The organism is Streptomyces sp. NPDC002032 (assembly GCF_042890765.1).
Lineage (GTDB): Bacteria > Actinomycetota > Actinomycetes > Streptomycetales > Streptomycetaceae > Streptomyces.
Map to the genome: position 1 here is coordinate 110,357 of NZ_JBIASM010000013.1, position 55,519 is coordinate 165,875.

The 55,519-nt window shown below is 74.5% G+C and carries 53 protein-coding genes (1 of these 53 only partly in view); 27 read left to right on the top strand and 26 right to left on the bottom strand.

The genetic code is table 11. From position 1 onward, the window contains the following. Positions 1–225 precede the first annotated feature (225 nt). Entirely contained in the window at positions 226–1,539 is a 1,314-nt protein-coding gene (locus tag ACFYYT_RS26830; protein ID WP_351831144.1) for a lipase family protein, read from the top strand. 55 nt (positions 1,540–1,594) lie between these two features. On the opposite strand, the gene ACFYYT_RS26835 is transcribed toward ACFYYT_RS26830, so the two are convergent. From ACFYYT_RS26835 to ACFYYT_RS26845, 3 genes are all read right to left on the bottom strand, one after another. Beyond that, positions 1,595–3,148 (bottom strand): PTS transporter subunit EIIC, encoded by a 1,554-nt coding sequence (locus tag ACFYYT_RS26835; RefSeq protein WP_351831146.1) that lies wholly within the window; start codon positions 3,146–3,148, stop codon positions 1,595–1,597. 67 nt (positions 3,149–3,215) lie between these two features. Next, on the bottom strand, positions 3,216–4,139 hold the full coding sequence (gene murQ / locus ACFYYT_RS26840; RefSeq protein WP_351831148.1) for an N-acetylmuramic acid 6-phosphate etherase: 924 nt from the start codon (positions 4,137–4,139) through the stop codon (positions 3,216–3,218). A gap of 12 nt (positions 4,140–4,151) precedes the next feature. Continuing rightward, a complete protein-coding gene (locus tag ACFYYT_RS26845; protein ID WP_351831151.1) occupies positions 4,152–5,087 on the bottom strand; it encodes a MurR/RpiR family transcriptional regulator in 936 nt (311 codons plus the stop codon). A gap of 84 nt (positions 5,088–5,171) precedes the next feature. On the opposite strand from ACFYYT_RS26845, the gene ACFYYT_RS26850 reads away from it, so the two are divergent. Together ACFYYT_RS26850 and ACFYYT_RS26855 are read left to right on the top strand one after the other, a co-directional pair. Then, on the top strand, positions 5,172–5,549 hold the full coding sequence (locus ACFYYT_RS26850; RefSeq protein ID WP_351831152.1) for a hypothetical protein: 378 nt from the start codon (positions 5,172–5,174) through the stop codon (positions 5,547–5,549). Positions 5,550–5,556: 7 nt separating this feature from the next. Next, positions 5,557–5,823 carry a DUF4031 domain-containing protein gene (locus ACFYYT_RS26855; RefSeq protein WP_351831154.1) on the top strand — a complete coding sequence of 89 codons (267 nt, stop codon included), beginning with the start codon at positions 5,557–5,559 and terminating at the stop codon, positions 5,821–5,823. A gap of 22 nt (positions 5,824–5,845) precedes the next feature. Here the strand turns inward: ACFYYT_RS26855 and ACFYYT_RS26860 are convergent, their stop codons facing one another. Together ACFYYT_RS26860 and ACFYYT_RS26865 are read right to left on the bottom strand one after the other, a co-directional pair. Further along, positions 5,846–7,099 (bottom strand): Cmx/CmrA family chloramphenicol efflux MFS transporter, encoded by a 1,254-nt coding sequence (locus ACFYYT_RS26860; RefSeq protein ID WP_351831161.1) that lies wholly within the window; start codon positions 7,097–7,099, stop codon positions 5,846–5,848. A gap of 81 nt (positions 7,100–7,180) precedes the next feature. After that, positions 7,181–7,837, bottom strand: coding sequence for a hypothetical protein (locus ACFYYT_RS26865; protein WP_351831156.1), 657 nt, complete (start codon positions 7,835–7,837; stop codon positions 7,181–7,183). Between the two features lie 119 nt (positions 7,838–7,956). Between ACFYYT_RS26865 and ACFYYT_RS26870 the strand changes: the two genes are divergently transcribed. Continuing rightward, a complete protein-coding gene (locus ACFYYT_RS26870; protein WP_351831158.1) occupies positions 7,957–8,643 on the top strand; it encodes a copper homeostasis protein CutC in 687 nt (228 codons plus the stop codon). A gap of 323 nt (positions 8,644–8,966) precedes the next feature. Here the strand turns inward: ACFYYT_RS26870 and ACFYYT_RS26875 are convergent, their stop codons facing one another. Beyond that, positions 8,967–10,940, bottom strand: coding sequence for a HelD family protein (locus ACFYYT_RS26875; RefSeq protein WP_385324112.1), 1,974 nt, complete (start codon positions 10,938–10,940; stop codon positions 8,967–8,969). A gap of 409 nt (positions 10,941–11,349) precedes the next feature. On the opposite strand from ACFYYT_RS26875, the gene ACFYYT_RS26880 reads away from it, so the two are divergent. Continuing rightward, positions 11,350–11,535 carry a hypothetical protein gene (locus ACFYYT_RS26880; protein ID WP_351828024.1) on the top strand — a complete coding sequence of 62 codons (186 nt, stop codon included), beginning with the start codon at positions 11,350–11,352 and terminating at the stop codon, positions 11,533–11,535. A 64-nt stretch (positions 11,536–11,599) separates the two neighbouring features. Next, positions 11,600–12,490, top strand: a complete 891-nt coding sequence (locus ACFYYT_RS26885) for a glycosyltransferase family 87 protein (protein WP_351828026.1) — start codon at positions 11,600–11,602, stop codon at positions 12,488–12,490. Here ACFYYT_RS26885 and ACFYYT_RS26890 read toward each other — a convergent pair. Continuing rightward, positions 12,456–14,099 carry a DNA repair helicase XPB gene (locus ACFYYT_RS26890; RefSeq protein ID WP_351828029.1) on the bottom strand — a complete coding sequence of 548 codons (1,644 nt, stop codon included), beginning with the start codon at positions 14,097–14,099 and terminating at the stop codon, positions 12,456–12,458. The genes ACFYYT_RS26885 and ACFYYT_RS26890 overlap by 35 nt on opposite strands. Before the next feature lie 164 nt (positions 14,100–14,263). On the opposite strand from ACFYYT_RS26890, the gene ACFYYT_RS26895 reads away from it, so the two are divergent. Further along, a complete protein-coding gene (locus ACFYYT_RS26895) occupies positions 14,264–14,410 on the top strand; it encodes a hypothetical protein (RefSeq protein ID WP_351828031.1) in 147 nt (48 codons plus the stop codon). On the opposite strand, the gene ACFYYT_RS26900 is transcribed toward ACFYYT_RS26895, so the two are convergent. After that, on the bottom strand, positions 14,395–14,985 hold the full coding sequence (locus tag ACFYYT_RS26900) for a DUF4291 domain-containing protein (protein WP_351828089.1): 591 nt from the start codon (positions 14,983–14,985) through the stop codon (positions 14,395–14,397). The genes ACFYYT_RS26895 and ACFYYT_RS26900 overlap by 16 nt on opposite strands. A 136-nt stretch (positions 14,986–15,121) precedes the next feature. Beyond that, a complete protein-coding gene (locus ACFYYT_RS26905) occupies positions 15,122–17,554 on the bottom strand; it encodes a helicase C-terminal domain-containing protein (RefSeq protein WP_351828034.1) in 2,433 nt (810 codons plus the stop codon). A 133-nt stretch (positions 17,555–17,687) separates the two neighbouring features. Between ACFYYT_RS26905 and ACFYYT_RS26910 the strand changes: the two genes are divergently transcribed. Together ACFYYT_RS26910 and ACFYYT_RS26915 are read left to right on the top strand one after the other, a co-directional pair. Beyond that, the gene (locus ACFYYT_RS26910) at positions 17,688–18,662 is read left to right on the top strand and encodes a hypothetical protein (protein WP_351828037.1); all 975 of its coding nucleotides are present in this window, start codon (positions 17,688–17,690) and stop codon (positions 18,660–18,662) included. A gap of 159 nt (positions 18,663–18,821) precedes the next feature. Further along, positions 18,822–19,472: an HAD family hydrolase gene (locus ACFYYT_RS26915; protein WP_351828040.1), complete on the top strand. Its 651-nt coding sequence runs from the start codon at positions 18,822–18,824 to the stop codon at positions 19,470–19,472. A gap of 14 nt (positions 19,473–19,486) precedes the next feature. Here the strand turns inward: ACFYYT_RS26915 and ACFYYT_RS26920 are convergent, their stop codons facing one another. Beyond that, positions 19,487–19,741 carry a hypothetical protein gene (locus ACFYYT_RS26920; protein ID WP_351828043.1) on the bottom strand — a complete coding sequence of 85 codons (255 nt, stop codon included), beginning with the start codon at positions 19,739–19,741 and terminating at the stop codon, positions 19,487–19,489. 178 nt (positions 19,742–19,919) lie between these two features. Between ACFYYT_RS26920 and ACFYYT_RS26925 the strand changes: the two genes are divergently transcribed. After that, positions 19,920–20,303 carry a cold-shock protein gene (locus ACFYYT_RS26925; protein ID WP_030239227.1) on the top strand — a complete coding sequence of 128 codons (384 nt, stop codon included), beginning with the start codon at positions 19,920–19,922 and terminating at the stop codon, positions 20,301–20,303. A 91-nt stretch (positions 20,304–20,394) separates the two neighbouring features. On the opposite strand, the gene ACFYYT_RS26930 is transcribed toward ACFYYT_RS26925, so the two are convergent. The 4 genes from ACFYYT_RS26930 to ACFYYT_RS26945 all read right to left on the bottom strand — a co-directional run bounded on the left by ACFYYT_RS26930 (position 20,395) and on the right by ACFYYT_RS26945 (position 24,146). After that, a complete protein-coding gene (locus ACFYYT_RS26930) occupies positions 20,395–21,246 on the bottom strand; it encodes a 1,4-dihydroxy-6-naphthoate synthase (protein ID WP_351828046.1) in 852 nt (283 codons plus the stop codon). Beyond that, positions 21,233–21,955 (bottom strand): futalosine hydrolase, encoded by a 723-nt coding sequence (locus ACFYYT_RS26935; protein WP_351828049.1) that lies wholly within the window; start codon positions 21,953–21,955, stop codon positions 21,233–21,235. Before ACFYYT_RS26935 ends, ACFYYT_RS26930 begins: the two co-directional genes overlap by 14 nt. Before the next feature lie 12 nt (positions 21,956–21,967). Then, positions 21,968–22,456 carry a DUF2771 domain-containing protein gene (locus ACFYYT_RS26940; protein WP_351828052.1) on the bottom strand — a complete coding sequence of 163 codons (489 nt, stop codon included), beginning with the start codon at positions 22,454–22,456 and terminating at the stop codon, positions 21,968–21,970. A 307-nt stretch (positions 22,457–22,763) separates the two neighbouring features. Continuing rightward, complete coding sequence (locus tag ACFYYT_RS26945) at positions 22,764–24,146, bottom strand: MFS transporter (RefSeq protein ID WP_385323200.1); 1,383 nt, start codon at positions 24,144–24,146, stop codon at positions 22,764–22,766. A gap of 315 nt (positions 24,147–24,461) precedes the next feature. Between ACFYYT_RS26945 and ACFYYT_RS26950 the strand changes: the two genes are divergently transcribed. From ACFYYT_RS26950 to ACFYYT_RS26960, 3 genes are all read left to right on the top strand, one after another. Then, entirely contained in the window at positions 24,462–25,379 is a 918-nt protein-coding gene (locus tag ACFYYT_RS26950; protein WP_351828056.1) for a DUF3027 domain-containing protein, read from the top strand. A gap of 110 nt (positions 25,380–25,489) precedes the next feature. Further along, complete coding sequence (locus ACFYYT_RS26955; RefSeq protein ID WP_351828092.1) at positions 25,490–25,696, top strand: hypothetical protein; 207 nt, start codon at positions 25,490–25,492, stop codon at positions 25,694–25,696. A 153-nt stretch (positions 25,697–25,849) separates the two neighbouring features. Then, entirely contained in the window at positions 25,850–27,364 is a 1,515-nt protein-coding gene (locus ACFYYT_RS26960) for an SPFH domain-containing protein (protein WP_351828059.1), read from the top strand. A 74-nt stretch (positions 27,365–27,438) separates the two neighbouring features. On the opposite strand, the gene ACFYYT_RS26965 is transcribed toward ACFYYT_RS26960, so the two are convergent. Then, positions 27,439–28,509 carry a WD40 repeat domain-containing protein gene (locus ACFYYT_RS26965; RefSeq protein ID WP_351828061.1) on the bottom strand — a complete coding sequence of 357 codons (1,071 nt, stop codon included), beginning with the start codon at positions 28,507–28,509 and terminating at the stop codon, positions 27,439–27,441. A gap of 76 nt (positions 28,510–28,585) precedes the next feature. Here ACFYYT_RS26965 and ACFYYT_RS26970 point away from each other — a divergent pair, with 76 nt between their 5' ends. From ACFYYT_RS26970 to ACFYYT_RS26980, 3 genes are all read left to right on the top strand, one after another. Then, on the top strand, positions 28,586–29,308 hold the full coding sequence (locus ACFYYT_RS26970) for a GDSL-type esterase/lipase family protein (protein WP_351828063.1): 723 nt from the start codon (positions 28,586–28,588) through the stop codon (positions 29,306–29,308). 59 nt (positions 29,309–29,367) lie between these two features. Further along, complete coding sequence (locus tag ACFYYT_RS26975; RefSeq protein ID WP_351828065.1) at positions 29,368–30,357, top strand: aldo/keto reductase; 990 nt, start codon at positions 29,368–29,370, stop codon at positions 30,355–30,357. 180 nt (positions 30,358–30,537) lie between these two features. Continuing rightward, a complete protein-coding gene (locus ACFYYT_RS26980; protein WP_351828068.1) occupies positions 30,538–31,506 on the top strand; it encodes an MmcQ/YjbR family DNA-binding protein in 969 nt (322 codons plus the stop codon). A gap of 38 nt (positions 31,507–31,544) precedes the next feature. Here the strand turns inward: ACFYYT_RS26980 and ACFYYT_RS26985 are convergent, their stop codons facing one another. The 5 genes from ACFYYT_RS26985 to ACFYYT_RS27005 all read right to left on the bottom strand — a co-directional run bounded on the left by ACFYYT_RS26985 (position 31,545) and on the right by ACFYYT_RS27005 (position 36,176). Then, positions 31,545–32,069, bottom strand: a complete 525-nt coding sequence (locus ACFYYT_RS26985; RefSeq protein WP_351828070.1) for a YbaK/EbsC family protein — start codon at positions 32,067–32,069, stop codon at positions 31,545–31,547. Positions 32,070–32,103: 34 nt separating this feature from the next. Further along, positions 32,104–32,952: a dimethylargininase gene (gene ddaH / locus ACFYYT_RS26990; RefSeq protein WP_351828073.1), complete on the bottom strand. Its 849-nt coding sequence runs from the start codon at positions 32,950–32,952 to the stop codon at positions 32,104–32,106. A 757-nt stretch (positions 32,953–33,709) separates the two neighbouring features. After that, entirely contained in the window at positions 33,710–34,270 is a 561-nt protein-coding gene (thpR, locus tag ACFYYT_RS26995; protein WP_351828076.1) for an RNA 2',3'-cyclic phosphodiesterase, read from the bottom strand. Positions 34,271–34,365: 95 nt separating this feature from the next. Continuing rightward, complete coding sequence (locus ACFYYT_RS27000; protein ID WP_351828079.1) at positions 34,366–35,712, bottom strand: MFS transporter; 1,347 nt, start codon at positions 35,710–35,712, stop codon at positions 34,366–34,368. Positions 35,713–35,738: 26 nt separating this feature from the next. Next, positions 35,739–36,176 (bottom strand): MarR family transcriptional regulator, encoded by a 438-nt coding sequence (locus ACFYYT_RS27005; RefSeq protein WP_351828081.1) that lies wholly within the window; start codon positions 36,174–36,176, stop codon positions 35,739–35,741. A 120-nt stretch (positions 36,177–36,296) separates the two neighbouring features. Here ACFYYT_RS27005 and ACFYYT_RS27010 point away from each other — a divergent pair, with 120 nt between their 5' ends. Beyond that, the gene (locus ACFYYT_RS27010; protein ID WP_267091081.1) at positions 36,297–36,479 is read left to right on the top strand and encodes a ribbon-helix-helix protein, CopG family; all 183 of its coding nucleotides are present in this window, start codon (positions 36,297–36,299) and stop codon (positions 36,477–36,479) included. Between the two features lie 74 nt (positions 36,480–36,553). On the opposite strand, the gene ACFYYT_RS27015 is transcribed toward ACFYYT_RS27010, so the two are convergent. Beyond that, entirely contained in the window at positions 36,554–37,984 is a 1,431-nt protein-coding gene (locus ACFYYT_RS27015; protein ID WP_351828084.1) for an NCS2 family permease, read from the bottom strand. A 137-nt stretch (positions 37,985–38,121) separates the two neighbouring features. Between ACFYYT_RS27015 and ACFYYT_RS27020 the strand changes: the two genes are divergently transcribed. The 6 genes from ACFYYT_RS27020 to ACFYYT_RS27045 all read left to right on the top strand — a co-directional run bounded on the left by ACFYYT_RS27020 (position 38,122) and on the right by ACFYYT_RS27045 (position 43,492). Further along, positions 38,122–38,490, top strand: coding sequence for a DUF2530 domain-containing protein (locus ACFYYT_RS27020; protein ID WP_388609514.1), 369 nt, complete (start codon positions 38,122–38,124; stop codon positions 38,488–38,490). A 94-nt stretch (positions 38,491–38,584) separates the two neighbouring features. Then, positions 38,585–41,044: an HAD-IC family P-type ATPase gene (locus tag ACFYYT_RS27025; RefSeq protein ID WP_351829365.1), complete on the top strand. Its 2,460-nt coding sequence runs from the start codon at positions 38,585–38,587 to the stop codon at positions 41,042–41,044. Positions 41,045–41,266: 222 nt separating this feature from the next. Then, positions 41,267–41,524, top strand: coding sequence for a hypothetical protein (locus ACFYYT_RS27030; RefSeq protein ID WP_351829368.1), 258 nt, complete (start codon positions 41,267–41,269; stop codon positions 41,522–41,524). An 8-nt stretch (positions 41,525–41,532) separates the two neighbouring features. Further along, positions 41,533–42,501: a hypothetical protein gene (locus tag ACFYYT_RS27035; RefSeq protein ID WP_351829370.1), complete on the top strand. Its 969-nt coding sequence runs from the start codon at positions 41,533–41,535 to the stop codon at positions 42,499–42,501. 29 nt (positions 42,502–42,530) lie between these two features. Then, complete coding sequence (locus ACFYYT_RS27040; RefSeq protein WP_351829373.1) at positions 42,531–43,016, top strand: hypothetical protein; 486 nt, start codon at positions 42,531–42,533, stop codon at positions 43,014–43,016. Positions 43,017–43,018: 2 nt separating this feature from the next. Further along, a complete protein-coding gene (locus ACFYYT_RS27045) occupies positions 43,019–43,492 on the top strand; it encodes a hypothetical protein (RefSeq protein ID WP_351829374.1) in 474 nt (157 codons plus the stop codon). A gap of 49 nt (positions 43,493–43,541) precedes the next feature. On the opposite strand, the gene ACFYYT_RS27050 is transcribed toward ACFYYT_RS27045, so the two are convergent. The 4 genes from ACFYYT_RS27050 to serC all read right to left on the bottom strand — a co-directional run bounded on the left by ACFYYT_RS27050 (position 43,542) and on the right by serC (position 49,684). Further along, complete coding sequence (locus tag ACFYYT_RS27050; protein WP_351829402.1) at positions 43,542–46,643, bottom strand: sacsin N-terminal ATP-binding-like domain-containing protein; 3,102 nt, start codon at positions 46,641–46,643, stop codon at positions 43,542–43,544. Between the two features lie 110 nt (positions 46,644–46,753). Continuing rightward, positions 46,754–47,380: a class F sortase gene (locus ACFYYT_RS27055; protein ID WP_351829377.1), complete on the bottom strand. Its 627-nt coding sequence runs from the start codon at positions 47,378–47,380 to the stop codon at positions 46,754–46,756. Then, entirely contained in the window at positions 47,373–48,257 is an 885-nt protein-coding gene (locus tag ACFYYT_RS27060; protein WP_351829380.1) for a hypothetical protein, read from the bottom strand. The genes ACFYYT_RS27055 and ACFYYT_RS27060 overlap by 8 nt, the downstream gene beginning before the upstream one ends. A gap of 308 nt (positions 48,258–48,565) precedes the next feature. Beyond that, positions 48,566–49,684 (bottom strand): phosphoserine transaminase, encoded by a 1,119-nt coding sequence (gene serC / locus ACFYYT_RS27065; protein ID WP_351829383.1) that lies wholly within the window; start codon positions 49,682–49,684, stop codon positions 48,566–48,568. Positions 49,685–49,760: 76 nt separating this feature from the next. Between serC and ACFYYT_RS27070 the strand changes: the two genes are divergently transcribed. The 4 genes from ACFYYT_RS27070 to ACFYYT_RS27085 all read left to right on the top strand — a co-directional run bounded on the left by ACFYYT_RS27070 (position 49,761) and on the right by ACFYYT_RS27085 (position 55,337). Beyond that, positions 49,761–52,565, top strand: coding sequence for an FAD-binding and (Fe-S)-binding domain-containing protein (locus ACFYYT_RS27070; RefSeq protein WP_388609536.1), 2,805 nt, complete (start codon positions 49,761–49,763; stop codon positions 52,563–52,565). Positions 52,566–52,612: 47 nt separating this feature from the next. Continuing rightward, positions 52,613–53,569, top strand: a complete 957-nt coding sequence (locus tag ACFYYT_RS27075) for an EamA family transporter (protein ID WP_351829387.1) — start codon at positions 52,613–52,615, stop codon at positions 53,567–53,569. A gap of 81 nt (positions 53,570–53,650) precedes the next feature. Next, a complete protein-coding gene (locus ACFYYT_RS27080) occupies positions 53,651–54,634 on the top strand; it encodes a DJ-1/PfpI family protein (protein ID WP_351829389.1) in 984 nt (327 codons plus the stop codon). 115 nt (positions 54,635–54,749) lie between these two features. After that, positions 54,750–55,337: an isochorismatase family protein gene (locus tag ACFYYT_RS27085; protein WP_351829392.1), complete on the top strand. Its 588-nt coding sequence runs from the start codon at positions 54,750–54,752 to the stop codon at positions 55,335–55,337. Positions 55,338–55,349: 12 nt separating this feature from the next. Here ACFYYT_RS27085 and ACFYYT_RS27090 read toward each other — a convergent pair whose 3' ends face one another. Next, a protein-coding gene (locus tag ACFYYT_RS27090) for an alpha/beta fold hydrolase (RefSeq protein ID WP_351829395.1) crosses the window boundary here: on the bottom strand, positions 55,350–55,519 show its 3' end. Its footprint extends 1,444 nt past the window's final position; only the last 170 of its 1,614 coding nucleotides appear in the window; its start codon lies beyond the right edge, outside the window; the stop codon is at positions 55,350–55,352.

A 55,519-nucleotide genomic window follows, 5' to 3' on the forward strand; every position in this document is an offset into this window, starting at 1 on the left:
CCACCCCCCCGGGGCGGGGGGGGGCGGCGGCAGCTTTTTCTTCCGGTCTCGGCCGGCCCCCCCCCCGGGCGGGGGGGGGGCGGGGGGGGGCGCCGCCCCCCCCCCCCCCCCCGACACAGCACATATGAAACATCATCATGTGTGACAAATAGGTCATATCTCCCTAGTCTCTGCTCCGGCGCCGAGCACATCGGCCGATGAGCCGATGAAGGGACAGGACCGAGGATGAGACGACGGGTATCGGGGATCGCCGCGGCCGTGGCGGCGGCCCTCGCACTGGGCTTCGGCGGCACCGCCGCCACGGCCGCCCCCACCGGCAACCCCGACGGCGGCAAGGGCCGGGCCGAGTGCGCGCCGGGCGTGCCTCTCGGGCCCGAGGGCGAGCGGTTCTACGACCCGCCGTCGCCCCTGCCCGAGGGGGAGCACGGCGACCTGATCTGGGCCCGCCGCGTGCAGGCGCCCGGTGGCGCCCGCGCCTGCCGGATCCTCTACCTCTCCACCCTCGGCGACGGCAGGCCCGTCGCCGTGTCCGGCATCGTCGCCTGGCCCGACCGGGCGGCGCCGCGCCAGGGCCGCAACGTGGTGGCCTGGGCGCACGGCACCGTCGGCGGACCGCGGACGTGCGCCCCCTCCGCCGTACCGGACCCGGCCGTCGACCTGGTCGACTACTTCACGTACGAGAGCCCGTGGGGCATCGACGTCGGCGTCCCGGCGCTCACCGACCTCCTCGCGGCGGGCGACGTCGTCGTCGGCACCGACTACCAGGGCCTCGGCACCCCCGGCGTGCACCAGTACGTCGTCGGGGCCACCGAATCCCGCAACGTCCTGGACTCCGTCCGCGCGGCCCGCCAGATCGACCTGACCCACGCCAACGACAAGGCCGCGGTGCTGGGCTGGTCGCAGGGCGGCGGCGCGGCGATGTTCATCAACCAGACCGTCCGCCGCTACACCCCCGAGACCAGGCTGGTCGGCGTGGCGGGCCTGGCCCCCGCGGCCGACATCGGGCCGGAGTTCGAGGGCCTGGTACTGCCCGGCCCCACCGACGCCACCTCCCCCTCCCATCAGGCGGCGCTGCGCGTCAACGTCTACCGGGGCTTCCTCGCCGCGTACCCGGAGCTGCGCGCCACGGACGTGCTGAGACCGGCCGGACTGGACGCCCTCCAGGGCGATGGGGTGGCCTGCATCGAGCACTTCTCCGACGTCATCCAGAACAACGTGGGCAACACCGGACAGCTCGACACCCTGTTCACGCCGGTGCCGCAGGTACCGCGGGCCTGGTACGAGCGCTTCCACGAGAACACCCCGGGCTACGCGGCGGGGGTGGCGCCGGTCCTCGTCATGCAGGGGACGGCCGACACCGTCATCAACCCGAACTCGACGACGGAGTACGTGAAGCGGGCCTGCGGCTTCAGCCAGCCCGTCCAGTACACCAAGTACCAGGGCGCGACGCACCAGACGATCCCGTTCGTGGCCCGGAGCGAGTACCTGGCCTGGATCGCGGACCGCTTCGCGGGCCGTACGGCGCCGTCCAACTGCTGAGGCGCCGGGGCTGCCCCCGCGGGCCGGGCCCCCGCGCCGCGGCCCGCGGGGCCGGCTACGCCGCCACCGGCTCCTTCGCCGGTCCGGCGGCCCCGGCGTCCGCGGCCGGGTCCGGCTCCGCATCGGTGTTGAGGTCCTCCAGCATCCGCCGGGTGAAGCCGAAGAAGTAGGTCGCGGCGAAGCCGACGAGGTAGCCGGTCGCGAGCCCGCCCGCGTACACGGCGACGGTCACGCCCGGCCCCGAGCTGCCCGACAGCAGCGGGAACAGCGCCCAGCCGGAGGGGCCGATGGCCGTCGAACCGAAGCTCACGCCCAGCTGGTTGCAGAGGCCGACGAAGGCGCCGCCCGCCGCGCCGCCCGCGCAGGCGGTGACGAAGGGGCGGCCCAGCGGCAGGGACACCCCGTAGATCAGCGGCTCGCCGACGCCCAGGAAACCGGCCGGGAGCGCGGACTTGATGGTGGCGCGCAGCGAGCGGTTGCGCGGCAGCCGGCAGTAGACGGCGAGGGCCGCCCCGACCTGGCCCGCGCCCGCCATGGCGAGGATGGGCAGGAGCACGGTGTAGCCGGTCTGCTCGATGAGGGTCGTGTGGATCGGGATCAGGGCCTGGTGCAGGCCGAGCATCACCAGGGGCAGGAAGAGCCCGCCCAGCACGAGCCCGGCGAAGGCGCCGCCGGTGGCCAGCAGCCAGGTGGCGAAGCCGCCGGTGGCGGAGGCGACCTCACCGGCGAGGAACATCAGGCCGAAGAGGGTGACCAGGCCGCAGACCAGCACGGTGAGGGTGGGCGTGACCAGCACGTCCAGCGTCTCGGGGACCCACCTGCGGCACCACTTCTCCACCTGTACGGCGAGCAGTGCGGCCGCCAGCGCGCCCAGGACGCCGCCCTGGCCGGGGGAGAGGTGCTGGCCGAACGCGTCGATCTTCGCGACGCCGGGGAAGACGATGACCGCGGCGACCGCGCCGCCCAGGACGGCCGTGCCGCCGAACTCCTTCGCCGTGTTGTAGCCGACGAAGACGGCGATGAGGGACATGAAGCCGCTGCCGATCGCGGCCAGCGCCGGGACCAGGCCGGGGAGCCAGCCGAGGTTGGTGAGCAGGCCGCCCAGCCCCGCGATGACGCCGCAGCCGATGAGGGCGGGGATCAGCGGGACGAAGATGTTCGCGACGCGGCGCAGGAACAGCTTGAACGGGGTGGCGTTGCGCGCCTTCTGGGCGGTCTTCAGGTCCGCGCCCCGGTGGGCGAGGTCGGCCGCGGTCACGGGCCCCAGCGCGGGCCCCGGCGCGGGCGCGGGGGCCGTGGCGGGGGCCGGGGCGGGGGCGGTGGCGGGGGAGGCGGGGGCGGCCGGTGTGCGCCCCGCCGCGAGCAGGGCCTCGAACTCCGGGGTGACGCGGGCGACGGCGCCCGGCCCCAGCACGATCTGGTAGGTGTCGTCCTCGACCACGCCCAGGACCGCGGGGAGCGCCTTGAGCTCCGCGTCCCGCACGAGCGAGCGGTCGCGCAGCGTGACCCGCATCCGGGTCATGCAGTGCGCGACGGAGGTGATGTTGTCCGGGCCGCCGACCAGAGGAAGGATCGCGGCTGCGGTGGCGCGGTTCTTGTCAGTGGACATGGTGGGGTCGCCTTGGGTTGGGGGAGCGGGCGGGGCGAGCGGGGCGGGGCGGGTGGGGAGCGGACGGTCAGCGGGCCGCGTCGAGGGCCGCCCGCAGGTGGCCCCCCGACGCGTCGAGGAGCGCGGCGGCGGTGGGGCCGTCCACGGCGCCGAGGAGGACGAGGACGGCGTTCTTGACCTCGCCGCCGGTGGCGGTGAGGGCGGCCTCGATCTCCGCGTCGGACGCGCCGGTGGCCAGGGCGACGATGCGGCGGGAGCGGGCGCGCAGCTTCTCGTTCGAGGCGCGCACGTCGACCATGAGGTTCCCGTACGTCTTGCCGAGGCGGATCATCGTGACCGTCGAGATGAGGTTCAGTACGAGCTTCTGGGCGGTGCCCGCCTTCAGCCGGGTCGAGCCGGTGAGCAGTTCGGGGCCGACGACGACCTCGATGCCGTGCTCGGCGGCCGCGGCGAGCGCGGAGCCGGCGTTGCAGGACAGCCCGACGCTGAGCGCGCCGCGGGTACGGGCGAACTCGACGGCGCCGATCGCGTACGGGGTGCGGCCGGAGGCGGAGATGCCGACGACGGTGTCGTCGGCGCCCAGGTCGAGGGCGGTGAGGTCCGCCGCGGCCAGTTCCGCGGAGTCCTCGGCGCCCTCGACGGCCTTGACCAGCGCGGTCGGGCCGCCCGCGATCAGGCCGACGACCTGCGCCGGGTCGGTGTTGAAGGTGGGCGGGCACTCGCTGGCGTCCAGGACCCCGAGGCGCCCGGCGGTGCCCGCGCCCGCGTAGACCAGGCGGCCGCCACGGGCCATGCGGGCGGCGATCGCGTCGACCGCGGCGGCGATGGCCGGGAGCTGCCCGGCGACGGCGGCCGGGACGGTGGCGTCCTCGGCGTTCATGACGCGGACGAGCTCCAGGGTGGGGAGCCGGTCGATCTCGGCCAGCTCCGGGCGGAAGGCCTCGGTGGTCAGGGTGTCGAGCTGGGCGCGCAGGGCGGCGTACGCGGTCATGGGCGGGGGCTCCTAGCGGGCGGTGCGGGGCGGGCGGTGGCGGGGGGCGAGGGCCTCGTACGAGGCGGCGAGCGCGGGTGCGGCGGTGTCGTAGGTCCGCTGCGCGACGCCGACGAACAGGCAGTCGACGACGAGGAGCTGGCTGGTCCGGCTCGACATGGCGGCCGGGCGCAGCCCGCTCTCGCGGGCGGCGGAGGTGGCCAGGACGAGGTCGGCGTGGCGGGTGACGGGCGCGCCGGGGCGGCCGGTGACCGCGATGGTCGTGGCGCCGTTCCCGAAGGCGTGGCGCAGCGGGTCGATGACGTCGCCGGTGCCGCCGGAGTGGGTGACGGCGACGGCCACGTCCCCGGGGCGCAGCAGGACGGCGTGGGTGACGGCGAGGTGGGGGTCCTGGTGGGCGTGCGCGATCAGACCGATGCGCGCCAGCTTCTGGGCGAGGTCCTGGCCGACGAGGCCGGAGGCGCCGACGCCGTAGATGTCGATGCGGCGGGCGGTCGCGAGGGCGTCGACGGCGGCGGCCAGCTGGGTGAGGTCGAGTCCGGCGGCGGTGTCGGCGAGGGTCCGCGCCTCCTCGTGGGCCAGCTTGGCGACCACGTCGGCGAGGGGGTCGTCGACGGCTATGCCGACGTCGAGGGCGGCCGCCGGGTCGGATTCCTGGCGGGCGGCGAGGGCGGCCAGCGCCAGGCGCAGGTCGCGGTAGCCGGGGTAGCCGAGGAGGCGGGCGGCGCGGACGACAGTGGCCTCGCTGGTGCCGGTGCGTTCGGCGAGGGCGGTGACGGTGAGCCGGGCGCATCCGGCGGGATCGGCGGCGACGGCTTCGGCGACGGCCCGCACGGACGGGGTCATGGAGGCCGCGAGCGAGCGGACGCGGGAGCGCAGGGCCGCGGGGGCGGGGTGCTCGGGGGTGGGGTGCTCGGGGGTGAAGGTTTCCTTCGTGATCTGGCTCACCCGTGAAAGCTATTTTCGGTGGGGGCGGCCGTCAAGACGCCATGAGCCTTCTCCGTCCGGCCGGTACGGGGCCACAATGGGCGCATGGACCACGCGACCCCCCTGGAACAGGCGCTGCACATCGCCCGTGCCCTTGTGCTCGCCGACCTCGCCGCCGGTGAGGTCGCCGATGCCGACGTCGTCTCCCTCGTGGAGGACTCCGTCACGCACCGCCGGTGGTGGGTGGAGCAGTGGCCCGAGGGCGTCGACTACCTCGCCGGACTCGTCGCGCAGGACGTGAAGGACGCCCTGCTGGAGAAGTACGGGCGCTGGCCGCTGTGCCCGGTGTGCGGGCACGGCGAGCCGCACGCGCTGGACGTGGAGCCGGAGCTGGGGCCCGATCCGCACTGGGTGTGTTCGGAGGCGGGCGTGCGGGTGGCGGCCGTCGGGGGCCTCGGCCCCGTCTTCCACCCGGGCAGGTGAGCCGCCCGTGACGGTCTACATCGACCCGCCGGTCTGGCCCGGGCACGGCCGCATGTGGTCGCACCTGGTCAGCGACGTCTCGTACGAGGAACTGCACGCCTTCGCGGCGGCCATCGGCTGCCCGGCGCGGGCCTTCGAGCGGGACCACTACGACGTGCCCGCGCACCGGTACGCGGACGCGGTCGGGGCGGGCGCGGTGGAGATCGGCAGCAAGGAGCTGGTGCGGCGGCTGACGGAGGCGGGGCTGCGCAGGCCGAAGGGCCGCCCGGCCTGAGCGGGGCGGCCCGGGCCGGGGTCTACGCGTCGGCCGGCTGCGGGGCGGCGGATCCCGGGGCGGCGGAGCCTGCGGTGGCGGAGCCCGCGGTGGCGGATCCCGAGGCGACGACGCGGGTCGCGCGGGGCCGCGTACGGCGGTCCAGGCGCAGGGCGATCACGGTGAGGGCGAGGGCGGCCAGGGTCATGGCGCCGCCCGCCCAGGCGGGGCTGACGAAGCCGTGGCCGGAGTCGATGACGGTGCCGCCGAGCCAGGGCCCGCCGGTGTTGCCCAGGTTGAAGGCGGCGGTGGTGGTGGCTCCGGCGAGGGTGGGGGCGGCTCCGGCGACGTTGAACATGCGGGCGTTGAGGGCCGGGGCGGTGGCGAACGCCGAGAGGCCGAGCAGGAACGACAGGGCGACGGCGGCCACCTGCACCGAGGCCAGCAGCGTCAGCGCGGCGAGGAAGACGGTGGAGGCGGTGATGCCCCAGAGCATCACCCCGAAGAGGTGCGCGTCCGCGATCCGGCCGCCGACGGTGGTGCCGGCCAGCGCGCCCGCGCCGAACAGGGCGAGGACCCACGGCACCCACTTCGAGTCCAGCCCGGCGACATCGGTGAGCAGCGGGGACAGGTAGCTGAAGGCGCAGAAGACGCCGCCCGCGGCGAGCGCCGTGATGCCGATCGCCAGCCATACCTGGCGGTCGCGGTAGATGCGCAGCTCGCGTCCGAGGCGCGGCTTCTCGGCGGGCAGCGGGATCTTCGGGATCAGCGCCAGGATCCCGGCCAGGGCGATGGCGGAGGCCACGCCGACCGACCAGAAGGCGGCCCGCCAGCCGAACGTCTCGCCGAGGAAGGCGCCCGCCGGGACCCCGAGGACGTTGGCGATGGATAGGCCGCCGATCATGACGGCCATGGCGCGGGCCCGCTGGTCCTTGTCGACCATGGCGATGGCGACGGCCGCGCCGACGGCCCAGAACCCGGCGCAGGCGAGGGCCGAGACCACGCGGGAGGCGAAGAGCAGCCCGTACGAGGGGGCCAGCGCGCCCGCGACCTGCCCGAGGCCGAAGAGGGTGATCAGGGCGATCAGGGTGGTGCGGCGCGGCAGGCGCAGGGTGGCGACGGCCAGCAGCGGGGCGCCGACGACCATGCCGATCGCGAACGCCGATATCAGCAGCCCCGCCTGCGGGATCGTGACGCCCATGTCCTCGGCGATCGGTGGCAGCAGCCCGGAGAGCATGAACTCACTGGTGCCGAGCGCGAAGACGGACAGGCCGAGGATGTAGACGGCCACGGGCATGCGGGGGCGTACGGAAGCTGCGGGCATGACTTTCACAAACCGCCGCGAACGTGGACGCATTCCCGGGTGGGGCGTCGTATGTCAGGTCAGGGCGTCGAGCTCGGCGGCGAGGTTGCGCCGGGCCGGGGCCTCCCAGTGGGCGGCGCCGTAGGGGGTACGGAAGAGGCGGGGCAGGCCGAGGAGCTGGCGCAGGACGGCGGCGCGGCCGGCCCGGAAGTCCTCGTCGGGGACGAAGCCGTACTCCGCGCGGACGGCGGCGGCATAGGCGGCGTACCGCTGCGGGGAGCCGGCGAGGACGGCGAGGTCGGCGTCGCAGAGGGCCTCGCCGTTGGTGTCGCCGGGGGCGGGGTCGTGGGTGACGGTGAGCCGGACCAGGCGGGCCACCTCGGCGGTGCGGGCGGGGTCGATGCCGAGCTCGGGGAGGGCGCGCTCGGCGAGGGCGGCGCTGCGCTCCTCGTTCTCGGAGCGGTCGGGACGGTAGACGGCGTCGTGGAACCAGGCGGCGAGCTCGACGGCGCTGGGGTCGGCGGCGTGCGGGGCGAGCTCGTCGGCCCGAGCCAGTACGTCGGCCAGGTGGGCGGTGGTGTGGTAGCGGCGCTGGGGCTCCGCCCAGGCGGCCAGGAGGCGGTCGGCGTAGGGGGCGGGGTCGCGGTCCGGGTCGGCGCCGGCGGCGGTGACGGTCGCCCGCCAGCGGGCGCGGAGGGCGGTGGTGTCGCGGTGCGCGGCGTCTGTGTTCATGCGCACATTGTGGGGGTGGCGTGATGTCGCTGGTGAAGGGCGGGTGCGGGCCCGTACCCTGAATATTGGACTAGACCTATTTTCCATACCCGAACAACCGGAACATAAGGACGGCATCGATGAGCAACCGTGCGCTCCTGGAGGTGATCGCCCTCGACGCGGAGGACGCGGTCGCCGCGCAGGCGGGTGGGGCGGACCGACTCGAACTGGTCACCGACATGGCCGCCGACGGGCTCAGCCCGTCGCGCGAGACCTTCGCGGCGGTCAGGGCGGCGGTCGACATTCCGCTGCGCGTGATGCTCCGCAGGGCGGACGGGTTCGCCGCCGGTGACGTCGCCGCACTGGCCGGGACGGCGCGGGGGCTGCGGGCCGAGGGGGCGCGGGAGTTCGTCCTCGGGTTCCTGAACCCGGACGGCGGCCCGGACCTGGCGGCCGTCGAGGCGGTCCTGGCGGAGCTCGACGGCTGCCGGTGGACCTTCCACCGGGCCATCGACCGGGCGGCGGACCGGGACCAGCTGCGGAAGGCCCTGGCGGACCTGCCGGGGCTGGACACCTATCTGACGGCGGGGTCGGCGGCCGGGGTCGCCGACGGGCTGCCCGTGCTGCTGGCGGAGGCCGCGAGGGCGGGCGAGCCGGGGTACGGGGCGCGGATGCTGGTCGGCGGCGGGCTGACGCTGGCGCACCTGCCGGAGCTGCGGGCGGGGGGCGTCGACGCCTTCCACATCGGCGGGGCGGCGCGGCCCGACGGGTGGGGGCGGCCGGTGTCGGCGGCGGCGGTGGCGCGGTGGCGCGAGGCGCTGGGGTAGGAGCCGGCGCCCTTCGGGGGGCCGGCTCGGGGCGGTGGTGCCGGTGGCGGGGGCGGGGCGTCGGGGGTGGGGTACCGGGCGGGCCGGGGGCGGGGCGTCGGGGGCGGGCGGGGGTGCCGGGCGGGCCGGGGGCGGGGGGGGGTGCCGGCCGGGGCGGGCATGATTTATGGCGCCCTGTCGGAGGTGGGCGGTCGAGCGGTACCGCGCGCCAACAAATCACGTTTGAGCCCCGGCCGGCACCCCACCCCACCCCCGGCCCTCAGGTCGTTCCGGCCCGTTACTCGGCCGTCGGTTTGTCCCGCCCCGCTGTGGTCCCTGGGGTGTCAGGTCAGGGCTGGGGGGAGGGGGGTGGTGTGGAGGGCCGTCAGGCCGGAGACCGCGCGGGTGAGGCAGACGTAGAGGCGGCGCAGGCCCGTGCGCTCGTCCGGTTCGCCGGAGACGATCGCGGCGGGCTCGTCCAGCACCACGTAGTCGTACTCCAGGCCCTTCGCCAGCGAGGCCGCCACCAGCGTCAGCCGCGACTGCGCCGTGGTCTCCTCGCCGGGCGACAGGTACGGCAGCCCCGCCGCGAGCAGGGCCTCCGCGAGGGCGGGGATCCGGGCGTCCGCCGCGATCAGGCCGATCGAGCCCTCGTGCGCGAGGGAGTCCCGGCAGGCGGCGACGACGTCCGCCGTCAGGTCCGCCGACTCCCTCACCACCAGGGAGCCCGGGGTTTCGCGGACCGAGGAGACCGGGGCCAGGCCCGGGGAGATGGCCGGGAGCAGCCGGGACGCGTACGCGATCACCTCGCGCGGTACGCGGAAGCCCGCCGTGAGCTCCTCCACCGCCGCTTCGGGCTTACCGAGGTGCGTGAGGGCCTCGTCCCAGCTGCGGGTGGCCCACGGGGTGGTGCCCTGCGCGAGGTCGCCGAGGACGGTCGCGGAGCCGGTCGTGCAGCGGCGTCCGACGGCCCGGTACTGCATCGGGGACAGGTCCTGGGCCTCGTCGAGGACGACGTGGCCCAGCGAGGGGGTGCGTTCCACCAGGTCCGCGGCCTCGTCGATAAGGACCAGGTCCGCCGCGGACCACTTCGCCGACTTCACGCTGCGGAAGGGCTTGGGCCACAGCAGGAGGCGCTGCTCGTCGGCCGTGAGGACGCCGTCGGCGTGCGCGGCCAGGAACTCCGGGTCCGAGAGGAGGCGCAGGACCAGCTTGGCCGGTTCCAGCGGGGGCCAGACCGCCTTGACGGCCGCCTTCACCGCCGCGTTGCGGGCCACCGCGTCCTGCACCCGGTCGTCGGGGGCCTCTCCGGCCTGTTCCATGCGGACGAGGACCGTGTGCGCGATGCGCTGCGGGAGCGCGTCGCGGGCCGCCCCGTAGCGGATGTCGCGGTTCTGGAGTTCGGCGACGATCTCGGCGAGTTCGTAGGCCGGGACGCGCCAGCGGCGCGAGCCGCGGACCACCATGAGGGGTTCGGCCGGCTCGGTGACGTGGGAGCGGACCGCGCGGCGCAGGACCGTGGCCATCCGGGCGTCGCCCTTGATCACGGCGGTCGGGGCGGTGTCGGTGCCGCGTACTTCCAGGCCCTCGCGGGCGACGAGGTCGTCGACGGTGGCCTGCTTGACCTCCAGCTCGCCCAGCGCCGGCAGGACCTGCTCGATGTAGTGGAGGAAGGACCGGTTCGGGCCGATGACCAGTGTGCCGGTGCGGGCGAGACGCTCGCGGTGCGCGTAGAGGAGATAGGCGACGCGGTGCAGGCCGACGGCGGTCTTCCCGGTGCCCGGGCCGCCCTGGACGCAGACGGATCCGGACAGTCCGGAACGGACGATCTCGTCCTGCTCGGGCTGGATCGTCGCGACGATGTCGCGCATGGGGCCGACGCGGGGGCGTTCGATCTCCTGCTGGAGGAGCCTGCTGACGGCGGCCGCTTCGGCGGGGTCGGAGAGGTGCTCGTCCTCGTAGGCCGTCAGTTCGCCGGCGGTGTATCCGAAGCGGCGGCGCAGGGCGATGTCCTGCGGGTCCTTCTTGGAGGCGCGGTAGAAGGGCTGGGAGACGGGCGCGCGCCAGTCGATGACCATGGGGTCGCCGTCGGCGTCGTGGACGTGGCGGCGGCCGATGTAGAACTGCTCGCCGCCCGCGCCCTCGGCCAGCTCCGCGCCCGGGGCGTGCAGGTAGTCGAGGCGGCCGAAGAAGAGCGGGGTGTGGGAGAGGTCGGCGAGGGCCTTGATGCGGTCGTCGATCTGGGCCTGGAGGACGACCGCGTTGACCCAGTTCGCGGTGACGTCGCGGATGTCGAGGGCCTCCACGTCCTCGCGCATCGCGCGCAGGGCGGAGCGCGAGGCGCTCAGGTGGGCACGTTCGCGGCCCAGGGGGTCGGTCGCGGCGGCTTCGGGGGTGGTGTCGGGGGCGTGCGCGGGCACGGGACTGCCTCCAGCGGTGCGGCAACGGATGCCCGCCGGTTTCCGTCCGGCGGGAGGCTCTCCCCGAAAGGGCGACGGGAGGCGGCAAGAGCGGAGATTGTAGTCAGCGGGGCCGGTCGCCGCGAACGGATTACCGGGGCGGAGGTCCCGGGGCGGCAGGGACCTCCGTACGGGTGTCATACGGGGGAGTGTCAGACCTCAGGGGTGCCCGTAGGGGTCGGCATGGGCCGGGAGGAGGAGGCCGGGGGCCGTGCGGTTCCGTCCGCAGGGCGATGTGGATCCGGGGCGGGCAACGCACCATGGATACATGAGCACCGCAACCTTCACCCCGATCCAGGGCGGCCGCCCGAGCGGCGCCACCGCAACCTCCGCCTCCCGTCCGCGCTACCGCTTCGGCGATGTGCTGCGCGCCGCGAAGGTCTTCACCGCGACCGCCGTGAGCGTCGTCGTCCTGGGTGAATACGCCGAGGACGCGGGCGTCATACGCCGCTGAACAGCGCCGGACGCGTGGCCTGATCCCGGCGTCGGCCGGGTGCTGATCCACTAAGGTCACGCGCGTGACCCGCAGCCCCGATCTCCGCCGCTCGCCGTCGCCCCTGGTCGGAGTGCTGGTCACGGGCCCGCTGCTGGTGCTGGGCGTGCTGTGCGTCAGCTGGCGCATCCCGGCCGCCGACGCCCTGCTGGGTGAATTCTCCGGGGCCGAATGGCATCCGCCCGCCGCCTACCCGCCGTTCGCCGCGATCTTGTTCACGCCGGCCTCCTGGCTGCCGGCCGCCGTGCTCAAGGCCGTCCTCGTCCTCGGGAGCGGCTGCCTGCTCGCCCTGCTCGTCCTGCTCTCCTGCCGCCTGGGCCGGCTGAGGGCCCGGCCGGGCGGGGTGCTCGCCGTGACCATCGCCGGACTCTGGCTGGAGCCGCTGTTCCAGAGTCCGCTGCCCGGCCAGATCAACCTGGCGCTGGCCTGCCTCGCCCTCTGGGACCTGGGCCGGCCGCGCTTCGCGCTCGGCAAGGGCTTCGCGCTGGGCATCGCCGCCGGGATCACGCTGACCCCCGCCGTCTTCATCCCGTACCTGCTGGTGACCCGCCGCGTCCGGGCCGGGCTGACGGCGCTGGCCGGATTCGCCGGGACCGCCCTGCTCGGCCTGCTCGTCCTGCCGCAGGCCTCCGCCGACTTCTGGGCCCGCCACCTCCCGGCGACCGGGCGGGCCCTGCTGCTGGACTGGGCGCACCTGTGGGTGTGGTGCGTACCGCTGCTGTCCGTGCTGGCCGGGGCGCTCGCCCGGCGTCCTGCCCGCCGCCCGGGCCGTCCGGGCCGCCTGGGCCGCCTGGGACGGACTGGCCGCCCGGGCCGGCCGGGCGCGCTGCCGCGCCCGGCGGGCACCGTTCCCGTGCCCCGGCCGCCCCTGGGGCCCGGGGTCAGTCGCTCGCCAGCAGCTCGTCGGCGTCCATGATCCGGTAGGCGTACCCCTGCTCGGCGAGGAAGCGCTGCCGGTGCGCGGCGAAGTCCTGGTCGATGGTGTCGCGCGCGACCACCGAGTAGAACCGCGCCTCGTGCCCGTCCGCCTTCGGACGCAGCACCCGGCCCAGGCGCTGTGCCTCCTCCTGCCGGGAGCCGAAGGTGCCCGACACCTGGATGGCGACGGTCGCCTCGGGCAGGTCGATGGAGAAGTTCGCCACCTTCGAGACGACCAGCACGCTGATCTCGCCCTCGCGGAAGGCGTTGAAGAGCTTCTCGCGCTGCGCGTTGGAGGTCTCGCCCTTGATGACGGGCGCGTCCAGGTGCTCGCCCAGCTCGTCGAGCTGGTCGATGTACTGGCCGATGACGAGGGTCTGCTCGCCCTGGTGCTTGCGCACCAGCGCCTCGGTGACCTTGCGCTTCGTCGCGGTCGTCGCGCAGAAGCGGTACTTCTCCTCGGTCTCGGCGGTCGCGTACGCGAGGCGCTCCGAGTCGGTGAGGTTGACGCGGACCTCGACGCAGTCGGCGGGCGCGATGTAGCCCTGCGCCTCGATCTCCTTCCACGGCGCGTCGAAGCGCTTCGGCCCGATGAGGGAGAAGACGTCCGACTCCCGGCCGTCCTCGCGCACCAGGGTCGCGGTCAGGCCGAGGCGGCGGCGGGCCTGGAGGTCGGCGGTGAACTTGAAGACCGGCGCGGGCAGCAGGTGCACCTCGTCGTAGAGGATCAGGCCCCAGTCCCGGGAGTCGAAGAGCTCCAGGTGCGGATAGACGCCCTTCCGCTTGGTCGTCAGCACCTGGTAGGTGGCGATCGTGACGGGCCGGATCTCCTTGCGGGTGCCGGAGTACTCGCCGATCTCCTCCTCCGTCAGCGTGGTCCGCTTGATCAGCTCGTGCTTCCACTGCCGGGCCGAGACGGTGTTCGTCACCAGGATCAGCGTGGTCGCCTTCGCCATGGCCATCGCCCCGGCGCCGACCAGCGTCTTGCCCGCGCCGCAGGGCAGCACGACCACTCCGGAACCGCCGTGCCAGAAGCCCTCGACGGCCTGCTGCTGGTAGGGGCGCAGCGCCCAGCCGTCCTCGACCAGGTCGATCGCGTGGGCCTCGCCGTCCACGTACCCGGCGAGGTCCTCGGCCGGCCAGCCCAGCTTGAGCAGGGTCTGCTTGATCTGCCCGCGCTCGGAGGGGTGGACGGCCACCGTGTCGGGGTCCAGCCGCGCCCCGACCAGCGGGGTGATCCGCTTGGACCGCAGGATCTCCTCCAGCACCGGCCGGTCGGTGCTGGTCAGCACCAGCCCGTGGACGGGGTCCTTGGACAGGGTGAGCCGCCCGTAGCGGGCCATCGTCTCGGCGACGTCGACGAGCAGCGCGTGCGGGACGGGGTACCGGGAGAACTCCACGAGCGCGTCGACGACCTGCTCGGCGTCGTGCCCGGCGGCCCGCGCGTTCCACAGCCCGAGCGGGGTGATCCGGTAGGTGTGGATGTGCTCGGGCGCCCGCTCCAGCTCGGCGAAGGGCGCGATGGCCCGCCGCGCGGCCCCGGCGAGCTCGTGGTCGACTTCGAGCAGGAGGGTTTTGTCGCTCTGGACGATGAGAGGCCCGTTCACAGACGCCCCTTTCCGGCGTGGGGTGCCCGTCCGGACGCGGACGGGCAAACCTCCAGTCTGCCGTATCGCCGGGCGGGCGGGAGGGTTCTGCGCCGCGCGGACGGCCCGACGGCCCGGCGGGAGCTCCGGTGCGCGGCCGTGGAGGCCGTGCGTACCGTCCGGGCATGAACGATGATCAGCGGGATTTCGTACCGGACGGGTTCGTCGTGCCGGTGGGGCACCTCGACGCCGAGGTGTACCGGACGGTGACCCGCTGGCTCGCCGGGGCGTGGCCCTACGACCCGGAGAGGGTCGACTACGCGCCCAGGTGAGGCAGCGGGCCCGCCGGGTAGGGGGTCTCGACGGGCAGGAGGGCCCGGGCGGCGTTGGTGTCGCCGCTCCGGAGCAGCCCGTAGATCTCCCGCACCAGCGGGGTGACGTCGCGGATGGAGACCGTCCACTCGTCGGCGTAGGCCCGCGAGAGGGGGCCCGACAGGCCGAGCTGGAGCGAGCGGTACGGCAGCGGGTTCAGGTGCGGGTCGCGTTCCGGGTCCCACTGGACCCGGGCGTACGTGCTGCGCACCGACTCCTTCCAGGCGTCGCGGTCCGCGTGCACCCGGGGGGCGTAGTGCGAGAGGCAGGCGCCGGCGAGGGCCTGGTCGAAGCCCGCGCGGGTGATCTCGACGGCGAGCACGGTCTCCTGACCGGCCTTCGAGGCCCAGCCGCAGCGGTACATCATCCACAGGAACGACGGTTTGATCCACGTCATCCGCTCGCGCTTCCAGGCGGGCGGGAAGCGGCCGTCGCGGGCCGCCGGGAGGCCCAGGGCGGGGGAGTAGGCCTGGTAGACGGTGACCGTGGTGCCGGTGTGGGCCGCGCGGATCTGGTGCGCGGGTATGACGGGCATGGCGGGTGTGGCAGAGGTGCAGGGTGTGGCGGGGGTGCCGGCCGGCGCGGGCGTCGCGGCGGGCGCGGCGTGGGCGGCGGGGCGTGCGGACATGCCGTCAGACTGCCCCGCCCGCGGGCCCGGTGGCCAGCGGATTTCAGACCTGGTCCTCCGCCAGTTCCGCCACGCCCGTGATGCGGTGCAGGGCGTACGTGCGCACCTCGTCCGCCGTGTGGTCGTACCCGGTGACGAAGCCGCCCTCCACCCGCACCGGGGCGATGACCCGCTGGCTCGCCGCCCCGTCGGCGTTCACGTACCCGATCCACACCGCCGAGCCGGTGAGCGCCGCCGCCTGCACCGTCGCCAGGGTCTCCGCCGCGCTCGTGCGCGGCAGTTCGCCCGGAGCGGGGACGGCGCCCGAGCCCGCGTCCGGGGCCGGCTCCTTGCGGACCGCCGTCGCCGCCAGGTCGCCCGCGCGGATCGCCCGTACCGCCGCGCCCAGCAGCGTGGCGTCCGGCGCCGGCGGCCCGTCCGGGACCGGCACCGGCGCCGAACGCGCCGGGGTGCGGTGCGCGTCGGCCCGCGCCACCAGTACGTCGCCGGTACGGGACTCCGCCGCCGGGGCGTAGCCCATCGCGCGCAACCCGTCGAGCAGCGCGCCCGGTTCGGCCTGCGCGGCCAGCACGGTCGGCGCGAGGCGGCGCAGCCCCAGCCCGGCCGACCGCTTGTCGGCCAGGATTTCGCCGAGCATCGCGTCGTCGTCGCAGCGCACGTACGAGGAGGCCGCCCCGACCCGCAGGTGCCCGTGCCGCCGGGCCACGTCGTCGATCAGGTACGCGAGCGGCTGCGGCACCGGGGTGCGGCTGTGCTCGACGAGGAAGGCGTGCAGGTCGGAGGCGGTGTGCCCGGAGTCCAGGGCGCGGCGTACGGAGCCGGGCGTGAAGCGGTACACCGTCGCCCCGCCCTTCGACTCGACGTCGGCCAGCACGGCCAGGGTGTCGCCGAGCGGGCGGCGCAGCGGTCCCGGTGCCACCGCCGTCAGGTCGGCCTGGAGCAGGACGTGGTCCACCGGCTCCGGCAGCAGCGGCCCCAGCAGCGGTGCCGGATCGGCCCCCGTCAGCAGGGCCCGCCCGAAGGCGCTCAGGGCGCCCCGGCCGGTGACGCCCAGCACCTCGGCCTCGTTCAGCGTCCAGTGCGCCAGCCGGGCCCGCAGGTCGCTCGTCCCGCGCACCGGCCGCTCCCACGCGAGCCGGTCCAGCAGCGTGTCCGGGTCCGGGGAGGCGCCCTGCGGCAGGTCGGCCAGCAGGTCCAGGACCCGGCGGCGCACCTCGGGCGCGGCGGACCGGTCCAGGTCGGGGCCGAGCGCCGACAGGGTGCGGCCCTTGGCGTCCTGTTCGCCGACCAGCCCGGCCGTCCGGGTCGCCGCGAGCCAGGCCGCCGCCAGCACCGACCAGCGTTCGGCGGGCGGCAGTTCGCACCAGTCGTCGAAGGCGGGGGTCGGCGCGTACCGCTCGTCGGCCTCGCCGTCGCTGGCCAGCAGCCCGGCCGCGTAGGCCAGTTCCACCCAGAACGCCGTCGCCGCCTCGGTGGCGTCCAGCGTGGACGCCGCCCGCTTGAGGTCGCGTACGGACAGCCCGCCGGCCCGCAGCACCGCCGGCCCGGCGTGCTCCCAGGACTTCACCAGCTCCTCCACGGTGCCCAGCGCGGCCAGCGCCTGCCCGGCGGCGTTCGCGTCCACAAGCTGTGGACGGTGCTCGCGGTGCGCGCCGACCTCCGGGGCCAGCGGCGCCGTCCGCCGGTGCGCGAGCCCGCCGCGCAGGTGCAGGGCCACCTCGCGGGGCAGCACCACCGTGCGGGCCGTCGCGGGCAGCAGCAGGCCCCGGTCGCGCAGCCAGCGCACGGGCGGCGTCGGATTCGGCGTCACCTCCCCGTACGGCGGCCCCCACACGAGCCGCCCCAGCACCTGGTGCGCCTCCGCCGGAGCCTCGTCCAGCAGGGCCGACATCCGCTCCGGGTCGGTGAACAGGCCGGTCAGCGCCGTCACCGCCGACACCGGGTCGTGGGTGGCGGGCAGCCCGGCCGCCGCGACGATCTCCTGGATCCGGGTCGGCGACATCCCGGCCGTGGCCTCCGCGACGGTGGGCCCCAGCCCGGTCGGCGAGGCCCGCTGCGCGGACGGCGCCAGCAGTTCGCGGGCGGTGCGCACCAGGCGCAGCCGCTCCTCGTCCCCCCACACCAGGGCCTGGTCGCGCAGGGTGCCCAGGGCGCGGGGGAGGGCCTCGCGCGCGGCCTCGTCCTCGCCGCCGGTCAGCAGCGACTCCAGCACCGGGTACGGGCACGGCTCCGGGGCCACCGCCAGGGCCTCGGCCGTCTGCAGCGCGAACCGGTCCAGCCGGTCCAGGGCGCGCACCACCGACGCGCGGGTGCCGGCCCGGGTGGCGAGCTGGGTGACGTCGCCGGGCACCGGGTTCAGCAGGTCCGGCCGGGCGTGGAGCAGGGCGGCGAGCGCCACGTCGTCGCGGGCGCGCAGCGCCTCGGCGAGGGAGCGCGGGGCGTTCGCCGCAGCGGTGCCGGTGCTTGCCTCGGGCACGGTGGTCGCCTCCTGGTCACGTCGGCCGGTCGTCGGCCGGTCCCCATCCGGTCCACGGTATCCGCTGTGCCGACGGCTGCTCCACGGGCGCACGCGCTACCTTCCTGTCAGGCGGGACGTGAGGAGCCGGGGCGTGGGGATCGAGAGCGACCATCTGGTCTACGAATATCTGAGCCGGGTCGGGGACTTGGCGCAGCGGCGGCACCTGTCGTCGGGGGACCGGATGCGGCTGGTGTCGGGGCTGCGGGACGAGATCGACCGTCGGCGCGCCAAGTACGACCCGGACACCCCGGCGGCCGTCCGGCGCATCCTGGAGCGGATCGGTACGCCGGAGGAGGTCCTGGACACCCTGGGCGCGCCGGAGGCCCGCCCGACGGTCGCCCCGACGCCCTCGCCGCCGGTCCCGGCCGTTCCCGTCCAGCGGGGCGGGGGGCTGCGGCGCAAGCGGCCGGCGCCCCCGGAGCAGGAGCCGCGCAACGTGCCGCCGCACCTCGCCGGGCTCGACGAACTCGGCCCCGGCGACGGCGTCGACCCCGACTGGTGGAGCCTCGCGCCGGGCGGCGGCCGGGGGGCGGGCCCGCAGGTCGAGGGTTTCGCGGGCGGCATCGAGATCCCGGACCTCTTCAAGGAGCCGGAGCCGCAGGAGGAGGCCGCCCCGGAGCCGGCGGAGAAGTCCCCCCGGGGGAGCGTCCGCAGGCTGGCCCGCCTCGTCCGCGAGCGGCGCGCGGCCGCCGCGCCGCAGGAGGCCGCGCCGGCCGTCGCGGTGGCGAGGCGCCGCCCGCACCCCTTCCTGCTGCTGGCGGCGGCCCTGATCGCGGTGGGGGCGCTCACCGGGTACTGGCTGCTGCTCGCAGCCGGGTGGCTGCTGGCCTACGTCTCCCGGGTGCTCGGCCCGAGGGAGCGCAAGTGGGCCCTGCTGGGGCTGCCCGCGGCGGTGTTCGCGGCGGGGATGCTGTGGCTGTGGGGCCGGGCCGCGGGCAACTGGGGCGAGCCGCTGCCCCGCGACCAACTCGGCGCCGCCTTCCGGTCCCTGTGGCCCGCGCTGTCCCGTACGGCGGGCCTCACGACGGCCGCCTACGTCGCCTGGCGCTCCCGCCGCCGCCCCTGAAGCGGGGCCGCCGGAACGGGGCGGCGTCGTGGCGGAAGGGAGGATTCCTTGAGAGGAGCCCCAGCGCCGGGTTGATATTTCACCTGATGTCATCATCTGGTAAACCGGGCTTAAGTGTACTTTCCCTCGACTTTGCCGGGTCTCTGCAAAATGGGAACCATGACTTCCACCCCCCGAGAGACCACGGTTCCCGCCCCGCTGACGGTCGGGTTCGACCTCGACATGACCCTCATCGACTCCCGGCCCGGCATCCGGGCCAACTACCAGGCGCTCTCCGCCGCCACCGGCAGGTTCATCGACGCCGACGAGGCCGTCACCCGCCTCGGGCCCCCGCTGGAGGACGAGCTGGCCTACTGGTTCGAGCCCGAGGAGATCCCGGAAATGCGGGACCGCTACCGGGAGATGTACGCCACCTACGCGATCGAGCCGACCCCGGCGATGCCCGGGGCCCGCGAGGCGATCAAGGCCGTCCAGGCCCTCGGCGGCCGCGCGATCGTCGTCACCGCCAAGAACACCCCCAACGCCATACACCACCTGGAGCACCTCGGCATCGAGGCCGACGCCGTCATCGGCTGGCTGTGGGCGGAGGCCAAGGCCGGCGCCCTGCGCGAGCACGGGGCCCAGATCTACGTGGGCGACCACGTGGGCGACGTCCGCGGCGCCCGCACGGCGGGAGCGCTCTCAGTGGTCGTTCCCACCGGCCCCTGCCCGGAGGCCGAACTGCGCGCCGCCGGCGCGGACGTGGTCCTTCCGGACCTCACCGCGCTGCCCGAGTGGCTCGCCGAGTACGTCCGCACCCGCGAGGTCTGAGCACCGTACGCGCGTCAGGCGGCCTGGGACTCCCGGGCCGCCCTGCGCTGCGCCCCGGCCGAGCGGACCACGCCCGCCGCGGCGAGGGCGAAACCGACGCCCATGAGCATGCACACGGCCCACGCGTACGAGGGGAACGGGTCGGTGCCGAGGAACAGCGGGGCCATCGTCACCAAGGTCGCCAGGGCGCCGGCGATGAACACGATGCCGCCCGCCCGGACGAGCCCGTCGCCGGGCCGCGCGTCGTCTGGATGAGGAGTAACAGTCACCCCACCAGGGTAGTTCCCTGGCCGAAGCCGTGAAGCCGGAAGGACCGGGGAACGTCTTGTCACCCGTTTCTGGACCACTAGCCTGGAGGAGGCGGGTCGAAGGACCCGCCGCACTGCTACCCGGAGCCGGCTCATCCCGGCCCACCGGACCCGACGAGTACAAGGACAGAGGACGGACGTGCCTACCGGCAAGGTCAAGTGGTTCAACAGCGAGAAGGGCTTCGGCTTTCTCTCCCGCGACGACGGCGGAGATGTCTTCGTCCACTCGTCGGTGCTTCCCGACGGGGTCGACGCCCTCAAGCCCGGACAGCGCGTCGAATTCGGCGTCGTCGCTGGACAGCGCGGTGACCAGGCACTTTCGGTGACGGTACTGGATCCGGCGCCCTCGGTCGCGGCGGCGCAGCGGCGCAAGCCCGACGAGCTCGCCTCGATCGTGCAGGACCTCACGACCCTGCTGGAGAACATCACGCCCATGCTGGAGCGGGGCCGCTACCCCGACAAGGTGCACGGCACGAAGATCGCCGGCCTGCTGCGCGCGGTGGCCGACCAGCTCGACGTCTGAGCCGTCCGCAGCGCCGGTGCCCCGCCGCTCCCCGGAGCCGCGGGGCACCGCCGCGTCCGGCGCCGCACCGCCGCGTCCCGGCGCCGTCCGGCTACGGGAAGTCGAGCGCGGTGGGCCCGATGGCCGGAACGAGTCCCTCGGCCGCCGCCCTGGTCAGCAGCCCGCGGACCGCCGCGTACCCGGCGTCCCCCAGGTCGGCGGTGAACTCGTTGACGTACAGCCCGATGTGCTGGTCGGCGACCGCCGGGTCCAGCTCCTGCGCGTGCGCCCGTACGTAGGGCCGCGACGCCTCCGGGTCCTCCCAGGCCATCCGCACCGACGCCCGGGCCGAGCCGGCCAGCGCGCGCAGCGCGTCCGCGCCCAGCGACCGCTTGGCGATGATCGCGCCGAGCGGGATCGGCAGCCCGGTGGTGGACTCCCAGTGCTCGCCCATGTCGGCCAGCCGGTGCAGCCCGTAGTCCTGATAGGTGAACCGGGCCTCGTGGATGACCAGTCCGGCGTCCACCCGCCCGTCGCGCACCGCCGGCATGATCTCGTGGAACGGCAGCACCACCACCTCGCCGACCCCGCCCGGCAGCACGTCCGCCGCCCACAGCCGGAACAGCAGGTACGCAGTCGAGCGCTCGCTCGGCACCGCGACGGTCTTCCCCGTCAGGTCCAGCCCCGGCTCGCGCGTCAGCACCAGCGGCCCGCAGCCGCGCCCCAGGGCCCCGCCGCAGGGCAGCAGCGCGTACTCCTCCAGCACCCACGGCAGGACCGCGTAGGACACCTTCAGTACGTCCAGTTCGCCGCGCTCGGCCATGCCGTTGGTGACGTCGATGTCGGCGAAGGTCACGTCCAGGGCGGGCGCGTCGGGCACCCGGCCGTGCGCCCAGGCGTCGAAGACGAAGGTGTCGTTCGGACAGGGCGAATAGGCGATCCGGAGCGGTTCAGCCGTGCTCATGACGTTCTCCCCAGGTGACGAGTACGGGTCCCAGCGCGCGGAATCCGCCGGTGAGCGCGCCCAGCGCGTCGCCGATCCGCCAGGCGGCCCGGTCCCGGGGCCCGACGGCGTTCGACACGGCGCGCACCTCCAGTACGGGCAGCCCGTGCGCGGCGGCGGCCTCCGCCACCCCGAAGCCCTCCATCGCCTCGGCCCCGGCCAGCGGGTGCCGCTCCGCGAGCTCGGCGGCCCGGGCGGCGGTGCCGGTGACGGTGGACACGGTCAGGACGGGGGCGAGCAGTGCCCCGGTGGCCTCGGCGGCGTGCGCGGCGAGCTCGGCGGGCGGCAGGTGCACGCTCCGGCCGAAGCCCAGCGCGTCCACGGGGACGAACCCGTCCGGGGTGTCGGCGCCCAGGTCCGCCGCGACGATCGCGTCCGCGACCACGAGCGAGCCGAGCGGGGCGGCGGGCGCGAACCCGCCGCCGATGCCGGCGGAGACGACGAGGGAGTAGCGGGCCAGCGCGAGCGCGGTGGCCGTGGCGGCCGCGGCCGACGCCGGACCGACACCGCCGACGAGCACGTCGACGGCGAGACCGGGCAGGTCCCGGCGGCTGATGAGGTAGCCGCCGGGCAGGGCGCGCGGCTCGGGGGTGACCGGATCATGAGGGGTCAGACCGGCGGCCACGGAGTCCGCCTCCGCGGCCACCGCGGTCACGACGAGCGCGCGCACGGGATGCCCGGCTTACTTCAGCTTGAGCTTGAAGGACCAGACGGCGAGCGGCTTGCCGTCCTCGCCGACCTGGACGAAGCCGAGCATCTTCGAGGCGGGCGCCTCGCCCTGGCCGCCGGTCGCGAAGACGTCGGCGCCCTGGAAGCTGCGGTAGGTGTTCGCGGAGGGCTCGGTGATCGGCTGCCCGTCGAGGACCGCCTGCCACTTCTTGCCGTCCGCGACGACGTCGGGCTCGACGCCCAGGCGCAGCGTGTCGCCGCGGGCGTAGTCGACGGTCTTCGCGTTCTTGAGGCCGGTGAGGCACTCCTGGACGCGGTCCATCGTGAGCTCCTTGCCGTCGGCGCGGCAGGCGGACTCGGCGGACACGGAGGTGCTGCCGACGGTCACCGTCGCGAGCGGCGTCGGCTTGTCGCAGGCGGACAGGAGGAGGAGGCCGGCGGAGACGGCTCCGAGGGCCGCGACGCTGCGGCGGGCCCTACCCGGGAAAAGCGGTGCGGTCATGAGCCGAAGGCTATCGGGCCACCGGCCCGCGCCGCCGCACGGGGGGTCCCCGGCCACGCCGCCGCCCCGCCCGGCCCCCACGGGACCACCCATGCGGCGCCCTCCCGCCCCCGCGCCGGCGCCTCCCAGCCCCGCCGGCGATCGCGGGCGCGCCGGGATCTGCCGGCCCTCCCAGCCCCGCCGGCGTTCGAGGCGCGGGCGCGGAGCGCCGTGTAGTCAGTGAGCCGCGCCGGCGTCCGAGGCGGGAACGGTGGAAGGGCGGGCAGGGGACGGCCCCGCGCAGCGGCCCGCCCGCCGCAAGGGGCGGTCAGGCCACCCGGGGGCGGGTGGAGCCCGGGCGGTGGGGGCGCGGGGTCGCCAGGAGGCCGCGCAGGGCCATCGCCGTCCCCAGCGCCACCATGACCGCGGCGACCACCATCCCCAGCACCCCGTTCAACGGCAACGCGATCCCGATCCCGCCCCCGATCACCCACGCCATCTGGAGCAGCGTCTCCGACCGGGCGAACGCCGACGTCCGCACCGCCTCCGGCACGTCCCGCTGGATCATCGCGTCCAGCGACAGCTTCGCCAGCGCCTGGCAGAACCCGGCCGTCCCGGCCAGCACCGCCATGAACAGCCCGCTGAACAGCAGCGCCGCCAGCACCGCCACCCCCAGCGTCACCGACAGCACCGCCGCGATGATCGCCTCCGGCGCCCGCGCCCGCAGCCACGCGCCCACCGCCGTGCCGCCCGCGTTGCCCACCCCCGCCGACACGCCGACGATCCCCAGCGACACCGCCGCGCTCTGCCCGCCCAGCGGGTGCTCGCGCAGCAGGAACGCCAGGAAGAAGATCAGGAACCCGGACAGGGCGCGCATCGCCGCGTTCGCCAGCAGCCCGCACAGCACCGGCCGGCTCACCGTCCGCAGCCCCGGGCGCTTGGAGTGGGCCTCGTGGGTGGAGAGCCGGGCCCGCCGCTCGCCCTTCGCGTCGTCCACCTTGTGCGGCAGCTGGAACGCCGCGAACGTGCCCCACACGAAGATCGCGCAGGCCCCGTACAGCGGCCACGGCGGTCCGATCGTGTGCAGCGCGGCCCCCACCGGCGCGGCGGCGCCCGTCGCGAGCAGGCCCGCCAGGGTCACCCTGGAGTTCGCCTTGACGAGTGAGAAGTTCGGCGGCAGCAGCCGCGGCACGACGGCGCTGCGTACGACGCCGTAAGCCTTCGACGCGACCAGCACGCCCAGCGCCGCGGGATACAGCTCCAGCCCGCCGGTGGCGACCGCGCCCGACATCATCACCGCCAGCAGCGCCCGCGTCAGCATGGCGCCCGCCATCGCCGCCCTGCGTCCGTGCGGCAGCCGGTCCAGCAGCGGACCGATCACCGGGGCCAGCAGGGTGAAGGGCGCCATCGTGATCGCGAGGTACAGGGCCACCCGGCCGCGTGCCTCGTCCGTGGGGACGGAGAAGAACACCGTCGAGGCCAGCGCCACCGTGATCATCACATCGCCGGCGCCATTGATGGCGTGCAGTTCGATGAGCCGCCCCAGGCCCGATTCCCCGGCTCCGTGGGCGTGCGTGGCCCGGCGGATCCCGCGCGCCGTACCGGTGAAGGGCATGTGCAGGGCGCGCCCGACAGCCCGGCCGGCCCGCCTGGCCGGTCCCGAGCCGTCGGCGGACGACCGTACGGGTGCCACGTGGCCATAGTGCCCCACTCGGCCCTCAGGGACCCGCCCCGGCGCGTCGCGGACGAAGGCGTTGTCCGCGAATCGGACCTCGCATGTGGGCCGAAGGCTTCGGAGGAGGTAGCGTGCGTAGCGCGCCACCGGCGGTTGCTCTTGGCCGCGCGCCTCTTCGCGATCCCGCAGAATGGATTGCAGGTAGGTGCGCCCGAGGCCGATCGGGTGCGGACGTCGACGCGGCCCTCTGGTCCGCTCCGCCCGCACTACGTACGGACAAGACCGACGGGTCGTTGTGGACGACAGTACGGACGGCGCACTCGTGAGACGGCGTAGGAGAGAACGAGACCTGTGAGTGCTGCGACGACGCGAAGCCGTACCCCGCGTACCCCCGACCGCCTGTGCGTCGAGGCGGTAGAGCTCGCCCGTGCGGCGGCCGAGGAGGCCGCCTTCCCCGGTGTGGTGGGCGAGCACGTCTCCGTCCTCGCGGAGGGCGACCGGGTCGTCACGCACTTCTTCGAGTGCAAGGAACCGGGCTACCGGGGCTGGCGCTGGGCCGTCACCGTGACCCGCGCCTCCCGCGCGAAGAACGTCACCCTCAACGAAACGGTGCTCCTGCCCGGGCAGGACGCCCTGCTGGCGCCCGAGTGGGTGCCGTGGAGCGAGCGGCTGCGGCCGGGTGACATGGGCCCCGGCGACCTGCTGCCGACCGAGGCCGACGACCTGCGGCTGGAGCAGGGCTTCTCCGGCGAGGACGCGCCGCCGCCGAACGCGATCGTCTCCCCCGAGATGGCCGAACTGGTCGAGGCCGAGGACGCGGACGTCACCGACCGGGTCGTCGTCCCCGCCCGGGGCTCCATCGCGGCCGTCGCCGAGGAACTCGGCATGCGGCGGGCGCGGGTCCTCTCGCGGTACGGGCTGCACAGCGCGGCCGACCGCTGGGACGAGTCCTTCGGCGCGAAGACCCCGATGGCGCAGGCGGCGCCGGCGTCCTGCGTCTCCTGCGGGTTCCTCGTCGCGATCGGCGGCTCGCTGGGGCAGGCCTTCGGGGTCTGCGCGAACGAGTTCGGACCGGCGGACGGGCGGCTGGTGTCGCTGTCGTACGGGTGCGGGGGCCATTCGGAGGCCGCCGTCATGCCGAAGCCGCTGCGGCCGGCGCCGCCGGTGCTCGACTCGATGGCGACGGACGACTTCCCGCTGCGGCCCGCCGCCCACACCGGCTCGGTCCCCGCCGCGGACCTCCCGTCCGAGGACCTGGGCCACTCGTAGCCGCCGCCCGTCCGCGCCGCGCCCGCGCCTCGAACGCCGGCGGGGCTGGAGCCGGCCCCGGCCGGGGCTGCCTCTTCGGGGCCGGCGGAACGTAGGGTCGGGGGGTGGACATGGTGGGGATGAGCGGGCGGGTTTCCGGGGCCGTGGGGCCCGGGACCGTCGGGGAGGTCATCGTACGGATCCGGGGCGGGGCCGAGGCCTTCCTCGCGCATCCGGCACCGGGCGAGGGCCTGCTGACGGTCGGCACCGTCGTGACGGTGGTCGAGTACCTGCCGCCCCGCACGGTGTACGTGATGGCCGCCTACCCCGCCGCCTGACCCGCGTACGGCTCCCGCGCGGCCGGGGCGGCGTGTCGTGGTCCCGTATCAAGATGGCGACAAGAATGATCGCGCCACTTCTCCCGAGCCCCCCACAGGCGCACACTCGCCCTCGTCGGTGTCGAACGGCACCGCGCTAAGGGGGCGTTGCCGATGACCATCGGCGTCGTGGCGGGAATCGTTCTCGCCGCCATCACGGCCTTGATCGGCCTGTTCAAGCTCATGTGGCGGGTGGCCGAACCGAACGAGGCACTCGTCATCTCCGGCTCCGCGCACAAGACCGAGGGCATCGGCGAGGGCATGGGGTTCCGGATCGTCACCGGCCGCGGCACGCTGGTGCTGCCGGGGGTGCAGGCGGTCCGCAAGCTCTCCCTGGACCTCAACGAGACCCAGCTCAACGTGGACTGCGTCACCCACCAGGGCATCCCGCTGCGCGTGAAGGGCGTCGTCATCTTCAAGATCGGCGACGACTTCGTCTCGATCGCCAATGCCGCGCGCCGCTTCCTGGACCAGCAGAAGATGATGCCCGAACGGGTGCACATCGTCTTCGCCGGTCATCTGCGGTCCATCGTCGGCGGTCTGACGGTCGAGGACATGATCCGCGACCGGGAGAAGCTCACCGGGCAGACCCGGATGGCCTGCGGGACGGAGATGGAGAAGCTGGGCCTGATCGTGGACTCGCTCCAGATCCACGAGATCGAGGACCCGACCGGCTACATCAAGAACCTGGCGATGCCGCACGCGGCCGCCGTGCAGCGGGACGCGCGCATCGCGCAGGCCGAGGCGAACCGGCTGGCGACGGAGGCCGAGCAGACGGCGTTCGCGCGGATGGCGGAGGCCACCCGCGACAGCGAGATCCTCCAGGCCGGCTACCAGGCCGAGCGGGACAAGGCCGCCGCCACCGCCCGCCAGGCGGGCCCGCTGTCGGAGGCGGCGGCCAAGCAGGAGGTCGTCGTCCAGGAGACCCGGGTCGCGGAGCTGGAGGCGCACCGGCGGGAGCAGCAGCTCCAGGCCGACGTGCGCAAGCCCGCGGACGCGGCCGCCTACCAGACGAGGACCCTCGCCGAGGCGGAGCGCGACGCCCGCATCTCGGCGGCGCAGGCGAAGGCGAAGGAGACCGAGCTGGCGGCGGCGGCCGAGGCGACCCGGGTGCGGACGGCCGCGGCCGCCGAGGCCCAGGCCACCGAGGCGCGGGGGCTCGCGGCGGCGACCGCGACCCGGGCGAGCGGTGAGGCGGAGGCGGCGGCGACCCAGGCCAAGGGTCTCGCGGCGGCCGAGTCGGCGCGGGCGAACGGCCTCGCGGCGGCGGAGTCGGCGAAGGCCAGGGGTCTGGCCGAGGCCGAGGCGATCAAAGCGCGGGCCGCGGCGCTGGCGGAGAACCAGGAGGCGGTGGTCGCGCAGCAGCTCGCCGAGAACTGGCCGGCGATCGTCGAGGCGGGCGCGGGCGCCTTCGGCAACGTCGAGCACATGGTGCTGCTCAACGGGGCCGAGGGGATGTCGGAGATGTTCGCGAAGGCCCTGACGATGGGCGGCACGGGCCTGGGGGTGGCCCGCCAGCTGCTGGCCTCGATGGCCGTCCCGCAGCCCCCCGCCCCCGCCACCGCCCCCGCCACCGCGAACGGCAAGGGCCCGCACACGGCCCAGATCCCGATCGACGGCCAGCCCTGACGCACCCGGCGGCCGGCCGGTGGCACGTCCGCCGGCCGGCCGTCCGGAGCGGGGGTGCCCGCCGCCCCGGCGGGTCAGCCCGTCGGGCGGCGGCGGAAGAGCCGTTTGCCGCCGAGGACCAGGGCCGTGCCGACGGCCAGGACCAGGGCGCCCTTCCCGTAGCCGCCGCCCGGCCCGCCCGCGGGGGCGCCCGCCGCCTCCCCCGTCGGCCCGCCCGCGGCGGGCCGGGAGGCGGCGCCCGACGGGGCGGCGGAACCCGGCGCCCCCGACGGCGCCACCGGGACGGCCACCACCCTGCTGTTGGCCCCCTCCGCCCCGAACATCAGCGTCCGGCCGTCCGGCGTGTACGTCACCGACTCGGCCTGCCCCTGCCACGGCGCGTCCACCCGGTCCCCCTCGCCCTGCGGGCGCCCGTCCTTCCACGGGTAGGTGCGGGCCCAGAAGTACCCGCGCAGCGTGAGCCGGCCGCCGTCCGGGGAGAACGCCCCGTCCGTCACCCACGGCACGTCGGCGACCCGCCGGAACACGTTGTTCCCGTCCGCCGAGAGCCGCTCCGGACCCTCGTACAGGCCGCCGCGCTGCTCGTTCTTGCTCGCGATGTACACCCGCCCGGTGACCGGATGCACCATCAGCGCCTCCGCGTTGCGCGGCCCGTCCGCGTACGTCACCGTGAACTGCTCGGCCCTGACGGTGGCGTCGTGCAGCTCCTTCGGCTCCGGGAAGCGGTAGATCCACACGTGGTCCCAGGTGCCGTCCCGGTTGTCCCCGATGTCGCCGACGTACAACTGCCCGTCCGGTCCCAGCGAGATCGCCTCGACGTCGCGCGGGGTGCCGATCCCGGTCATGGTCACCCGGGCCACGGTCCGGCCCGTCGCCGAGTCCACCGCGTACACGTACGGGCCGTCGTCGCTGTCGTTGTGCGTCCAGTAGACGCCGGGGTGGATCCGGCTCGCCGCCAGCCCGCTGGACTCCTTGATCCGCGGGTCGCCGATCGTGAACCCGGCCGCGCCGGGGCGTTCGTCGGCCGCGGCGGGGCCCGCGACCAGGGCGGCGAGCACGAGGGCGGCGGGGACGAGGACGGCGGGGACGAGAACGGCGGCGACGGCGGGAACGCGAACGGCGGTCCGTACGGGCAACAGGCGCATCCCCCCAGCCTGCCAGCCCGCCGCGCGTGTCCGGCATCACAGGAGTACCTGTCGCGCGATCCGCGATGATGACCGGATGCGTTTCATGTTCGTCGGCGATTCCATGACCATCGGACGCGCCGGCGACTACACCTGGCGCTACCGGATGTGGCAGCACCTGGGCGCCACCCTGGAGAGCCCCTTCGAGATCGTCGGCCCGCGCAGCGAGCTCTACGACGACTCCGCCGCGCCCGCGGCCGGCGCCGCCGCGGCCGCCACGCCCGCCGCGGCCGCCTACGCCGACCCCGCCTTCCCCGCCGGAGCCCGCCGCCACCTCGCCGGCTGGGGCGAGGGCTGGCAGCACATGGCCCCGCTCATCGGCCCCGCCGCCCGCGAGGGCCGCGCCGACGTGCTGCTCGTCTCCCTCGGCCTGATCGACCTCGGCTTCTACACCAAGGCCGAGCAGACCGCCGGCAACGTCCGCCTCTTCGTCGAGGCCGCCCGCCGGGCCCGCCCCCGCATCCGCATGGTGTTCCTGCCCGTCATCCCGAACGTCCGCGCCCAGGACGACCCGCCGTTCGCGCAGGAGGTCGCCCGCTTCAACGAACTGCTCGCCAAGGCCGTCGCCGACCTCACCACCGACGCCTCGCCGATCCTGCTGGCCGCCCGCCCCGACGGGTACGACATCACCCGCGACACCTACGACGGCACCCACCCCAACGCCTCCGGCGAACACCGCCTGGCCGGCGAGTTCGCGGCCGTCCTGCACCAGGCGTGGGGCATCGGCGGCCCCTACCGGCCCGCGCCCGACGCCGCGTAACACGCCCGCACCGACGGGGTCTTGCTTCGAGCGCACTCCAAGCAGTTGGCTAGTGCCCCATGAAGTACACGCAGCTCGGACGCACCGGCCTCAAGGTCAGCCGCCTCGTTCTCGGCACCATGAACTTCGGCCCCCAGACGGGCGAATCCGAAAGCCACGCCCTCATGGACGCGGCCCTCGACGCCGGCATCAACTACTTCGACACCGCCAACGTCTACGGCTGGGGTGAGAACAAGGGCCGCACCGAGGAGATCATCGGCACCTGGTTCGCCCAGGGCGGGGGCCGCCGCGACAAGACGGTCCTGGCCACCAAGGTCTACGGCTCGATGGCCGCCGAGGGCGAGCCCTGGCCCAACTACGACCGGCTCTCGGCGCTGAACATCCGCCGGGCCGTCGACGCCAGCCTCAAGCGGCTCCAGACCGACTACATCGACATCTACCAGTTCCACCACGTCGACCGGCAGACCCCCTTCGAGGAGATCTGGCAGGCCGTCGAGGTCCTCGTCCAGCAGGGCAAGATCCTCTACGCCGGTTCCTCCAACTTCCCCGGCTGGAAGATCGCCCAGGCCAACGAGACCGCCGCGCGCAGCGGTCGGCTCGGCCTGGTCAGCGAGCAGTGCCTGTACAACCTCGCGGAGCGGCGCGCCGAGATGGAGGTCATCCCGGCCGCCGAGGCGTACGGGCTCGGCGTCGTGCCCTGGTCCCCGCTGCACGGCGGCCTGCTGGGCGGCGCGATCCGCAAGTCGGCGGAGACCGGGCGCACGGCCACCGGCCGCTCGGCCGACGCGCTGGCCAACAGCTCGGTACGGGCGCAGGTGGAGGCGTACGAGAACCTGCTCGACAAGCACGGCCTGGAGCCCGGCGACGTCGCCCTGGCGTGGCTGCTGACCCGCCCCGGCGTCACCGGACCGATCGTCGGCCCGCGCACCCCGGAACAGCTCGCGTCCGCGCTGCGGGCCGTGGAGCTGGAGCTCTCCGGGGAGCTCCTGACCGCCCTCGACGAGATCTTCCCCGGCCCGGGCCCCTCCCCGGAGGCCTTCGCCTGGTAGCGGGGCCGGGTCCGCGCGGGCGCGCGGCCGCCTACTGTCCGACGGCGGCCGCCACGGCGACGACGACGAACATCAGCACGAGCACACCGGCCATGACACGGTTTCTGGTCTTCGGATCCACCCGTCGAGACTAACGCGGCAGCCCCTGGCCCTTCCGCCAGGGGCTGCGAGACTTCGGTCATGGTGGTGACCGTGGAAGACGTACGGCGGCTCGCGCTCGCGCTGCCGCGCACCGAGGAACACCTCGTCCGCGACCGGGTGAAGTTCCGGATCGGGCGGATCGTCTACCTCGCCCTCTCCCGGGACGAGAGCGAGCTCGGCCTCGCCTTCCCCAAGGAGGAGCGGGCCGCGCTCGTCGCCGCCGAGCCGGACACCTTCTCGCTGCCCGGCCCCGGCGACATGCGCTACCACTGGGTCCACGCCCGGATGGCCGCCCTCGGCCCCGCGGAGCTGGCCGGGCTGGTCACCGACGCCTGGCGGATGTGCGTACCGGCCAAGGTGGCCCGCGCCCACCTCGACGGCGGGCTGCCGCCCGCACCCGGACTCGACCGGCTGCGGGAGGCCGCCGGGGTGTTCGCGGCGTTCCCCGGCGTCGACCGCGGCTGGCTCGCGCTGGTCGCCGGCACCGCCCCCGGGCTCGACCTGTCCCGCGCCGCGCACCGGGGTGCCCTGCACCGCTGGCTCAACGCCTGGGGGTGCCGCATCCGCTACCCGCGCGAGGGCGAGCCCGACCCGCTGGGGGCCGGGCTCGGCTCCTGGTGGGAGCGCCACGAGCTGCCCGCGGCCCCGCTCGCCGCGCTGACGGACCGGGAGTGCGCCCTGCTCGCGGCCGCGTACGGGGAGCTGGCCGCGCTCCCGCTCGGCCGCCGCACCCTCGGGCCGACCGCCGCCGCCAAGGCCCTGTTCGCGCTGCGGCCGCGCACCGTGATGCCCTGGGACGCGGCCATCGCCACCCGTCTGCACGGCGGCCGGGACGCCGCCGCCTTCGCGCGCCACCTGCGCACCGGGCGGGCCTGGGCGCGGGCCGCGCTCGACGGGAGCGGCCTGGACGAGGAGGCGCTGACGGTGTGGCTGGGCCGGCCCGGGATGCCGCTGGCGAAGGTCCTCGACGAGTACCTGTACGTGACCCTCAGCCACCGGGGCGGCTGAGGGCGCCCGGGCCGCCGGGCGCGCTGCCCCGCCCGGGCTCAGCCGCCCACGGGGACGAGGGCGGGCAGTTCGGTGATCGGGGCCGGCCGCGGCCGGACCAGCGCGAGGTAGCTCGATGTGCGCAGGGCCACCGACACGTCGAGCCGGCCCGCGTTGAACCAGATCTCCTCCTGCTCCAGCAGCTCCGGATCGACCACCACCTCCACCGACGGGTCGAAGCTCACCGGCATGATCGAACCGCTGGCGCAGCCCGTCAGCTCCTCGGCGACCGCCCGCACGGCGAAGGAGGCGTTGGTGCCCCCGTAGGCCGCCCGTACCGCGTCCAGGTCGACGCGGCGGTGGCCCGGCACCACGGCGATGACGTAGCGGCGCCGCTTGCGCCCCAGCGCGACCCGGATGACCAGGCACTTGGCGGCCTCTTCGAGGCGGTGGCCGCGCAGCAGGCTGGCGAGTTCGGTCTGTCCCTCGGGGGCGTGGCGCAGGAGCCGGTAGTCGGCGCCGCCGTCCCCCAGGAGGTCGAGGAGGCGGGTGTAGCTGTCCGCGATCGCGGTCGCAGAGGTCACAGCGTTCCTTTCGGGAAACTTCGTTGGCGGTGACTCAGCGCTCGCGCAGCTCCAGGGTGCAGCACTTGACGCTGCCGCCCGCCTTGAGGAGCTCGGAGAGGTCGACCCCGACGGGCTCGAAGCCGCGCGCGCTGAGCTGGGCCTTCAGGCCGGTGGCCGCGTCCGGCAGCAGCACGTGGCGGCCGTCGGAGAAGGCGTTCAGCCCGAAGACCGCCGCGTCCTCGGCGGTGGCGAGGATCGCGTGGGGGAACATCGTGCGGAGCACGGACCGGCTGCCCTCGGAGAAGGCGGCCGGGTAGTACATGACCTCGTCGTCGGAGAGCACGGCGAGGGCCGTGTCCAGGTGGTAGTACTCCGGGTCGACGAGGGTCAGGCTCGTCACCGGCAGGCCGAAGAACTCCTGGGCCTCGGCGTGCGAGCGCGGATCGGTGCGGAAGCCGGTGCCGGCGAGCAGCCGGCGGCCGACGGTGAGGATGTCGCCCTCGCCCTCGTTGATGAACTCGGGCCACAGCACCTCGTGGTGGCCCCGGCGCTCGAACCAGTCGAGGTAGGCCGGGCCCTCCGCGGTGCGCTGCGCGTGCCGGAAGCGGGCGCCGTAGACCTTGCCGTCGACCACGGTGGCGCCGTTGGCGGCGAACACCATGTCGGGGAGGCCGCGGACCGGTTCGATCTCCTCCACGAGGTGGCCGAGGTCGAGGTACAGGTCGCGCAGCCGCTCCCACTGCCGGACGGCGAGGGCGGGGTCGGTGTGCTGTTCCGGGTGCATCCAGGGGTTGATCGAGTACGTGACGTCGTAGTGCTGGGGACGGCACATCAGCAGCCTTCGCCGGGTGGCCACGCGGGCGGGGGCCGGGAGGGTGGCGGCGGGCTCGGTGAACGGCACGGGGACTCCTTCGAGGGTGGCCGGAGGGACTCCGGGTCGTCCGCGGGGTGGCGCGGGGCGACCGGTGGTGCGGTGCGTCAGCGGGCGGAGGCGGGCGGTACTCGGCGTGAGCATGCCGGGATCGCCTCTACTGGTTCTGTTTCACCGGAATCCGGATGCGGCCCCCCGAAGACCGGGCCACACCCGGATGAACCGCGCCCGAACCCTGCGCGCCCCCCTCCGGGCCGGGCCCGGACATGCGCCGCCGCCGGGCCGGACGCGGTCGGCGCGGGGGCGGCGGGGCCGGTCGTGTTTTAGCCCGGCGGGCCCAGCGTGTGCGGGCCCGGGGGGCGGGGGTCCGGTGCGTGCGGGCCCGGCGGGTGCGGACCAGTTCCTCACGACCTTGCCGGTGCGGGCTCGGCGGGTTCCGGCCCGGCCGAGGCGGCCCGGGCAAGATCCGGCCCGGCCGGTGCGGGTTCGGCGGGTGGGGGCCGGGGGTGCCCGCCCGGTGTGTGCGAGCCCGGCTGGCGCGGGCTCGGGGGGCGGGTTCCGGCCCGGCCGGTGCGGGTCTGGCAGATGCGGGCCCGGTGTATCCGGGTCCGGCGGGTGGGCGCCCGGCTGGCGCGGGGCCGGCTGGCACGGGCCCGGCGGGTGCGGGCCTGGTGTGTGCGCCCGGCGGGTGGGCGCCCGGCCGGTGCGGGTCTGGCAGATGCGGACCCGGTGTGTCCGGGTTCGGCGGGTGGGGGGCCGGGGCCGGCCGGGTTCTCGTGGGTGGGGGTCAGCCCGTGAGGGGCCAGGCGGCGGCGGTTTCGTAGCGGGGGCGTTCGCCGGGGACGCCGCTGGTGGGAAGGTTGCTGCGGACCAGGCTCAGGGTGTCGACCCGCCAGGGCGTGCCCTCGAAGCCCGCCAACGCGTCGACGTACGTCCCCAGGCCGCCACCGCCCCCGCCGCGGCTGCGGGCGAGGGTGAGGTGCGGGGTGTACCGGCGGTGTTGCTCCATCGGGACGCCGGCCCGCCGGGCGGCGGCGTCGGCCCGCTCGGCGAGCAGGCGCAGGGAGTCCAGGGCGCCGGCCGCCCCGGCCCACAGGGCGTGCTCGCCGAAGTGGCCCGCGCCGTGCAGCCGCAGCGTGAACGGCGCGGTACGGGAGGCCGCGCGGGCGAGGCGGGCGTGCAGGTCGGGGAGCAGCGGGTCGGGGACCTCGCCCATGAAGGCGAGCGTGAAGTGCCACCCCGCCTCGTCGGTCCAGCGCAGCCCCGTACCCCGGTCCACGGCGGCGAGGGCCTCCCGTAGCTCCGTCACGGCTTCGGCGGACGGCAGTACGGCGGCGAAGAGCCTCATGCGCCGACCCTATCCCCGAGGAGGACCCGTAGGCCCCGCGAGCCCCCGGGCCCGGGTGGCGGGGCGGCCTCCGGGCCCCGCCCCCCGGGATGGCGTCAGGCCGCCGCGACCAGCTCGTCGCGGCGGGCGGACGGCACGAAGGTGACGCCGCGCCGGTTCACGCTCAGGCGCAGGTTGCCGACGCGCGAGAGCACCACGGCGACGCCGAGCGCGGCGGCCAGGGAGACCAGGCCTCCGGTGGCCATGCCGACCCGGGCGCCGTAGGTGTCGGTGATCCAGCCCACGAGCGGCGCCCCGACGGGGGTGCCGCCGGTGAACACCATCATGAACAGGGCCATCACCCGGCCCCGCATCTCGGGGTCGGTGGCCAGCTGGACGCTGGAGTTGGCCACGACGTTGACGGTCAGGCCGAACATCCCGACGGGCACCAGCAGCGCCGCGAACAGCCAGAAGCCGGGCGCGTACGCGGTCACCAGCAGCAGGCCGCCGAACAGCGCGGCGGCCGCGACGAGCAGCCGCAGCCGGGCCCGGCCCCGCCGGGCGGCGAGCAGCGCGCCCGCCAGGGAGCCGGCCGCTATCAGGGTGTTGAACAGCCCGTACGTGCCCGCGTCCCCGTGGAAGACCTCGCTGACGTACGCGGACAGCCAGATCGGGAAGTTGAAGCCGAAGGTGCCGATGAAGCCGACCAGCACGATCGGCCAGATCAGTTCGGGCCGGCCCGCGACGTAGCGCAGGCCCTCGCGCAGCTGTCCCTTCGCGCGCGGCTGCGGCGCCACCGGGTGCAGTTCGGCGGTCCGCATCATCAGCAGGGCCGCGATGGGCGCCGCGAAGGACAGCCCGTTGAGCAGGAACGCCCAGCCGGAGCCGACGGCGGTGATCAGTACGCCGGCGATGGCCGGGCCGACCAGCCGCGCGGACTGGAAGTTGGCGGAGTTCAGGCTGACCGCGTTGGCGAGCTGCGACGGACCGACCATCTCGGGGACGAAGGTCTGGCGCGCCGGGTTGTCCACGACGGTGACCAGGCCGAGTACGAAGGCGGCGAGGTAGACGTGCCAGACATGGACGTGTCCGGCGAGGGTGAGGACGGCGAGTGCGACGCCGGTCAGGCCCATGGCGCCTTGGGTCGCGATCAGCAGCGGCCGCTTCGGCAGCCGGTCGGCGAGGACGCCTCCGTAGAGGCCGAACAGCAGCATCGGCAGGAACTGCAGGGCGATGGTGATGCCGACGGCGGAAGCGGAGCCGGTCAGGGAGAGGACCAGCCAGTCCTGGGCGATGCGCTGCATCCAGGTGCCCGTGTTGGAGACGGCCTGGCCGGTCGCGAAGAGCCGGTAGTTGCGGATCCGCAGGGAGGAGAACATCGAGTTCTTCCGGTCCGCGGGTGCCGCGCTAGAGGGGGTGGATGTGTGGCCGGGTGCGGAGTCTGCTCCGGTTCCCGTACTCAAAAGCGTTCGCCTCCTGGGCGTCGTTCCTACAGGTGGGCGAGCTTCTCCAGGACGGGAGCGGCCTCGCGGAGCTTGGCCCATTCGTCCTCGGTGAGCTCGGCCGCGAGCCCTGCCAGGAAGGCGTTGCGCTTGCGACGGCTCTCTTCGAGCATCGCTTCGGCCTCCTCGGTCTGGCTGACCACCTTCTGGCGGCGGTCATCGGGGTGCGGCTCCAGCCTGACCAGTCCCTTGGCCTCCAGCAACGCGACGATGCGGGTCATCGACGGGGGCTGGACGTGCTCGCGCCGGGCCAGCTCACCGGGAGTGGCCTGGCCGCAGCCGGCGAGCGTGCCGAGCACCGACATCTCGGTCGGGCTCAGCGATTCGTCGACGCGCTGGTGCTTCAGGCGCCGGCCCAGCCGCATGACGGCGGAGCGGAGGTCGTTCACGGCGGCAGCATCGTCGCCATGGGAGAGGTCATGCATGTACTTAGAATAACTCATTACTCTACCTAAAGAACACCGGGTATCTCCCGTCACTCGTACGGGTGAGCCGGCGGCGGAAAGTGACACGCGTCCGCACCGTCTGCCCCGACCCTTTTCGCCATGGGGACACATGTGCTGAGCATGCGCATAGACGGTGAGCTGCTGGACCGGCTCCGGCACCATGCCGCCAAACGCGGAATGAGCGTCCAGGACTATGTCGTCCGGACGCTCATTCGCGATGACTTCGACGAGCGGTTCAAGACCGCGGTCGACGAGACGGAGAAGTTCTACGGCCTCACCTGACGGCCTCACCTGACGGCCGGGCCGCGCCAGAACCGGGCCGCACCGGGGCCGCGCCGGGGCCGGGGCGGGTGGTCCTACGTGAGGCCGAGCGCCGGCATCGCGTAGTAGAAGACGAACACCGCCGAGACCACGTACATGGCGGCCGGCACCTCGCGGCCCCGGCCCGTCGCCAGGCGCAGCACGCAGAAGCTGATGAAGCCGAAGCCGATGCCGTTGGTGATCGAGTAGGTGAAGGGCATCATCACCATGGCCAGGAAGGCCGGGACGGCGATGGTGAAGTCGCTCCAGTCGATGTCCCGGACCGAGCCGGCCATGATCAGGAAGCCGACCGCGATCAGGGCGGGGGTGGCGGCCTGCGAGGGCACCATCGTGGCCAGCGGGGTCAGGAACAGCGCGACGGTGAACAGGCCGCCCGTGACGATGTTCGCGAAGCCGGTGCGCGCGCCCTCGCCGACGCCCGCCGTGGACTCCACGAAGCAGGTGGTCGCGGAGGAGGAGGTGGCGCCGCCCGCGGCGACGGCCAGGCCGTCGACCAGCAGGACCCTGTTGATGCCGGGGAACTCGCCGGTCTCCTTGTCGATCAGCTTCGCCTCGTCGCCGACGCCGAGGATGGTGCCCATCGCGTCGAAGAAGCAGGACAGCAGCACGGTGAAGACGAACAGCACGCCGGTCAGCACGCCGACCTTGCCGAAGCCGCCGAACAGGCTGACCTGGCCGACGAGCCCGAAGTCGGGCGCCGCCACCGGGTTGCCGGGCCACTGCGGCACGGTCAGGCCCCAGGCGAGGTCCGGCAGGTCGGTGACCAGCTGCACGGCGACCGCGATCACGGTCATGACCACGATGGAGATCAGGATCGCGCCGGGCGTCTTGCGGATCAGCAGCGTGAGGGTGAGCAGCACGCCCACCACGAAGATCAGGACCGGCCAGCCGTGCAGGTGGCCGTTGCTGCCGAGCTGGAGCGGGACGGTGGTGTGCGCGGCGTCCGGGATGCGCGAGACGAACCCGGAGTCGACCAGGCCGATCAGCATGATGAACAGGCCGATGCCGATCGCGATGCCCTTGCGCAGCCCCAGCGGGACGGCGTTCATGACCCGCTCGCGCAGGCCGGAGGCGACCAGCAGCATCACCACGAAGCCCGCCAGGACCACCATGCCCATGGCGTCGGGCCAGCTCATGCGCGGGGCGAGCTGGAGGGCGACGACGGTGTTGACGCCGAGGCCCGCCGCCAGCGCGATCGGGACGTTGCCGATGACGCCCATCAGGAGCGTGGTGAAGGCGGCCGTCAGGACGGTGGCGGTGACGAGCTGGCCGCCGTCGAGCTGGTGGCCGTACATGTCCTTCGCGCTGCCCAGGATGATCGGGTTCAGCACGATGATGTAGGCCATCGCGAAGAACGTCGCGAAGCCGCCGCGGATCTCGCGGGCGACGGTCGAGCCGCGCTCCGAGATCTTGAAGTAGCGGTCGAGACTGCTGGTGGGGGCCGCGGCGGGTGCCGAGGTGCTCATGCGGTCCTCAAACGGGTCAGTTGGGGGTTCATACGAACGAATCCGGCCGTAGGCAAACCGTTTCAGTATGAACACATGAGCGGTGGCCGGTCCATCTCCGCGCGTAGATCCGAAAACGCGCCACCTAGACTGGTGCCATGGCGAAGTGGACTGCTCAGCACGAGGCGCCCGAGCCCCTTGAGGGCCCGGTGGTCGCCACCATCACCGGCGGCACGATCCTCTGGTTCGCCCTGTTCCTCGTCCAGCTGCCCTTCTACGGCTGGTTCGCCGACCGTGACCTGCTGTGGTGGCCGTGGACCTGCGCGGCCGGCGGCGCCCTCGGCCTGATCGGCATCTGGTACGTCCGCGGCCGCGACGCCGCGCTCAAGCGCCACGCCGCGGAGCGCGCGGCGGGGGCCGCGGCCGGGCCGGCGGCCGGGCCTGTGGCCGGGCAGGCGTCCGGCGCGGCCGGCGCGTCCGGCGCGGCCGGCGCCGCGTCCCCCGAGGCGCCCGACTCCGAGCGCTAGGCGCCCGACCAAGGGACGATTCCGCTCATCCTGAAGTCGGATCTTCCGGCTTCTCGGCGGGTGAAGCGTCCCGCCGCCCTTTACCGTCGAAAGCATGACGCAGCGGGCGAAGATCGACCATGACGGGCCGGAGCGCTCCGGCGCCGGCCCCGCCATCGACGCGGGGGCCGAGCTGGACCCCGTACACCCGGTGAAGCCCCCCGCCCCCCGGTTCCAACCGGGCGGCCTCAGCACCGCCGAGGTCGCCGAACGGGTCGCCTGCGGCGAGGTCAACGACGTCCCCGTCCGCTCGTCGCGCTCCACCGCCGAGATCGTCCGCGCGAACGTCTTCACCCGCTTCAACGCCATCATCGGCGTCCTGTGGGTGATCATGCTCTTCGTCGCGCCCATCCAGGACAGCCTCTTCGGCTTCGTGATCATCGCGAACACCGGCATCGGCATCATCCAGGAAATGCGCGCCAAGAAGACCCTGGACGGCCTCGCCGTCATCGGCGAGGCCAAACCCAGCGTCCGCCGCGACGGCACCACCGCCGAGATCTCCACCTCCGCGATCGTCCTCGGCGACGTCATCGAACTCGGCCCCGGCGACAAGGTCGTCGTCGACGGGACCGTCGGCGAGGCCGACGGACTGGAGATCGACGAGTCCCTCCTCACCGGCGAGGCCGACCCCGTCCTGAAGAAGCCCGGCGACCCGGTCATGTCCGGCTCCTTCGTCGTCGCCGGCGGGGGCGCCTTCACCGCCACCAAGGTCGGCCGCGAGGCCTACGCCGCCCAGCTGGCCGAAGAGGCCTCCCGCTTCACGCTCGTCCAGTCCGAGCTGCGCACCGGCATCTCCACCATCCTCAAGTACGTCACCTGGATGATGGTCCCGACCTCGATCGGCCTGATCATCAGCCAGCTCGTCGTCAAGGACAACAACCTCAAGGACGCCATCGCCCGCACCGTCGGCGGCATCGTCCCGATGATCCCCGAGGGCCTCGTCCTGCTGACCTCCGTGGCCTTCGCCATCGGCGTCATCCGCCTCGGCCGCCAGCAGTGCCTGGTCCAGGAGCTCCCCGCCATCGAGGGCCTCGCCCGCGTCGACGTCGTCTGCCTCGACAAGACCGGCACCCTCACCGAGGGCGGCATGGACGTCACCGAGCTCCGCCCCCTCGGCGGCGCCGACCCGGCCTACGTGCAGAAGGTGCTCGGCGCCCTCGGCGAGTCCGACCCCCGGCCCAACGCCAGCCTCCAGGCCATCATCGACGCCTACCCCGACAGCGCCGAGTGGCGCTGCACCGAGTCCCTGCCCTTCTCCTCCGCCCGCAAGTACAGCGGCGCCAGCTTCAGCGAGGGCGACGGCGAGAACAACACCTGGCTGCTCGGCGCCCCCGACGTGCTGCTGCCCGCCGGGGACCCGGCGCTGGAGGAGATCGACGGCCTCAACGAACAGGGCCTACGGGTCCTCCTGCTGGCCCGCTCGGCCCGTGACCTCGACGACGCGGCCGTGGCCGGCGGCGCCCGGCCCACCGCTCTCGTCGTCCTCGAACAGCGGCTGCGCCCCGACGCCGCCGACACCCTGCGCTACTTCGAGGACCAGGACGTCAAGGCGAAGGTCATCTCCGGGGACAACGCCGTCTCCGTCGGCGCGGTCGCCGGGAAGCTCGGGCTGCCCGGCGCGCAGAACACCGTCGACGCCCGCAAGCTCCCCACGGAGCGCGCCGAGATGGCCGCCGTCCTCGACGGGAACGCGGTCTTCGGCCGCGTCACCCCGCAGCAGAAGCGGGACATGGTCGCCGCCCTCCAGTCCAAGGGCCACACCGTCGCCATGACCGGCGACGGCGTCAACGACGTGCTCGCCCTCAAGGACGCCGACATCGGCGTCTCGATGGGCTCCGGTTCGGAGGCCACCCGCGCCGTCGCGCAGATCGTCCTCCTCAACAACAGCTTCTCCACCCTGCCCTCGGTGGTCGCCGAGGGCCGCCGCGTCATCGGCAACATCACCCGCGTCGCGACCCTCTTCCTGACGAAGACGGTCTACTCGGTCCTCCTGGCCGTCCTGGTCGTCTGCTCCCAGGTCGAGTACCCGTTCCTGCCCCGCCACCTGACCCTGCTGTCCACGCTCACCATCGGCATCCCCGCGTTCTTCCTGGCCCTGGCGCCGAACAAGGAGCGCGCGAAGCCGCACTTCGTGAAGCGCGTCATGCGGTACGCGATCCCTGGCGGGGTCATCTCCGCCGTCGCCACCTTCGTGACGTACGTGCTCGCCCGCGCCCACTACTCCGGCCCGGACGCCCTCCAGGCGGAGACCAGCGCGGCGACGCTGACGCTGTTCCTCACCTCGATGTGGGTCCTGGCGATCATCGCCCGCCCGTACACCTGGTGGCGGGTCGCCCTGGTCGGTGCGATGGGCGGGGCCTTCGTGATCGTCCTCGTGGTGCCCTGGCTCCAGGAGTTCTTCCAGCTCAAGCTGGAGGGCGTCACGATGCCCTGGATCGCGGTCGCCATCGCCGCGGCCGCGGCCGCCGCGATCGAACTCGCCTTCCGCTGGGTCACCCGCAGGTTCCCGGCGTAGCCCCCTCAGAGACGCGCCAACCCCATCAACTCCCCCGCCCCGCAAGGGTCCCGGGGCGTTGGCGCGCGCAAAGTTGGCATGCCTATGATCGTCGCCTGCAACGGGGAGGCACGGCGTGTCAGACGATTCCGGCTCGGTGGGCCTGCGGTTGAACAGCGGTCCGACGGGGCCCTCCGCTCCGGGCGGAGGCAGGGGGCCGCGATGGTGACGTACGGCGAAGTCATGACCACCGGACTCGGCCTCCTGGCGTCGACGGCGGCCAAGTGGGACTCGATGGCGGGCGAACTGAAGAAAATCGAGGCCCGCTACGGCGAAACCGTCCAGAAGATCGTCATGGGGGACAACTGGTCCGGTGTCAGCGCCGGTGTCGCGCAGACGAGGTTCACGGCGACGCGTTACGAGTACGCCTGCTGCGTGGTGCCCATGAGCAGTTCGTCGCGTTCAAGTCGAAGCTGGAGAGCGCCCGTGACGACGCGATAGCCGCCGGCATGAGCGTTTCCGAACAGGGGCAGGTCACCTTCGACTACTCCAGGCTCACGCCCGCGGAGCGCAGCGCCTACCAGCACGACGCCGATGGCCAAGCCGCCATCCGCGCTGCGGTCGACAAGTGGCAGAAGCACATCGACGACCGGGTGAAGGCCGTCTCCGAAGCCGACACGCACGTCAAGGACGCCCTCGAAGCCGCCGTCGTCGACAGCAACAGGGACGCCCTGGGCAAGGGCGCCGACGGAACCCTCACCGGTTTCAACAACTACGCCGAGGGCGATCTGGCGAAGGCCAAGAAGCACGAGCCCGCCGACATCAGGACACACACCGACGCCTTCACCATGACCGGTCCCGACGCAGGCTTCACCGTCAGCGGCATGAAGTACGGCAAGGAAGGATCCATCAAGGCGTACGCCGACCTCTTCCACATCGCCGGCCACGGCGAGCAGACCTCCGGCGGAGTAAAGCTCTCCGGGGTGGAGGACATCTACGGTGGTGCCAGGGCCACCGGAAACCTCGGCATCACCGACAAGGGGTTCGTCGGCAAGAGCGAGGTGTCCGCAGGTGTGCGGTTCCTCCAGGAGGGCCGGGCCGAATACGGTCCGCACACCGGTTACGTACGGGTCGAGGCATTCGCCGGAGGCGAGGCCTCGGCCGGCTCGAAGCTCACCAAAGAGGAGGTCACCGTCGGCGCCAAGGCGTTCGCCGGCGGAAAGGCCTCCGGCGCCGCGGGCGTGGAAGGCGGCGGCCTCGGCCTCGGCCTGATGGCCGAGGGGTGGGTCGGCCCCGGTGCGGAGGCCTGGTTGGGCTGGAAGGAGGACGAGAAGACCGGCGCGTGGAAGATCGGCGGGAAGGGAGGTCTGTCCCCCGGTCTGGGCGGGGCTTTGGGGTTGGAGATCACCGTCGATCCGGACAAGGTGAAGACTGCCGTCGGCGACGTCGCCCACGAGATCGGTGGCTGGTTCGACTGATGCACGTCCCTGTGGAAAGAGGATCCGAAATGCCAGCGACACTGCCGGTGCCGATCGAATTCAGCCTGCCGGAGGGCTGGGTCCCCGCTCCCGCACCTGAGGACGTGGCCTACGCCGCCGTACGGCCACAGCCTGACGGCGGTTTCGCCGTCAACATCACCGTCGACGGCGGTTTCCCCAAGGAGGACGTGACACCGGCCGATCTCGCTGACGCGTCGGTGGAGCGCCTGCGCTCGTTCGCCGAGGAGGTGGCGGTGACCCGGCGCAGCGAGCTGGGAACCCCCGATTCGCCGGCTCTGGCTCAGCGGATCACCTTCTCTGCAGCCGTGGGCGATTCGCTTCGGGACTTCGTCCAGTCACAGGTCTATCTGTTCCTGTTGGACACGGAGGATCCGGGCAAGCGGGCATTGGTCCGGCTGGCGCTGACCTCGACCGTGGCTCAGGAGGGCGGCGTTCTGGAGGACTTCCGGGCGTTCGTGCGGTCCGTGCACCCGGTCACCGGAGAGGGAGTCTGACGGTGGGACGTCTGTGGGACAAATGGACCGGAACCGCGTACCCGGACGGGAGCGGCGGGTCGCTGCCCACCATGGAGCTGCGGGAGGCGCTGCTCGCGCTGGGCGGCCCGGACGGGGATTTCCGGGTGCGGCACGGCCTTCCCAAGGAGAAGGCCGATCTGGTGGCGGAGCGCCGGATCCCGGAGCTGGACCTGAACGTCAAGATCCGGATGCGGCTGGTCCCGGCGGTCCGTGAGGTCCGCACGCTGGAGGAGCAGTGGGGGAGGGAGCTGTCGTACGACCATTCCGGCAGCCGGCAGTACGGCCGCGGGGGGTCGACCAGGTTCGCCCGCCAGTGGGAGTTCCAGAAGGGCCCCGACGGCCGGCGGCGGCTGGTCGAGACGTTCCGCTACAGCTCGCGCGAGATGAAGGACCCCCTGCGCGACACGGTTCTCGGCGCGGGGTGGATCTGGCGCGGGGTGCTGTTCCGGTTCTGACCCGCACCGGGCCCGGGGATCCGGCGGATCCCCGGGGGAGGCGGGCCGGTCAGTCGAACCAGCGGTCGCGGGCCAGTTCTGGGGTGCGGGAGGGGTCTTCCAGGAGGGCGGCGACCTCGAAGCGGCGGGGCCACTGGCCCGCCGACCAGGCGAGGCCCGCCGCCACGCCCTCCAGGGTGGCCGCGTGGAGGGTGCCGTCTGGGGTGCGGCGCCAGTCGAGTTCGGTGCCGCCCGCGATCAGTTCCTCGTGCTCCAGGTAGGTGCGCGGGGTGGCCGGGCCCAGCAGGGCGCGGACCGGCGCCGGGACCTCGTGCTCCTCGCCCGGGGTGGTCACCTCCGCCGGGACGGTGTCCGAGAGGCGGCGCACCTGGAGGAGGTCGGCCAGGTCGGCCGCCCGGGACGGGGCGACCGGCAGGAGGGGCAGGCCGGCGGTGAGGGGGAGCAGGTCGGGGGCGTCGGCGACGAGGGCGTCGGCCGCGTCCACCACGACCACCTCCCCGTCCACCACCGCCCGCAGCTCGTCGGGCAGGGTGACCTGCTCGGGGTCCAGATCGGCCAGGGCCCCGTACAGGCCGTGCAGCTGGTGGGAGGTGACCTCGCGGTCCGGGTCGGCCAGGCGGGACAGGAGCTCGGCCGCGCCGCCGGGTTCGTCCAGGAGGGCGGCCACGGTGGTGCGTACGCCGAGGGCGCGCAGGACCTGCTCGTCCTCGAAGCCGGTGGCGTCGGCCGGGGTGTAGAGCCCCTCCAGCAGTGGGTCGCCGCCCGCGGCGCGCAGTCCGGCGGGGCGGCGGCCGTCGAGCACGGGGTGGTCGCGCAGCCACCAGGCGGTGTACGGGCGCACGGAGCGGGTGGTGCCGTCCGGGAGCAGGATCCGTACCGGCTGGGTGAGGGCGTCGCGCAACGGGGGCTGGGCGAGCATGGCGAGGGCTTCGGGCCAGCGGTCGTCGTCGACGAGGTCCAGGTCGCGCACGGCGATCAGTTCGGTGGCCACGGGCGGCACCGGGGTGTCGGGCAGCTGGTCGCGGAGGTCCTCGCACCACACGTCGACGGCGTCCAGCAGACCGGCGTCGTCGGGCTCGGCGAAGTCCCCTTCGCGGGGCTCCAGTTCGTCGGGGTCGAGGACCACGTCGGTGGCGCGGACCAGCTGGAAGGCGGTCAGCACCCCGCAGGCGGCCAGGACGTCGGCGTCCCAGCGTTCGGCGAGCGCGGCGTCCAGGTACGGGATCTCGTCCTCGCGCAGGACCGAGGCCAGCGGGCTCCCGGCGAGCAGGAGTTCCCCGGCCGGGGTCGGTTCGCCGTCCTCGTCGGGCAGGGCCAGCGCGCCCAGCCAGGGTTCGTCGCCGGGGGACAGGCGCGCGTCCCGGACCAGGGTCAGCACGGTCTCGGCCAGCTCCTCCGGGTCCACGGTGTCAGCGTCCTCGTCCCAGATCTCCCCGGCGTCCAGTGAGGCGGCGACGGCGGCGCGGACCTGCGGGGTCGTCAGGACGGCCCGGGGGGTGGCCGGGAGGGCGCCGAGCTTCTCCAGCAGCGGGTGCGCGGCGTCGGGGTGGGCCACCTTGAGGCCCAGGCGGGCCAGGTTGACCGGGGTGTCGGCGTAGGGGAGCAGGACGTGGCGGGGTCCGATGGTGGTGCGGCCGTCGGCGAGCGGGACGGGCAGCCCGGACAGCCGGTCGGGGTCCACCCCGGCCAGGGTGTCGTACAGGCGGTGCCACCACTCGGGGGTCCGCTCGATGCCGGCGATCCGCTCGATGGCGTCGCCGAGCGGCAGCCGGCCCACCCCGAGGGTGCGCAGCTCGGGGCGCCGCTCCAGTCCGGCGGGCAGCAGGGTCGGCAGCACCTCGGCCAGGACCCGTACGGTCTCGGCGCCCGCGCCCTCCACCACCTCGGCCTCGAAGGGGCGCAGCGCGGCCCGCTCCTCGGGGGTCTCGGGGGTCTCGGGGGGTGCGGCGGGGGCGAGGAAGGCGGTGCGGGGCAGCCGGGTCAGGACGGCGGCGCGCAGCGCCCCGTCGAGTTCGCCCTTGCCGAGCGGGCCGGGGACGAGGTCCACGAGCGCGGTGCTCACCGGGTCCCAGGCGCCGAGGAGTTCGGCGTACGCGTCCGCCGCGCGCTCGACCAGGAAGTCGGTCAGCGGGCCGGGCGCGGGGTGGCGGCGGGTGGTGTCGAGCGGCAGCGAGGCGATGAGCAGGGCGGGCAGGCCCAGGGGCTCGTCGGTGGGGGTCGGGGCGTGGAAGACGGCTGCGGTGCGGGGGCGTTCGGGCGCGCCGTCGGGGTCCACGGGGACGGCCCAGGTGACGGACCAGGTGGGCCGCAGCCGCTCTTCGACGGGCCGGTCGGCGAGCAGTTCCCGCGCGATGGGGCCGTGGTGGCGGGCGGTGCGCCAGCGGTGGGTGCCGTACGCGGAGTCCTCGATGACGGTGTACGGGCCCTCGGTGCGCCGGTAGAGGGTGCGGGCGCCGTCGGCGGGGCTCTCCACGACGATCTCGCGCAGTCCGGGCAGGGTCAGGAGCAGGGCGTCGTCCACGCCGGACAGCAGCCGCTGGACCAGGTCCTCGGCGGCGCTGTCGCGCAGCGGGAGGACGACGACCGTGTCGTAGCCCTCGGGGGCGGTGCCCTCGGCGGGCAGCGGCAGGCGCAGCAGCGGGACGTGTCCGTCGCGGCGGCGCAGTTCGTCGCCGAGGCCGGGGCTGAACGCGGAGGCCTCGCGGGCCATTTCGCGGGCTTCGGCGAGGGACCAGCGGACGCCGCCGTGCCGGCCGAGCACCGCCGGTTCGTCGCTGACGGCGAGGACGGCGGCGAAGCCGACGCCGAAGCGGCCGACGGAGTCCCGGGCTTCCTCGCGCTTGGCGGAGGCGCGCAGGGTGCTGAGCGATTCCACGCCCGTCGCGTCCAGCGGGGCACCGGTGTTGGCGGCGGCGAGCACCGCCGGGCCGTCCGGGCCGGCGGGGTGCAGGGTGAGCCGCAGCCGGCCGGGGACCCGGGCGCGGGCCGCGGCGTCGGCGGCGTTCTGGGCCAGCTCGACGACGAGCCGGTCCCGGTAGCCGCCGAGCGCCAGGTCCTCCTCGGCGTTGGCGTCCTCGCGGAAACGGGCCGGGCCGGCGCCCCAGGCGTCGAGCACCGAGCGCCGCAGCCGGGCCGTGCTGAAAGGGTCCATGCCGCTCTGGGCCGCCGTCACTCGCACGTTCACGCCGCTGCCTCCAAGATGTGCTGGGCCTTGATCTTCTGCCCCGAACGCTCTGAAGGTATCGCGTGGCGGGAGGGGCGCTACGCCTTGCCCGTCAGGTGGGCGAACACGACGACGTTGGAGTCCCAGTGCCGGTCGGCGGTGAGGCCGCCGCCGCAGGTGATCAGGCGGAGTTCGGCCCTGCCGTGGGTGTCGCCGTAGACCTTGCCGGTGGGGAAGGCGTCCTTCTTGAAGGCGTCGACGGCGTCGACGGCGAAGAGGGCGGTGCTGCCGTCGGTGCGGTGGACCTCGATCTCCGCGTCCTTCTTCAGTTCCTTGAGGTTGAAGAAGACGGCTTCCGGGGCCCGGGGGGTGTCCATGTGCCCGACGATCGCGGCCGCGCCGGGCTCGCCGGGGGTGGGGCCGTCCTTGTACCAGGCGGCGTCGTCGGGCTTGGCGAAGTCCGGTTCCCGCATGACGCCCTGCGCGTCGACGCCGACGGTGTCGAGGGGGGCGTCGACGTGGATGCCGGGGATGGTGATGCGGTCGGGCACGGACGGGGCGAGGGCGGAGGCGGCCTGCGCGGCGGCGGGCGTCCCGGCGGCGGTGGCGGCGGTGGCGCCGGAGGAGCAGCCGGAGACGAGGGCCACGGCGAGGGCCGAGACCCCCGCCAGGGCGGCCGCACGGCGGGTGCGGCCGCTCCGGCGGGCGGGGGCGTACTCAGCCACGGAAGACCTCGGCGGGGGAGGCGGTGGCGGCGGTGGCGGCGGTGACCGGGATGGTGGTGGCGGCGGGGGCCTGGCCGGTGTTCACGGAACCCCTGGGCACCTTGTGCTCGGACGGGCGCAGGGGCTTGACGCTCGGGTCGACGTGCGGCTTCACGTGGGGGTTGCCCTTGGCCTCGGTGGAGAACTTCACGGTGTCGAACTTCTTGCCGCCCGCGAAGGCGTCGACGCCGTAGTAGCCGGTCCGCACGCCGTCGGCGACGGTCGCGGTGCCGGTGAAGGTGCCCTTGCCGTCGCCCTTGAGGTTGACGCGGCCGCCGGCGAAGGCGCCGGAGGAGACGTACGCGTCCTTCTCGGAGGTCTTGACGGTGACGACGACCTTGTCGCCGGGGCGGCCGAAGTCCTGGGAGAGCTGGAGGGTGGACGGCGCGGGGGTGGGCTTCGGGGTGGTGCCCGCCTTGACGTTCAGCTGGGCGGTGGCCTGGATCCTGGCGCCGTCGGGGCCGGTGCCGGTGAGGGAGACGCCGTAGCCGCCGTCCTGGACGCGGGCGACGGTGCCGGTGCCGCTCCAGCCGCCCTTCTCCTCCGTGAGCCTGACCCCGTCCAGCGCGGCCGAGGACACGCTGAACCTGGACCCGGCGGGGGCGGAGACGCCGATGCTTATCGCGTCGCCGGGCTTGACGGGGGAGGACGGCAGCGTGAGCCGTACGTCGGCCGCCGCGTGGGAGCCGGAGCCGGTGCCGGAGTCCGTGCCGGTGCCGGAGCTCACGGACGGGCCGGCCGAGGGGGTCGTGGCGGCGAAAGCGGGTGCGGCGGCGGTGGCGCCGAGGGCCATCGTCGAAGCCAGGGCCACGCCCGCGATGGTGAGTGCCTTGCGCATGGGTTTCCTCCTGAACGGGCCGGGGGTTTTTCCCGGCACACCAGACATGAGGGACATCCTGGGCGCTTTGGTTGCATCCGGCCTCCGGGCCCCCGAAGCCCCCTGCCGAAGGTCCCGGAGGAGGAAAGCGCAGGCCGCGCGGTGGGGAAGGGGTGCCCGTTTGCATGCTCTTTGCCCCGATTTTTGGGACCAAGGTCCCGGCCCCGTGCCGAGCCGGCCCGCGCGGACCACCCGCCGAGCCCCCGCGCCGGGAACGCCCGAGCCCCCGGCGACCAGGGGTCGCCGGGGGCTCGGATGCCGCGCTCAGGTCAGAGCTGCTCGATGACGTAGTCGATGCACGCGGTCAGCGCCTGCACGTCCGCCGGGTCGACCGCCGGGAACATCGCGACGCGCAGCTGGTTGCGGCCGAGCTTGCGGTACGGCTCGGTGTCCACGATGCCGTTGGCGCGCAGCACCTTGGCGACCGCGGCCGCGTCGATGTCGTCCGAGAAGTCGATCGTGCCGATGACGGCCGAGCGCTTGTCGGCGTCCTGCACGAACGGGGTGGCGTACTTCGACGCCTCCGCCCAGCCGTACAGGTGGCGGGCGCTGGCCGCCGTACGCCCGGTGGTGAACTCCAGGCCGCCCTGCGCGTTCATCCACCGCAGCTGCTGGTCCAGCAGGAACAGCGTGGACAGCGCGGGGGTGTTGTACGTCTGGTTCTTCAGCGAGTTGTCGATCGCCGTCGGCAGCGAGAAGAACTCGGGGATGTGCCGCCCGGACGCGTGGACGCGCGCCGCGCGCTCCAGCGCCGCCGGGGAGAACGCCGCCAGCCACAGGCCGCCCTCGGAGGCGAAGGACTTCTGCGGGGCGAAGTAGTAGACGTCGGTCTCGGTGATGTCCACCGGAAGTCCACCGGCGCCCGAGGTCGCGTCCACCAGGACGAGCGAACCGGCGTCCGCGCCCGCGACGCGCCGGATCGGGGCCGCGACGCCCGTGGAGGTCTCGTTGTGCGTGTACGCGTACACGTCCACGCCCGCCTCGGCGACCGGCTCGGGGTGCGTGCCCGGCTCGGAGGAGATCACCGACGGCTCGTCCAGCCACGGCGCGAGCTTCGCGGCCTTGGCGAACTTCGAGGAGAACTCGCCGAAGGTGAGGTGCTGCGACTTCCGCTCGATCAGACCGGCGGTCGCGATGTCCCAGAAGGCGGTGGAGCCGCCGTTGCCCAGGATCACCTCATAGCCCTCGGGGAGGGAGAAGAGGTCCCGGAGTCCCTGCCGCACCGAGCCGACCAGGTTCTTGACCGGAGCCTGGCGGTGCGATGTTCCGAGCAGGGAGGTACCGGTGGCGGCGAGGGCGTCCAGCGCCTCGGTCCGCACCTTGGAGGGGCCCGCGCCGAAGCGTCCGTCGGCGGGCTTGATGTCAGCGGGAATCTGGATCTCAGCCACGAGCGGAGCGTATCGGGTCCCGCACCCCCGCTTGGAGGCGCGTCCACCCGGTGAGACGCACTCCGGCGGTGGCAGGCTGGACGCCGTGACGGCACCCGGGGACCTGGAGCGGACATTGCGGGCGAACGTGCGCGGGGAGGTGGACTTCGGGGCCGCCGCGCGGGCGCTGGTGACGATGGACGCCTCCAACTACCGGCGCGTCCCCCTCGGTGTCGTCGCCCCGCGCGACGCCGACGACGTGGCCGCCGCCCTCGCCGTCTGCGCCGCGGCCGGGACGCCCGTCGTCCCGCGCGGCGGCGGCACCTCCATCGCCGGACAGGCCACCGGCACCGGCGTGGTCCTCGACCTCACCCGGCACATGGACGGCCTCCTGTCGGTTGACCCCCTCGGGCGCACCGCCGTCGTCCAGCCCGGGCTGGTCCTGGACGGGCTGCGGGAGGCCGTGCGCCCCCACGGGCTCACCTTCGGCCCGGACCCCTCCACGCACTCCCGCTGCACCCTCGGCGGGATGATCGGCAACAACGCGTGCGGGGCCCACTCGGTGGCCTGGGGCACCACCGCCGACAACGTCGCGGAGCTCGCCGTCACCACGTACGCGGGCACCGCGCACCGCATCGGCAGCGGCTGGGCCGGCGCCCCGGCGGGCCTGCGCGAGCTCGTCGGGCGCAACCTCGCGGTCCTGCGCACGGGGATGGCCGGCGGCTTCTCCCGCCGGATCTCCGGCTACGGCGGCCTCGACGCGCTGCTGCCCGAGCGGGGCACCGGCCTGGCCCGCGCCTTCTGCGGGAGCGAGGGCACCCTCGGCGTGGTCACCGAGGCCGTCGTGCGGCTCGTGGAGCTCCCGGCCGCGCCCGCCCTCGCCGTCCTCGGGTACGCCGACGAGAGCGCGGCCGCGGAGGCCGCCGCCGGGCTGCTGGCGTACGGGCCGCTCACCGTCGAGGGGATGGCCGAGGACCTGGTCCGCGGCGCCGCCGGCCTGCCCCGGGGCGGGGCCTGGCTGTTCGTGGAGATGCCGGACGAGGGCGCCGCCCGCGCCCTGGTCCGGGCCGCCGACGCCCTCGACGCGGTGGTGGTCGCCGACCCGGCCGGGCAGCGCGCCCTGTGGCGGATCCGGGAGGACGCGGCGGGCACGGCGACGCGGCTGCCCGACGGCACCATGGCCTGGCCGGGCTGGGAGGACTGCGCGGTACCGCCCGCGCGGCTCGGCGCGTACCTGCGGGAGTTCCGCGCCCTGCTGGCGGAGCACGGACTGCGCGGGTCCCCGTACGGGCACTTCGGGGAGGGCTGCGTCCACGTCCGGATCGACTTCGATCTGGTGACGGCGCCGGGCGTGGCCCGCTTCCGGGCGTTCTCCGAGGAACTCGCCGACCTGGTCGTGGCCCACGGCGGCTCCCTGTCGGGGGAGCACGGCGACGGCCAGGCCCGGGCCGAACTCCTGCCCCGGATGTACGGGCCCGAGGTCATCGCCCTGTTCGCCGCGTACAAGGACGTCTGGGACCCGGCGGGCGGGATGAACCCCGGCACGCTGGTCCGCCCGGCCCGCCTCGACGAGAACCTCCGCTTCGCCGTGCTGCCGGCGACGCCGTTCGCGGCGGAGGTGGCGACCTGCGTCGGCGTCGCCAAGTGCCGCTCCACCGAGGCCGGCGGGGCGGGGGTGATGTGCCCCTCGTACCGGGCCACGGGCGAGGAACGGCACTCCCCGCGCGGCCGGGCCCGGCTGCTGCACGAGATGCTCGCCGGGGAGGTCGTCACCGACGGGTGGCGCTCGCGGGAGGTCGCCGAGGCCCTCGACCTGTGCCTGGGCTGCAAGGGCTGCCGCAGCGACTGCCCGGTGGGCGTCGACGTCGCCGCGTACAAGGCGGAGTTCCTGCACCACCACTGGGCCGGGCGGGTCCGCCCCGCCTCCCACTACCTCCTCGGCGGCCTGCCGGCGTGGCTGCGCCTGATCACGGCCCTGCGCGCGACGCGCCCCGCCAACGCGGCGGCCGGCCGCCTCCCGCTCCCCGGCCTGACCCGCGAGCGGCCGCTGCCCCCGCTGGCGGCCACCCCGTTCACCCGGTGGTGGCGGGCGTACGAGGGGCGCCCGGGGGCGGGTGCCGGTGTGGGCGCCGGGCCCGGTCCCGGTCCCGGTCCCGGGGACGGTCCCGGGACCCGGGTGACCCTGTGGCCCGACACCTTCACCGAGTACCTGGCCCCCGAGACCGGGCGGGCGGCGGTGCGCGTGCTGGAGGGGGCCGGGCTCACCGTCGGGCTGCCCGGCGGGCGGGTCTGCTGCGGCCTGACGTACGTCTCCACCGGCCGCCTGGACCGGGCCCGCGCCGTGCTGCGCCGCACCCTGGACGCCCTGGGCGAGGTACGGGGACCCGTGCTGGTCCTCGAACCCAGCTGCGCGGCCGCCCTGCGCGCCGACCTGCCCGCCCTGCTCCCCGACGACCCCCGCGCCCACCGCCTGGCCGCGGCCGTGCGCACCTTCGCGGAGACCCTGGAGGAGTACGCGCCGCACTGGACCCCGCCGCGCCTCGACCGGCCCGTCGCCGGCCAGACCCACTGCCACCAGCACGCCGTCCTCGGCGACGCCGCCGACCGCCGGCTGCGCGCACGCGCCGGGCTCACCGGGGAGCTCAGCGGCGGCTGCTGCGGCCTCGCGGGCAACTTCGGCTTCGAACCGGGTCACCACGCCGTCTCCGTGGCGTGCGCCGAGGAACGGCTGCTGCCGTCGCTGCGGGCCGCCGGGCCGGACACGGAGGTCCTCGCCGACGGGTTCTCCTGCCGCACCCAGATCGCGCAGCTGTCCTCCGGCCGGCGCGCCCGCCACCTGGCGGAGCTGCTGGCGGAGGGGTTGGCGGAGGGGTTGGAGGAGGGGCTGCCGGGCGGTATGTAAGGCAAAACACGGATGGTCGGTCCTTACGTACCCCTTAGGCTGGATTCATGCCCGCACCCTCCCCGTCCCCGGACACCACCGCACCGGCCTCCGCACCGGCCTCCGCCGCCTCCGCCCCCACCGCGGCGGCCTCGGCCCGGACCCGGTTCGGCCCGGTCGCGCTCGTGGTCTGCGCCGGGGTCTCGGTGCAGTTCGGCGCCGCCCTCGCGGTCACCCTGATGCCCCGGGCGGGCGCCGCCGGCGTGGTCACCCTGCGCCTGGCCGCGGCCGCGCTGGTGCTGTTGGTCCTGTGCCGGCCCAAGGTGCGCGGCTACAGCCGCTCCGACTGGGGCACGGTCGTCGCGTTCGGCGTGGCCATGGCGGGCATGAACGGCCTCTTCTACCAGTCCATCGACCGCATTCCGCTCGGCCCGGCCGTGACCCTGGAGGTTCTCGGTCCGCTCGCCCTGTCGGTGATCGTTTCGCGCCGCCTGGTGAACCTGCTGTGGGCGGGCCTCGCCCTGGCCGGCGTGGTCCTGCTCTCCGGGCACGGCGGGGGCGGCTTCGGCTTCGGCTCCCTCGACCCGGCGGGCGCGGCCTTCGCCGTCGGCGCGGGCGCGATGTGGGCCGCGTACATCGTCTTCAGCGCCCGGACCGGCCGCCGCTTCCCGCAGGCGGACGGCCTGGCGCTGGCCATGGCGGTGGCGGCCGTGATCTCGCTGCCGCTGGGCGCGGTCGAGGCGGGTTCCGACCTCCTCGTCCCGAGCACCCTCGCCCTGGGCCTCGGCGTGGCGGTGCTGTCCTCCGTGCTGCCGTACACGCTGGAACTGCTCGCCCTGCGCCGGCTGCCCGCGCCGACCTTCGCGATCCTGATGAGCCTGGAGCCGGCCATCGCGGCGAGCGCCGGATTCCTGGTGCTGCACCAGGCGATGTCCGTGTTCGACGCCGTCGCCATCGCCCTGGTGATCGCGGCCAGCATGGGCGCGGTCCGCTCCCAGATCGGCAAGAAGGCCCAGCAGCTCTGAGTGCGCCACCCCGCAGGTCCCGTCCGGATGTGACAGAGAGCCGTCATTGCGGCCATCGGGCGGCCCCGTGACCATGGACGCATGCCCACTCCCCACCGCGTCGTGATCGCGGTCTTCCCCGATGTCGACCTGCTCGACGTCACCGGCCCGGCCGAGGTCTTCGCCCTGGCCAACCGGGAGACCGCGGGCCGGGCGGGCTACGAGGTCCGGCTGGCGGCCCCGAGCCCGGGCCCGGTCGTCACCTCGGCCGGGGTGCGGCTGCTGGCGGACCTGACCTTCGCGGAGGTGGGGGCCGCGGTGGACACCCTGCTGGTCCCCGGCGCGGTCGAGCCCGGCCCGGACGGGCCGGTGGCCCGGATCGACGCGACCGTCGTGGAGTGGGTGCGGGCCACCGCACCGCACGCCCGCCGGATCGCGTCGGTGTGCGTGGGGGCGCACCTGCTCGCGGCCGCCGGACTGCTGGACGGCCGCCGGGCCACCACCCACTGGTCGACGGCCGCGCAGCTCGCCGCCGACCACCCGCGGGTACGGGTCGACGCCGATCCGATCTTCGTCCGGTCCGGCCGGGTGTGGACCGGGGCGGGCATCAGCACCTGCATGGACCTGGCCCTGGCCCTGGTGGCCGAGGACCACGGCGAGGAGCTCGCGCTGGCCGTGGCCCGGCAGCTGGTGATGTACCTGCGGCGGCAGGGCGGCCAGAGCCAGTTCAGCGTGCCGCTGAGCAGTCCGGCCGCGGCCCGCCGGGACATCGACGAGCTACGCGTGTACGTCACCGAGCACCTCGACGCCGATCTGTCGGCGGCGGCGCTGGCCGGGCGCATGTGCCTGAGCGAGCGCCACTTCGCCCGGGTCTTCCGGCAGGAGACCGGCACCAGCCCGGCCGCGTACGTGGAGGCCGCCCGGGTCGAGGCGGCCCGCAGGCTGCTGGAGACCACGGACGAGCCGCTGGAGCGGATCGCGGCGGCCACCGGGCTGGGCTCGGTGGAGACCCTGCACCGCGCGTTCCGCAAGCAGATCAACACCACCCCGGCGACCTACCGCCGCCGCTTCCGCACCGCTTCCTGACCCAGACCCAGACCCCGGCGCGTCCCGGCCCGGCCCGCGGGCCGCGCCGCGGCTGCGCCCTGCCCCGCTCCACCCACCGCCTTCCCGCTGTCCGCCCACCGAAAGGACCCTTCCCATGACCGCCTCCACGACCCTGCGCGACGTCATCGGCCTCGACAACACGCTGCCCCGCCTCGCCGACAGCACCCTGGTCCTGATCGACTTCCAGAACACCTACCGCTCCGGCGTCATGGCCCTCGACGGCGCCGAGGAGGCCCTGGCCGCCGGGGCCCGGCTGCTCGCCGCCGCCCGTGCGGCCGGCATCCCGGTCGTCCACGTCGCGGACGCCGGGTACGACCTCGGCTCCGAGGCCGGCGCCATCAGCCCCGAGGTCGCACCCGCCGAGGGCGAGCCCGTCGTCGTCAAGCAGGTCCCCAACGCCTTCCACGCCACCGGGCTGGAGAAGACGCTGCGCGACCTGGGAGCCGGACCCGACCTGGTGCTGGCCGGGTTCATGACCCACATGTGCGTCCAGTTCACCGCCCAGGGCGCCTTCAACCTCGGCTTCCGGCCCACCGTCGTCGCCGAGGCCACCGCCACCCGGCCGCTGGCCGCGCCGGACGGCACCCTCGTGCCCGCCGCCGCCCTCCAGACGGCGGCCCTGACCACCATCGCCGACGTCTTCGGCCCGGTGGCGGCCACCCTCGGCGACCTCGCGCCCTGATCCGTACGGGGGTCAGTTCAGGGGCAGGTCGAGGTACGAGGGGGTGGGCTCGGGGGAGGTGAACGCGAGGGTGGCGCGGGGGAGGTTGGCGTCACCGTAGAACGGGTCCCGTCCGGCCGCCACCAGCATCAGGCGGTGGCCGGGCGGGACGTCGTAGGCGGTGGCCTGGAGGTCGAGGCCGG

Excerpts from the sequence above, each read along its gene's own strand:
- ACFYYT_RS26895 (WP_351828031.1), top strand. The coding sequence starts at position 14,264 with ATGAACGATGATCAGCGGGATTTCGTACCGGACGGGTTCGTCGTGCCG.
- ACFYYT_RS27080 (WP_351829389.1), top strand. The coding sequence starts at position 53,651 with ATGCCCACTCCCCACCGCGTCGTGATCGCGGTCTTCCCCGATGTCGAC.
- ACFYYT_RS26880 (WP_351828024.1), top strand. The coding sequence starts at position 11,350 with ATGAGCACCGCAACCTTCACCCCGATCCAGGGCGGCCGCCCGAGCGGC.
- ACFYYT_RS26860 (WP_351831161.1), bottom strand. The coding sequence starts at position 7,099 with ATGCCCGTGGCCGTCTACATCCTCGGCCTGTCCGTCTTCGCGCTCGGC.
- ACFYYT_RS27060 (WP_351829380.1), bottom strand. The coding sequence starts at position 48,257 with ATGCGCAAGGCACTCACCATCGCGGGCGTGGCCCTGGCTTCGACGATG.
- ACFYYT_RS26875 (WP_385324112.1), bottom strand. The coding sequence starts at position 10,940 with ATGCGCGAGGACGTGGAGGCCCTCGACATCCGCGACGTCACCGCGAAC.
- ACFYYT_RS26930 (WP_351828046.1), bottom strand. The coding sequence starts at position 21,246 with ATGAGCACGGCTGAACCGCTCCGGATCGCCTATTCGCCCTGTCCGAAC.
- ACFYYT_RS26980 (WP_351828068.1), top strand. The coding sequence starts at position 30,538 with ATGGTGGTGACCGTGGAAGACGTACGGCGGCTCGCGCTCGCGCTGCCG.
- ACFYYT_RS26975 (WP_351828065.1), top strand. The coding sequence starts at position 29,368 with ATGAAGTACACGCAGCTCGGACGCACCGGCCTCAAGGTCAGCCGCCTC.
- ACFYYT_RS27010 (WP_267091081.1), top strand. The coding sequence starts at position 36,297 with ATGGGGACACATGTGCTGAGCATGCGCATAGACGGTGAGCTGCTGGAC.
- ACFYYT_RS26965 (WP_351828061.1), bottom strand. The coding sequence starts at position 28,509 with ATGCGCCTGTTGCCCGTACGGACCGCCGTTCGCGTTCCCGCCGTCGCC.
- murQ (WP_351831148.1), bottom strand. The coding sequence starts at position 4,139 with ATGACCGCGTACGCCGCCCTGCGCGCCCAGCTCGACACCCTGACCACC.
- ACFYYT_RS26970 (WP_351828063.1), top strand. The coding sequence starts at position 28,586 with ATGCGTTTCATGTTCGTCGGCGATTCCATGACCATCGGACGCGCCGGC.
- ACFYYT_RS26850 (WP_351831152.1), top strand. The coding sequence starts at position 5,172 with ATGGACCACGCGACCCCCCTGGAACAGGCGCTGCACATCGCCCGTGCC.
- ACFYYT_RS27025 (WP_351829365.1), top strand. The coding sequence starts at position 38,585 with ATGACGCAGCGGGCGAAGATCGACCATGACGGGCCGGAGCGCTCCGGC.
- ACFYYT_RS26955 (WP_351828092.1), top strand. The coding sequence starts at position 25,490 with ATGGTGGGGATGAGCGGGCGGGTTTCCGGGGCCGTGGGGCCCGGGACC.
- ACFYYT_RS27005 (WP_351828081.1), bottom strand. The coding sequence starts at position 36,176 with ATGCATGACCTCTCCCATGGCGACGATGCTGCCGCCGTGAACGACCTC.
- ACFYYT_RS27085 (WP_351829392.1), top strand. The coding sequence starts at position 54,750 with ATGACCGCCTCCACGACCCTGCGCGACGTCATCGGCCTCGACAACACG.
- ACFYYT_RS26830 (WP_351831144.1), top strand. The coding sequence starts at position 226 with ATGAGACGACGGGTATCGGGGATCGCCGCGGCCGTGGCGGCGGCCCTC.
- ACFYYT_RS27040 (WP_351829373.1), top strand. The coding sequence starts at position 42,531 with ATGCCAGCGACACTGCCGGTGCCGATCGAATTCAGCCTGCCGGAGGGC.
- ACFYYT_RS26900 (WP_351828089.1), bottom strand. The coding sequence starts at position 14,985 with ATGCCCGTCATACCCGCGCACCAGATCCGCGCGGCCCACACCGGCACC.
- ACFYYT_RS26940 (WP_351828052.1), bottom strand. The coding sequence starts at position 22,456 with ATGACCGCACCGCTTTTCCCGGGTAGGGCCCGCCGCAGCGTCGCGGCC.
- ACFYYT_RS27015 (WP_351828084.1), bottom strand. The coding sequence starts at position 37,984 with ATGAGCACCTCGGCACCCGCCGCGGCCCCCACCAGCAGTCTCGACCGC.
- ACFYYT_RS27075 (WP_351829387.1), top strand. The coding sequence starts at position 52,613 with ATGCCCGCACCCTCCCCGTCCCCGGACACCACCGCACCGGCCTCCGCA.
- thpR (WP_351828076.1), bottom strand. The coding sequence starts at position 34,270 with ATGAGGCTCTTCGCCGCCGTACTGCCGTCCGCCGAAGCCGTGACGGAG.
- ACFYYT_RS27030 (WP_351829368.1), top strand. The coding sequence starts at position 41,267 with ATGACCACCGGACTCGGCCTCCTGGCGTCGACGGCGGCCAAGTGGGAC.
- ACFYYT_RS26865 (WP_351831156.1), bottom strand. The coding sequence starts at position 7,837 with ATGAACACAGACGCCGCGCACCGCGACACCACCGCCCTCCGCGCCCGC.
- ACFYYT_RS27035 (WP_351829370.1), top strand. The coding sequence starts at position 41,533 with ATGAGCGTTTCCGAACAGGGGCAGGTCACCTTCGACTACTCCAGGCTC.
- ACFYYT_RS26835 (WP_351831146.1), bottom strand. The coding sequence starts at position 3,148 with ATGTCCACTGACAAGAACCGCGCCACCGCAGCCGCGATCCTTCCTCTG.
- ACFYYT_RS26915 (WP_351828040.1), top strand. The coding sequence starts at position 18,822 with ATGACTTCCACCCCCCGAGAGACCACGGTTCCCGCCCCGCTGACGGTC.
- ACFYYT_RS27050 (WP_351829402.1), bottom strand. The coding sequence starts at position 46,643 with ATGGACCCTTTCAGCACGGCCCGGCTGCGGCGCTCGGTGCTCGACGCC.
- ACFYYT_RS26960 (WP_351828059.1), top strand. The coding sequence starts at position 25,850 with ATGACCATCGGCGTCGTGGCGGGAATCGTTCTCGCCGCCATCACGGCC.
- ACFYYT_RS27020 (WP_388609514.1), top strand. The coding sequence starts at position 38,122 with ATGGCGAAGTGGACTGCTCAGCACGAGGCGCCCGAGCCCCTTGAGGGC.
- ACFYYT_RS26870 (WP_351831158.1), top strand. The coding sequence starts at position 7,957 with ATGAGCAACCGTGCGCTCCTGGAGGTGATCGCCCTCGACGCGGAGGAC.